This is a genomic window from Lentzea sokolovensis, assembly GCF_033949975.1.
GTDB classification, from domain to species: Bacteria; Actinomycetota; Actinomycetes; order Mycobacteriales; family Pseudonocardiaceae; genus Lentzea; species Lentzea sokolovensis.
The window spans coordinates 451793-507725 of sequence record NZ_JAXAVU010000010.1 but is presented as its reverse complement, the minus strand read 5'-3'; the positions used below and the strand labels follow the sequence as shown (position 1 = coordinate 507725).

General features: G+C 69.0%; 56 protein-coding genes (1 of these 56 only partly in view). 33 read left to right on the top strand and 23 right to left on the bottom strand.

What is annotated here, in order from left to right; all coding sequences use genetic code 11:
- Nucleotides 1-5 precede the first annotated feature (5 nt).
- Nucleotides 6-500: a hypothetical protein gene (locus tag SK854_RS24365; RefSeq protein ID WP_319977425.1), complete on the top strand. Its 495-nt coding sequence runs from the start codon at nucleotides 6-8 to the stop codon at nucleotides 498-500.
- A 27-nt stretch (nucleotides 501-527) separates the two neighbouring features.
- On the opposite strand, the gene SK854_RS24360 is transcribed toward SK854_RS24365, so the two are convergent.
- A complete protein-coding gene (locus tag SK854_RS24360; protein WP_319977424.1) occupies nucleotides 528-1451 on the bottom strand; it encodes a DUF4097 family beta strand repeat-containing protein in 924 nt (307 codons plus the stop codon).
- Between the two features lie 5 nt (nucleotides 1452-1456).
- Nucleotides 1457-1972, bottom strand: a complete 516-nt coding sequence (locus tag SK854_RS24355) for a toxin-antitoxin system HicB family antitoxin (RefSeq protein WP_319977423.1) — start codon at nucleotides 1970-1972, stop codon at nucleotides 1457-1459.
- A 67-nt stretch (nucleotides 1973-2039) separates the two neighbouring features.
- On the opposite strand from SK854_RS24355, the gene thyX reads away from it, so the two are divergent.
- The 9 genes from thyX (at nucleotide 2040) to SK854_RS24310 (ending at nucleotide 9618) form a co-directional block, all read left to right on the top strand.
- Nucleotides 2040-2744, top strand: coding sequence for an FAD-dependent thymidylate synthase (thyX, locus tag SK854_RS24350; RefSeq protein WP_319977422.1), 705 nt, complete (start codon nucleotides 2040-2042; stop codon nucleotides 2742-2744).
- Nucleotides 2745-2749: 5 nt separating this feature from the next.
- The gene (locus SK854_RS24345; RefSeq protein ID WP_319977421.1) at nucleotides 2750-3151 is read left to right on the top strand and encodes an ACT domain-containing protein; all 402 of its coding nucleotides are present in this window, start codon (nucleotides 2750-2752) and stop codon (nucleotides 3149-3151) included.
- Between the two features lie 71 nt (nucleotides 3152-3222).
- Nucleotides 3223-4665 (top strand): serine/threonine-protein kinase, encoded by a 1443-nt coding sequence (locus SK854_RS24340; protein WP_319977419.1) that lies wholly within the window; start codon nucleotides 3223-3225, stop codon nucleotides 4663-4665.
- A 64-nt stretch (nucleotides 4666-4729) separates the two neighbouring features.
- The gene (locus SK854_RS24335; protein WP_319977418.1) at nucleotides 4730-5143 is read left to right on the top strand and encodes a hypothetical protein; all 414 of its coding nucleotides are present in this window, start codon (nucleotides 4730-4732) and stop codon (nucleotides 5141-5143) included.
- A 25-nt stretch (nucleotides 5144-5168) separates the two neighbouring features.
- Nucleotides 5169-5780, top strand: a complete 612-nt coding sequence (locus tag SK854_RS24330; protein ID WP_319977417.1) for a TIGR03085 family metal-binding protein — start codon at nucleotides 5169-5171, stop codon at nucleotides 5778-5780.
- 19 nt (nucleotides 5781-5799) lie between these two features.
- Nucleotides 5800-6696 (top strand): 4-hydroxy-tetrahydrodipicolinate synthase, encoded by an 897-nt coding sequence (gene dapA / locus SK854_RS24325; protein ID WP_319977415.1) that lies wholly within the window; start codon nucleotides 5800-5802, stop codon nucleotides 6694-6696.
- Nucleotides 6693-8372, top strand: coding sequence for a ribonuclease J (locus SK854_RS24320; protein ID WP_396426036.1), 1680 nt, complete (start codon nucleotides 6693-6695; stop codon nucleotides 8370-8372). Before dapA ends, SK854_RS24320 begins: the two co-directional genes overlap by 4 nt.
- A 77-nt stretch (nucleotides 8373-8449) precedes the next feature.
- Nucleotides 8450-9253 (top strand): F0F1 ATP synthase subunit A, encoded by an 804-nt coding sequence (gene atpB, locus SK854_RS24315; RefSeq protein WP_319977413.1) that lies wholly within the window; start codon nucleotides 8450-8452, stop codon nucleotides 9251-9253.
- The gene (locus SK854_RS24310; protein ID WP_319977411.1) at nucleotides 9253-9618 is read left to right on the top strand and encodes a nucleoside/nucleotide kinase family protein; all 366 of its coding nucleotides are present in this window, start codon (nucleotides 9253-9255) and stop codon (nucleotides 9616-9618) included. Before atpB ends, SK854_RS24310 begins: the two co-directional genes overlap by 1 nt.
- On the opposite strand, the gene SK854_RS24305 is transcribed toward SK854_RS24310, so the two are convergent.
- Entirely contained in the window at nucleotides 9615-10229 is a 615-nt protein-coding gene (locus tag SK854_RS24305) for a class I SAM-dependent methyltransferase (protein ID WP_319977409.1), read from the bottom strand. The two genes, SK854_RS24310 and SK854_RS24305, sit on opposite strands and share 4 nt — an antisense overlap.
- 137 nt (nucleotides 10230-10366) lie before the next feature.
- On the opposite strand from SK854_RS24305, the gene SK854_RS24300 reads away from it, so the two are divergent.
- Nucleotides 10367-13138, top strand: coding sequence for an AfsR/SARP family transcriptional regulator (locus SK854_RS24300; RefSeq protein WP_319977407.1), 2772 nt, complete (start codon nucleotides 10367-10369; stop codon nucleotides 13136-13138).
- A 48-nt stretch (nucleotides 13139-13186) separates the two neighbouring features.
- Nucleotides 13187-13867, top strand: a complete 681-nt coding sequence (locus SK854_RS24295; protein ID WP_319977405.1) for a hypothetical protein — start codon at nucleotides 13187-13189, stop codon at nucleotides 13865-13867.
- Here SK854_RS24295 and SK854_RS24290 read toward each other — a convergent pair.
- A complete protein-coding gene (locus SK854_RS24290; RefSeq protein ID WP_319977403.1) occupies nucleotides 13764-14537 on the bottom strand; it encodes a lysophospholipid acyltransferase family protein in 774 nt (257 codons plus the stop codon). The genes SK854_RS24295 and SK854_RS24290 overlap by 104 nt on opposite strands.
- 118 nt (nucleotides 14538-14655) lie before the next feature.
- On the opposite strand from SK854_RS24290, the gene SK854_RS24285 reads away from it, so the two are divergent.
- Nucleotides 14656-17037 carry an FtsK/SpoIIIE family DNA translocase gene (locus tag SK854_RS24285; protein WP_319977401.1) on the top strand — a complete coding sequence of 794 codons (2382 nt, stop codon included), beginning with the start codon at nucleotides 14656-14658 and terminating at the stop codon, nucleotides 17035-17037.
- Between the two features lie 4 nt (nucleotides 17038-17041).
- Here SK854_RS24285 and SK854_RS24280 read toward each other — a convergent pair whose 3' ends face one another.
- The 7 genes from SK854_RS24280 to SK854_RS24250 all read right to left on the bottom strand — a co-directional run bounded on the left by SK854_RS24280 (nucleotide 17042) and on the right by SK854_RS24250 (nucleotide 22100).
- Nucleotides 17042-17512, bottom strand: a complete 471-nt coding sequence (locus tag SK854_RS24280) for a phospholipase (protein ID WP_319977399.1) — start codon at nucleotides 17510-17512, stop codon at nucleotides 17042-17044.
- 83 nt (nucleotides 17513-17595) lie between these two features.
- Nucleotides 17596-18249, bottom strand: coding sequence for a nitroreductase family protein (locus SK854_RS24275; protein WP_319977397.1), 654 nt, complete (start codon nucleotides 18247-18249; stop codon nucleotides 17596-17598).
- Between the two features lie 5 nt (nucleotides 18250-18254).
- The gene (locus tag SK854_RS24270) at nucleotides 18255-19409 is read right to left on the bottom strand and encodes a YcaO-like family protein (protein ID WP_319977395.1); all 1155 of its coding nucleotides are present in this window, start codon (nucleotides 19407-19409) and stop codon (nucleotides 18255-18257) included.
- Complete coding sequence (locus SK854_RS24265; protein WP_319977394.1) at nucleotides 19406-19939, bottom strand: hypothetical protein; 534 nt, start codon at nucleotides 19937-19939, stop codon at nucleotides 19406-19408. Before SK854_RS24265 ends, SK854_RS24270 begins: the two co-directional genes overlap by 4 nt.
- Nucleotides 19911-20702 (bottom strand): hypothetical protein, encoded by a 792-nt coding sequence (locus SK854_RS24260; RefSeq protein ID WP_319977393.1) that lies wholly within the window; start codon nucleotides 20700-20702, stop codon nucleotides 19911-19913. Before SK854_RS24260 ends, SK854_RS24265 begins: the two co-directional genes overlap by 29 nt.
- Nucleotides 20686-21537: a MerR family transcriptional regulator gene (locus tag SK854_RS24255; protein WP_319977392.1), complete on the bottom strand. Its 852-nt coding sequence runs from the start codon at nucleotides 21535-21537 to the stop codon at nucleotides 20686-20688. Before SK854_RS24255 ends, SK854_RS24260 begins: the two co-directional genes overlap by 17 nt.
- Before the next feature lie 62 nt (nucleotides 21538-21599).
- Nucleotides 21600-22100 (bottom strand): amino-acid N-acetyltransferase, encoded by a 501-nt coding sequence (locus SK854_RS24250; protein ID WP_319977391.1) that lies wholly within the window; start codon nucleotides 22098-22100, stop codon nucleotides 21600-21602.
- A 64-nt stretch (nucleotides 22101-22164) separates the two neighbouring features.
- On the opposite strand from SK854_RS24250, the gene rimO reads away from it, so the two are divergent.
- The 8 genes from rimO (at nucleotide 22165) to SK854_RS24210 (ending at nucleotide 30017) form a co-directional block, all read left to right on the top strand.
- Entirely contained in the window at nucleotides 22165-23568 is a 1404-nt protein-coding gene (gene rimO, locus SK854_RS24245; RefSeq protein WP_319977390.1) for a 30S ribosomal protein S12 methylthiotransferase RimO, read from the top strand.
- Nucleotides 23565-24143 (top strand): CDP-diacylglycerol--glycerol-3-phosphate 3-phosphatidyltransferase, encoded by a 579-nt coding sequence (pgsA, locus tag SK854_RS24240; RefSeq protein WP_319977389.1) that lies wholly within the window; start codon nucleotides 23565-23567, stop codon nucleotides 24141-24143. The genes rimO and pgsA overlap by 4 nt, the downstream gene beginning before the upstream one ends.
- Nucleotides 24140-24616: a CinA family protein gene (locus SK854_RS24235; protein WP_319977388.1), complete on the top strand. Its 477-nt coding sequence runs from the start codon at nucleotides 24140-24142 to the stop codon at nucleotides 24614-24616. Before pgsA ends, SK854_RS24235 begins: the two co-directional genes overlap by 4 nt.
- Nucleotides 24617-24721: 105 nt before the next feature.
- Nucleotides 24722-25144: a helix-turn-helix domain-containing protein gene (locus SK854_RS24230; RefSeq protein ID WP_319977387.1), complete on the top strand. Its 423-nt coding sequence runs from the start codon at nucleotides 24722-24724 to the stop codon at nucleotides 25142-25144.
- Between the two features lie 360 nt (nucleotides 25145-25504).
- Nucleotides 25505-26359 (top strand): PspA/IM30 family protein, encoded by an 855-nt coding sequence (locus tag SK854_RS24225; RefSeq protein WP_319977386.1) that lies wholly within the window; start codon nucleotides 25505-25507, stop codon nucleotides 26357-26359.
- A 29-nt stretch (nucleotides 26360-26388) separates the two neighbouring features.
- Nucleotides 26389-27201: a phage shock envelope stress response protein PspM gene (gene pspM, locus SK854_RS24220; RefSeq protein ID WP_319977385.1), complete on the top strand. Its 813-nt coding sequence runs from the start codon at nucleotides 26389-26391 to the stop codon at nucleotides 27199-27201.
- Between the two features lie 245 nt (nucleotides 27202-27446).
- Nucleotides 27447-28631, top strand: a complete 1185-nt coding sequence (locus tag SK854_RS24215; protein WP_319977384.1) for a uracil-xanthine permease family protein — start codon at nucleotides 27447-27449, stop codon at nucleotides 28629-28631.
- Nucleotides 28632-28802: 171 nt separating this feature from the next.
- A complete protein-coding gene (locus tag SK854_RS24210; RefSeq protein WP_319977383.1) occupies nucleotides 28803-30017 on the top strand; it encodes a glycosyltransferase in 1215 nt (404 codons plus the stop codon).
- On the opposite strand, the gene SK854_RS24205 is transcribed toward SK854_RS24210, so the two are convergent.
- Genes SK854_RS24205 through SK854_RS24195 form a run of 3 tightly spaced genes read right to left on the bottom strand, consistent with a single transcriptional unit; the run spans nucleotide 29998 to nucleotide 32094 of the window.
- Nucleotides 29998-30975 (bottom strand): quinone-dependent dihydroorotate dehydrogenase, encoded by a 978-nt coding sequence (locus SK854_RS24205; RefSeq protein ID WP_319977381.1) that lies wholly within the window; start codon nucleotides 30973-30975, stop codon nucleotides 29998-30000. The two genes, SK854_RS24210 and SK854_RS24205, sit on opposite strands and share 20 nt — an antisense overlap.
- 43 nt (nucleotides 30976-31018) lie before the next feature.
- Nucleotides 31019-31540, bottom strand: a complete 522-nt coding sequence (locus SK854_RS24200) for a hypothetical protein (RefSeq protein WP_319977379.1) — start codon at nucleotides 31538-31540, stop codon at nucleotides 31019-31021.
- Nucleotides 31537-32094, bottom strand: a complete 558-nt coding sequence (locus tag SK854_RS24195; RefSeq protein WP_319977378.1) for an RNA polymerase sigma factor — start codon at nucleotides 32092-32094, stop codon at nucleotides 31537-31539. The genes SK854_RS24200 and SK854_RS24195 overlap by 4 nt, the downstream gene beginning before the upstream one ends.
- 68 nt (nucleotides 32095-32162) lie before the next feature.
- Between SK854_RS24195 and SK854_RS24190 the strand changes: the two genes are divergently transcribed.
- Complete coding sequence (locus SK854_RS24190) at nucleotides 32163-32600, top strand: hypothetical protein (RefSeq protein WP_319977376.1); 438 nt, start codon at nucleotides 32163-32165, stop codon at nucleotides 32598-32600.
- On the opposite strand, the gene SK854_RS24185 is transcribed toward SK854_RS24190, so the two are convergent.
- The 3 genes from SK854_RS24185 to SK854_RS24175 are packed head-to-tail and all read right to left on the bottom strand — an operon-like array spanning nucleotide 32578 to nucleotide 35448.
- Nucleotides 32578-33816 carry a cytochrome P450 family protein gene (locus SK854_RS24185; RefSeq protein WP_319977375.1) on the bottom strand — a complete coding sequence of 413 codons (1239 nt, stop codon included), beginning with the start codon at nucleotides 33814-33816 and terminating at the stop codon, nucleotides 32578-32580. The genes SK854_RS24190 and SK854_RS24185 overlap by 23 nt on opposite strands.
- A 32-nt stretch (nucleotides 33817-33848) precedes the next feature.
- A complete protein-coding gene (locus SK854_RS24180) occupies nucleotides 33849-34610 on the bottom strand; it encodes an Fpg/Nei family DNA glycosylase (RefSeq protein WP_319977373.1) in 762 nt (253 codons plus the stop codon).
- Nucleotides 34603-35448 (bottom strand): ParA family protein, encoded by an 846-nt coding sequence (locus SK854_RS24175; protein ID WP_030479497.1) that lies wholly within the window; start codon nucleotides 35446-35448, stop codon nucleotides 34603-34605. The genes SK854_RS24180 and SK854_RS24175 overlap by 8 nt, the downstream gene beginning before the upstream one ends.
- Before the next feature lie 33 nt (nucleotides 35449-35481).
- Between SK854_RS24175 and SK854_RS24170 the strand changes: the two genes are divergently transcribed.
- From SK854_RS24170 to SK854_RS24145, 6 genes are all read left to right on the top strand, one after another.
- Entirely contained in the window at nucleotides 35482-36204 is a 723-nt protein-coding gene (locus tag SK854_RS24170) for a class I SAM-dependent methyltransferase (RefSeq protein WP_319977372.1), read from the top strand.
- A gap of 114 nt (nucleotides 36205-36318) precedes the next feature.
- Complete coding sequence (locus tag SK854_RS24165; RefSeq protein WP_319977371.1) at nucleotides 36319-36888, top strand: sigma-70 family RNA polymerase sigma factor; 570 nt, start codon at nucleotides 36319-36321, stop codon at nucleotides 36886-36888.
- Nucleotides 36885-37601 (top strand): class I SAM-dependent methyltransferase, encoded by a 717-nt coding sequence (locus SK854_RS24160; RefSeq protein ID WP_319977370.1) that lies wholly within the window; start codon nucleotides 36885-36887, stop codon nucleotides 37599-37601. Before SK854_RS24165 ends, SK854_RS24160 begins: the two co-directional genes overlap by 4 nt.
- A gap of 85 nt (nucleotides 37602-37686) precedes the next feature.
- A complete protein-coding gene (locus SK854_RS24155; protein ID WP_319977368.1) occupies nucleotides 37687-38253 on the top strand; it encodes a sigma-70 family RNA polymerase sigma factor in 567 nt (188 codons plus the stop codon).
- A gap of 103 nt (nucleotides 38254-38356) precedes the next feature.
- Complete coding sequence (locus SK854_RS24150; protein WP_319977366.1) at nucleotides 38357-39034, top strand: sigma factor-like helix-turn-helix DNA-binding protein; 678 nt, start codon at nucleotides 38357-38359, stop codon at nucleotides 39032-39034.
- 5 nt (nucleotides 39035-39039) lie between these two features.
- Nucleotides 39040-39759: a sigma-70 family RNA polymerase sigma factor gene (locus tag SK854_RS24145; RefSeq protein ID WP_406601817.1), complete on the top strand. Its 720-nt coding sequence runs from the start codon at nucleotides 39040-39042 to the stop codon at nucleotides 39757-39759.
- Here the strand turns inward: SK854_RS24145 and SK854_RS24140 are convergent.
- A complete protein-coding gene (locus SK854_RS24140) occupies nucleotides 39740-41050 on the bottom strand; it encodes a type I glutamate--ammonia ligase (RefSeq protein ID WP_319977364.1) in 1311 nt (436 codons plus the stop codon). The genes SK854_RS24145 and SK854_RS24140 overlap by 20 nt on opposite strands.
- Nucleotides 41051-41062: 12 nt before the next feature.
- Between SK854_RS24140 and SK854_RS24135 the strand changes: the two genes are divergently transcribed.
- From SK854_RS24135 to SK854_RS24125, 3 genes are all read left to right on the top strand, one after another.
- Nucleotides 41063-42160, top strand: coding sequence for an amidohydrolase family protein (locus SK854_RS24135; protein ID WP_319977363.1), 1098 nt, complete (start codon nucleotides 41063-41065; stop codon nucleotides 42158-42160).
- Nucleotides 42161-42195: 35 nt separating this feature from the next.
- Nucleotides 42196-43470, top strand: coding sequence for a DNA polymerase IV (locus SK854_RS24130; RefSeq protein ID WP_319977362.1), 1275 nt, complete (start codon nucleotides 42196-42198; stop codon nucleotides 43468-43470).
- A gap of 85 nt (nucleotides 43471-43555) precedes the next feature.
- On the top strand, nucleotides 43556-44212 hold the full coding sequence (locus SK854_RS24125) for a hypothetical protein (RefSeq protein ID WP_319977360.1): 657 nt from the start codon (nucleotides 43556-43558) through the stop codon (nucleotides 44210-44212).
- 706 nt (nucleotides 44213-44918) lie between these two features.
- Here SK854_RS24125 and SK854_RS24120 read toward each other — a convergent pair.
- Nucleotides 44919-46019, bottom strand: a complete 1101-nt coding sequence (locus SK854_RS24120) for a DUF4034 domain-containing protein (protein WP_319977359.1) — start codon at nucleotides 46017-46019, stop codon at nucleotides 44919-44921.
- Between the two features lie 19 nt (nucleotides 46020-46038).
- On the bottom strand, nucleotides 46039-47544 hold the full coding sequence (locus SK854_RS24115) for a M48 family metalloprotease (RefSeq protein WP_319977358.1): 1506 nt from the start codon (nucleotides 47542-47544) through the stop codon (nucleotides 46039-46041).
- Nucleotides 47545-47814: 270 nt separating this feature from the next.
- Between SK854_RS24115 and SK854_RS24110 the strand changes: the two genes are divergently transcribed.
- Nucleotides 47815-50970, top strand: coding sequence for a S8 family serine peptidase (locus SK854_RS24110; protein ID WP_319977357.1), 3156 nt, complete (start codon nucleotides 47815-47817; stop codon nucleotides 50968-50970).
- Nucleotides 50971-51012: 42 nt separating this feature from the next.
- Here the strand turns inward: SK854_RS24110 and SK854_RS24105 are convergent, their stop codons facing one another.
- Together SK854_RS24105 and SK854_RS24100 are read right to left on the bottom strand one after the other, a co-directional pair.
- Nucleotides 51013-52551 (bottom strand): alkaline phosphatase D family protein, encoded by a 1539-nt coding sequence (locus tag SK854_RS24105; RefSeq protein WP_319977356.1) that lies wholly within the window; start codon nucleotides 52549-52551, stop codon nucleotides 51013-51015.
- On the bottom strand, nucleotides 52551-53057 hold the full coding sequence (locus SK854_RS24100) for a hypothetical protein (RefSeq protein ID WP_319977355.1): 507 nt from the start codon (nucleotides 53055-53057) through the stop codon (nucleotides 52551-52553). Before SK854_RS24100 ends, SK854_RS24105 begins: the two co-directional genes overlap by 1 nt.
- A 282-nt stretch (nucleotides 53058-53339) precedes the next feature.
- Here SK854_RS24100 and SK854_RS24095 point away from each other — a divergent pair, with 282 nt between their 5' ends.
- A complete protein-coding gene (locus SK854_RS24095; protein WP_093597478.1) occupies nucleotides 53340-53735 on the top strand; it encodes a DUF3040 domain-containing protein in 396 nt (131 codons plus the stop codon).
- 79 nt (nucleotides 53736-53814) lie between these two features.
- On the opposite strand, the gene SK854_RS24090 is transcribed toward SK854_RS24095, so the two are convergent.
- Nucleotides 53815-55933: the 3' portion of a transglutaminaseTgpA domain-containing protein gene (locus SK854_RS24090; protein ID WP_319977353.1), read on the bottom strand. Its footprint extends 359 nt past the window's final position; 2119 of the gene's 2478 nt are visible here — the last part of the coding sequence; the start codon falls outside the window, past its right edge; its stop codon occupies nucleotides 53815-53817.

The window sequence follows — 55933 nt, the reverse complement described above, 5'->3', positions numbered from 1 at the left end:
GAACGGTGCCGCCTGACGAGTGGATCGATCTGCTGGGAGCGCCCGAGAGGCGGCCTGACCCGGTCGACTGGGACGCGGTCAAAGGCCGTGCGGGCACGGCGTTGCCCAGCGATTTCGTGCATCTCGCCGAGGCCTATCCGCCTCTGATCGTCGGTGGTTACGTCCGGATCCTGCACCCGACAGCGCGTGCCGGTTTCATGAACTGGATGTCGACGGCACCCAAGATGCTGCGTGCGCTGCGGCGCCAGCCGGGTCTGCGCGTGCACCCGGACGTGCCCGGCCTGCTGCCCTGGGGCATGACCGTGAACGGCGACCACTGCCTCTGGCACACCAAGGGTGAGCCGGACGAGTGGACCGTGGTGATCACGGACATGATGCAGAGCTGGTCGTACGCAGGGAACTTCTCGAGTTTCATCAGGAAGTTCCTGACCGGCGAGATCCGTTGCCCGCTCTTCCCGGACGACGTCCCCGGCGGCTCCAAACCGTTCCAGGAGCCCTAGCCGGAGACGTCTTTTCCGACCCCCCGGTCAGCTTGAAGCGGCGGTCACCAGAGCGTTGCCGCTGCCCGTGCGGCCCGTGACCGACAAAGTGGCGTCACCCAGCGGCGCGGACGAGACGTCGAAGTCGCTGCGGGCGTTGCCGGACGTGGACACCAGGTCGATGCGGGCCAGCGTGCCCTGCCGGATGCCGACGCGGATGTGGCCCGAGCCGGTGCCGAGCTGGATCTCGCCCGACGCCGCGTCGGCCACGGTCAGATCGCCGCTGCCGGTGCGGACCTGGACGTTGCCCTGCACCGCGCCGAGCCACACGTCGCCGGTACCGGTGATCAGCGTGGTCGTGCCGCCGATCGACGACACCTCGACGTCACCGCTGCCCGTCTTGGCCTTCAGCGTCGAGAGCATCGTGCCCAGGCGCACGGTGCCGGCGCCCGAGTTCACCTTGGCCTCGCCGGTCGCCCGGTCCGCGGACACGCTGCCCGTGCCGGTGTTCAGGTCGAGACGACCCGCACCGCCCGTCACGATGACGTCGGCCGCGCCGGTCCGTGACGACACGTGCGACCCCACGGGAGCCGTCACCACCACGGAGAGCGGCACGGCACGCAACGGCAGCGCCTTGGACGACTCGATGCGCAAACGGTTGCCCAGCAGTTCGACGCGTGCGTCGCGCACGGCCTCCTCCGGGCCCGACGGGGGAGTCGCCTTGTCGGCGCCGAACTGGCCGCTGACCCAGCTCAGCACGCTGGACAGGCCCTCGGTCCACGAGTTGCCCGCGTTCGGGTCGTGCCGCACCTCGACGTGCACACCGGGCCCGTCGACGAGTTGCACCTGCACCCGGCCGCTGAGCAGCGAGATGTCGATCTCGGCGACGCCCGCGAACTCGAAGCTCTGCTGACGCACCACGCCCGCGGGCTCCGCCGGTTCGGAAGCCGGTTCCGGAGTCGGTTCGGTCATCGCGCTCACCCCTGCACCCATCCGCGGACGCGCGAGCCCGAGCCGGCGTTTCCGCTCCACCCCTTGTGTCCGTGATGCTTGTGCTTGCTGTGCACCGCGCCGCCCACGGCCTGCTGGATGAACGAGTTCAGCGACACGCCCTGAGCCGCAGCGGCGGCCTCGGCCTTCGACTTGAGCTCGTTGATCATGCGCAGGGTGATGCGGCTGATGTCACCGGTGGCGTCACCTGCGCCAAAGTTCGGCATCTCGTGCCGCGGGGCCGGTTCCGGCTCCGGTTCGGCGGACCCGGTGACGACCACCTGGACGTCACGGCCTGCCAGTCGAACGTCCACGACCTGGCCGTCCAGGGAGGCGGTGACCTCCGCGGCCAGGTCGGACAGTGCGTTCATGATTGCCAGTCGCGCGGCTGGCTCGAGCGCTGCGGACAACGCGGCGGCCGTTCGACGGGTGTTCTCGTCCCCCGCTGATGCGGCCGTCGCCAGGTCCTCGCGCAGTGACGCGATGTACGGCGACAGATCCATGACACCACTATGACGTCACTTCCGACATCGTGCAACCACCACCTGATGTCAGGGCTAATCTCGGCTCATGCCGAGAGTGCGTTTGGTGGCCAGGACCGAGTTCATCCCACCGGACGACGTGCCGTGGACGACCGACGCGGACGGCGGCGCCGCGCTCGTCGAGTTCGCCGGCCGCGCCTGCTACCAGTCGTGGGACCGCTCGAACCCCATGACGAACACCAACGCGACGTTCCTGCACCACCTGCTCGACGTCGGGCACCTCGCCGCGTTCGAGCACGGCAGCGCGTCGCTCTACCTGACCGAGCTGTCCCGCTCGCTCACCCACGAGCTGATCCGGCACCGGCACTTCTCGTACTCGCAGCTCTCCCAGCGCACCGACCCGACCGACGTCGTGGAGCCGGACCTGATCGCGAAGGATCCCGAGCTGCACGCGCGGTTCGTCGCCGCGACCGAGGCGAGCCTCAAGGCCTACGAGGACCTCGTGCAGAGCCTGGAGAAGACCGTCAACGGCCGGCGCGCGCGGCAGATCGCACGGTCCGTGCTGCCCAACGCCACCGGCACCGAGATCGTCGTGACGGGCAACTACCGCTCGTGGCGGCACTTCATCGCGATGCGCGCCACCGAGCACATCAACGTCGAACTGCGCGAGCTCGCCATCGCCTGCCTGCGCGAACTGACCAAGGCCGCGCCGAACGCGTTCGCGGACTTCGTCATCTCGACACTCCCGGACGGCACAGAAGTTGCCTCCAGCCCACTGGTGGTTGAAGGCTGACGCCCATGAAGCGGCTCATCGTGGACGTCCGGCCCGGCGAATACGCGGTCACGCGCCTGGGGGCGGACGCTCCTGTCCCCGCCGGGCTGCTCGACCTCACCGACGTGCTGGTGTCCGTCACCAGGACCCCGGCCGAGTTGTCGATCATCGCGCCGGCGTCGTTCGCTGTGGACGGTGACACCGCGGAGAAGGGCTGGCGGCTGCTCACCGTGCGCGGGCCGCTGGAGTTCACGCTCACCGGCATCATGGCCGCTCTGGCCGGTGAACTGGCGGCCGCGGGCGTCTCGCTGTTCGCGTTGTCCACATACGACACGGACCACCTGTTGGTGAAGCACACAGATCTGGAGCGTGCGGTGCTCGCCTTGCGTGCCGCAGGTCACGAACTGGTTGTAGCGCCGGAAGCCTAGGAACCGATCCTCCATGTGGCGGGTCTGAAGTACCGTCAACGCCCCCGGTTCCGAAGTCGTAGGAGCGCACGTTGCACGGACAGGCTGTCGAACCACGCGTCATCGCGGGCAGGTACGCCCTGATCGCGGAGCTCGGACGTGGCGGCATGGGCATCGTCTGGCGCGCCCAGGACCGTCACATCGGACGCTTCGTCGCGATCAAGGAACTGCACCTGCCTGACGGCATCGCGCACGAGGAACGCCGCGTGCTCGAAGAGCGCGCCCTGCGTGAGGCGCGCACCGCCGGCAAGCTCAACGACCCCGCCGTCGTGACGGTCTACGACGCGATCAACGAGAACGGCCTGACCTACATCATCATGGAGCTGGTCGACGCGGCGACGCTGTCGACGTTGATCAGCACGCACGGCCCGATGCCGCAGAACCAGGTCGTGTCGATCGCGCTGCAGGCGTTGTCGGCGCTCGAGACCGCGCACCAGTCCGGGATCGTGCACCGCGACGTGAAGCCCGGCAACCTGATGGTGCGCCCGGACGGCAAGCTCAAGCTCACCGACTTCGGCATCGCCCAGGCCGTCGACGACCCGCGCCTGACCACCAGCGGCAGCCTCATCGGCTCGCCCGCGTACATGGCGCCGGAACGCATCCACGGCCACGAGGCGGGCCCCGCGTCCGACCTGTGGGCTCTCGGAGCCACGCTTTGCTACGCCGTCGAGGGCTGGAGCCCGTTCGAGCGCTCCTCCACGGCCTCGACGCTGCACGCGATCATGAGCGAGACGCCGCGCCTGACCCGTGCGACGGGCGTGCTGAGCGCCGTCATCACCGGTCTGCTGATCGCGGACCCGAACGCCCGGCTGTCCGGCCCGCAGGCCCGCGCGATGCTCTCCAGCATCGGCAACCAGCCGACGCCGCCCACCGGCATCGCGCCGGCGCAGACCCAGCAGTACCAGCAGGCCGCGGCCGTCGATCCGGCGAAGAAGAAGCGCAGCCGCGTCTTCGCGTTGATCGGCGCCGTCGTCATCGCCGCGGCGGCGTTCACGGGCGGCATCTACGTGCACAAGGCGTTCACGACGCCTGGTGCCAGCGGCGCCAGCACGGCGCTCACGTACGGCGAGGGCGCCGAAGTCCCGGTGTTCGGTCTTTACGAGAACACGTGCGGAATCGGTGACGTCGCACCGGCCAAGCTGCTCGACTCGGAGACCAAGGAGGAGTGCGACAAGCCGCACGACTTCGAGGTGTTCGACGTGATCGACACGTTGCCCGTCCAGTCGAACCTGCCCGACGCCGCGTATCCGGGCGTCGACTCGCTGAAGAGCCTCGGCGTCTCCCGGTGCGAGATGACGCTGAACTCGCAGTGGGTCAAGGACGGTGCGAAGCTCAAGCTCACCACGCTCGTTCCGAGTGAGAGCTCGTGGACCAAGGACAAGAGCGGCAACGCCGAGCGCAAGATCTGGTGCATCGCCGGCACCAAGGACGGCAGCAAGCTGGACGGCACGATCAGCACGAAGAAGGACAGCTAACGGAGCGGTAACGCTTGGCGAGTTCACTCGTCGCCGGCCGGTGCCGGGCGATTTCCTGCCACGTGTGAAGAGAAGGATCGTTTCCGCCCTGCTGGTCCTCGGCTGCGTGGCCACCCTTTCGGCCTGCTCCGGCAACGAGGACAAGTTCGTCGCCGAGCTCAAGGCCGCCGGTTTCACCACCGTCGGCGAGCCCAGCACCGAGACGGCGAAGAAGGCCAAGAAGGTCGGCAAGCGCACGATCAAGTCCTCGGAGAAGACCATCGAGGTGATGGTGCGCGTGAAGGGCTGCGACCTGGAGTTCGCCAAGACCTCCGGTCAGTCCGGCTACTGGCTGGACGAGCTGCACGTCGACGGCCAGGAACCGGACTGGCCCGGCTACCCGGAGAACCTGAAGCGCGACCAGGTGGTCAGCCTGATGGCCGACAAGTCGGCCAAGCCGGACGGCTTCACCAAGTGCTACAAGCCGAACGAGGCCTGACAGCCGGCTGTGGTGCAATGGGGGTGTGAGTCTCGCCCGTGACGAACGCAAGGCGCTCGTCGACCTGATGACCGAGCTCGGCCCGGACGCGCCGACGTTGTGCGGCACCTGGCTGACCAAGGACCTGGCCGCGCACCTCGCGATCCGCGAACGCCGCCCGGACACCGCGCCGGGCATCGTGCTGCCGGTCTTCGCGAAGTGGACGGAGAAGGTCCAGGAGGACTACACGCACAAGGCGTGGAGCGAGCTCCTCGATCTGGTCCGCACGCCTCCGTTCTGGATTCAGCCGGTCGACGACCTGATGAACACGGGCGAGTACTTCGTGCACCACGAGGACGTGCGGCGTGCGCAGACCGATTGGGAGCCGCGGCCGTACGACGAGCGTCGCGAAAAGGTCCTGTGGAAGCTGCTGCCGTTCACCGCGCGCATGACGTACAAGTCGTCGCCCGTGGGCGTGACGCTCGTACGGCCTGATGGCGAGCACATCGTCGCCAAGCAGGGCGCGAACGGAGTGGTGATCACCGGCGAGGTGTCCGAGCTCGTGATGCTCGCGTTCGGGCGCGATGAGGCCCGCGTGGAATACAGCGGTGACGCCGACGCGGTGCAACGGGTGCGGTCGTTGAACCGAAGTGTGTGAACTCGGGTAGTTTCTGCGCATGCCAGGAAGCCCGTACGCAGGGCCGGACCGCCCGTTCGGCCGCGTTCTCACCGCCATGGTCACGCCTTTCGACTCGCGCGGCGAGGTCGATCTCCCCAAGGCGCAGGAACTGGCGAAACACCTGGTGGACCTGGGCAACGACGGCCTGGTCGTGAACGGCACGACCGGCGAGAGCCCGACGACGACCGATCGGGAGAAGGCCGCGCTGATCACGGCCGTCGTCGAAGCCGTGGGCGACCGTGCGACCGTGGTCGCCGGCGCCGGCACGTACGACACCGCGCACAGCGTTCACCTGGCGCAGCAGGCCGAGAAGTCCGGAGCGCACGGCGCTCTGGTCGTGACGCCGTACTACTCGAGGCCGCCGCAGGAAGGCCTGCTGGCGCACTTCACCGCCATCGCCGACGCTTCCGAGTTGCCGGTGATGCTCTACGACATCCCGCCGCGCGCGGTCGTGCCGATCGAGGTCGACACCCTTCTGCGCCTGGCGGAACACCCGCGGATCCTGGCCGTGAAGGACGCCAAGGGCGACCTGCACGCGGGCAGCAGGGTGATCGCGAGCACCGACCTCGCCTACTACTCGGGTGACGACCCGCTGAACCTGCCGTGGCTGTCCGTGGGCGCCGTCGGGTTCGTGAGCGTCATCGGCCACCTCGCGGCGGATCGCCTGCGGGATCTCATTGATGCGTATGAATCCGGAAACGTGGTCCGGGCAAAAGAAATCCACGAGTCGCTGCTGCCGTTGCTGCGACCATTCCGCCGGGTTCCCGGCGTGACGTACACGAAGGCTGCGCTGCGCCTGCGCGGACTGGACGTGGGTGAGCCCCGTCTGCCGCTGGTGCCTGCCGCAGCCGAGGACATCGAGGCCATCGCGGCCGAACTGGGAGTCAACGCGTGACCCAATCGACCGAACTACCGCCCGCACTGCCGGAAGGCGGCCTCCGCGTCGTCGCACTCGGCGGAATTGGCGAGATCGGCCGCAACATGACCGTCTTCGAGCATGCCGGAAGGCTGCTCGTGGTCGACTGCGGCGTTCTTTTCCCCGAAGACGACCAACCGGGCGTGGACCTGATCCTGCCCGACTTCCGCGCGATCGAGGACCGGCTCGACGACATCGATGCCGTCGTCCTGACGCACGGCCACGAGGACCACATCGGTGCGGTCCCGTTCCTGCTGAAGCTGCGCCCCGACGTGCAGGTCGTGGGTTCCCGCTTCACGCTGGCGCTGCTCGCCGCCAAGTGCCGTGAGCACCGCCAGACCCCGCGACTCGTGGAGGTCAAGGAGGGGGAGCGGCGCTCGTACGGGCCGTTCGAGCTCGAGTTCTTCGCCGTCAACCACTCCATCCCGGACGCGCTGGCCGTGGCCATCCGCACCGCCGCGGGGCTCGTCCTGCACACCGGCGACATCAAGCTCGACCAGCTGCCCCTGGACGGTCGCCTGACCGACCTGGCGGGCTTCTCGCGCCTGGGCGACGAGGGCGTGGACCTCTTCCTGGTCGACTCGACCAACGCCGAGGTGCCCGGCTTCGTGGTGCCCGAGCGCGAGATCGGCCCCGTGCTGGAGAACGTGATCCGCAAGGCGGACCAGCGGGTCATCGTGGCCTGCTTCGCCTCGCACGTGCACCGCGTCCAGCAGGTGCTCGACGTCGCCGTGCAGTACAAGCGCAAGATCGCGTTCGTCGGCCGGTCGATGGTCCGCAACATGGGCATCGCGTCCGACCTGGGCTTCCTGAACGTGCCCGACGGTCTGTTCGTCGACCTCGACGTCGCGATGCGGATGGAGGAGGACGAGGTCATCTTCGTCTCCACCGGGTCGCAGGGCGAGCCGCTGTCGGCGCTGTCCCGCATGGCCCGCGGCGACCACCGCCAGATCTCGATCCGGGAGGGCGACACGGTGATCCTCGCGTCGTCGCTGATCCCCGGCAACGAGAACGCGGTCTTCAACGTCGTCAACGGCCTCGCCAAGCTCGGCGCGACCGTCGTGCACCAGGGCAACGCCAAGGTGCACGTCTCCGGCCACTCACCGGCCGGCGAACTCCTGTTCCTCTACAACGCCGTGCGGCCGTCCAACGTGATGCCCGTGCACGGCGAGTGGAGGCACTTGAGGGCGAACGCGGCTCTCGCGGTCGCCACCGGTGTCGCCGAGGACCACGTCGTGATCGCTGAGGACGGCGTCGTCGTGGACCTGATCGACGGCAAGGCGGCGGTGTCCGGCCGCGTCGTCGTCGGCCACGTGTACGTCGACGGCCTGTCCGTGGGCGACGTCGGCGAGTCGACGCTGTCGGACCGGCTTGTGCTGGGCGAGGGCGGCTTCATCTCGATCTCGGTCGCCATCGACCAGACGACCGGTCGGGCCGTGACGGCGCCGACGATCTCCGGCCGCGGCTTCTCCGACGACCCCAAGGCGTTGGAGGCCGTCGTGCCGCTCGTGGAGATGGAGCTGGCACGCACCGAGGCCGAGGGCATCGCCGACACGCACCGGGTGGCACAGGCCGTGCGACGCGTCGTCGGGCGCTGGGTGGCGGAGACCTACCGTCGCCGGCCGATGATCGTGCCGACCGTCATTCCGGTGTGACCGTGACCCTGCTGTGATCTGCGTCCCCCTCGTCCGCTAAGGTCTAGTCCCAGACCATGGACGAGGGGGTTCGCCCTATGGCCGGTAACGACGTCTTCAGCCCTCCGGGCAAAGAAGACATTCTGCTTCCACCTATTTTCACCTGGCACGAGCCGCTGGGCCTGCCGTTCGACTTCTCCGTCACCAAACCGCAGGCGCTGCTGGTCCTGTCGGTGGTGATCATCCTGACGTTCTTCCTGGTCACCACCAGGAGCATGAAGCTGATCCCGTCGCGCTGGCAGTTCGCCGCCGAGTCGGTCTACGACTTCGGCCGCAACACCATCGCGCGTGAGCAGATAGGCGCGAAGGAATTCGCGCCTTACGTGCCGCTGATCGTCAGCATCTTCTGCTTCGTGCTCGTGAACAACCTCTACGGGTTGATTCCGTTCATCCAGTTCCCGACGTTCACGCACAGCGGTTTCCCGGCGGCAGTCGCGCTGCTGATCATCTTCCCGCTCTACCACTACGTGGGCATCAGGAAGTTCGGGCTCAGGGGCTATCTGCGCAACCAGTTCATCATTCCGGGCGTGCCGAAGCCCGTGCTGTGGGGCCTGCTGATCCCGACCGAGGTCATCCTCAAGTTCTTCTTCGACCCGGTGAACCTCGCGATCCGGGTGTTCGCGGCGATGTTCGCGGGCCACCTGCTGATCCTGGTGTTCACGATCGGCAGCGAGTTCCTGCTGTTCAACGCGCCGATCTACCTCAAGCCGGTGTCGGTGCTGGGCTTCGCGCTCGCCATCGCGCTGTTCTTCCTGGAGGCGCTGGTGCAGGTGCTGCAGGCCTACATCTTCGCTCTGCTGTCGGCGCACTTCATCGGCCGGGCGCTGGCCGAGCAGCACTGATGGGGATGTACGTCGGCGTGCGCGGCTGGGTCGAGTTCACGCACGGACAGCGCGAAGTGGTCGAGCAGGTGCTGGCCACGCACCACCACGACCTGTACTCCGCCGGGTGGGCGATTCCGTCGCGGCCGTTCAACTGGACGCTGTACGTGTTCTACGGCGGCGACATCCGGGAGCAGTCCGTCGACTGGCTGCGCGCGCAGGTCGCCGAACTGGCGCGGCTGGTGGATGCCGACGGTGATCGGCCGGTCGGGTTCTTCCTGCTGACCGACGAGCGGGTGCAGGCGAGCGCGTGGACCGTGCAGGACGGCGACGTGCGTGAAGGTGCGGCGCCCGTCGAGCTCCGCTGGGACGTCGCCGGAAACTAGGGACGCTGGCACACCAGGTGCAGCGACTCCTCGGGCATGGCGCCGGGGTAGGACGGGGTGAAGACCGGCCGGCTCCGGCGCACGACCCGCAGGCCGACCTGGCCCAGGTGCGCCTCGAAGTTCTCCTCGGAGAACGACGACACCTCGATCTCCTGGCCCATCCAGGGCAGCGTGACCTGTTCGACGTCGACGGCGACGGTGGCGAGGAAGAAGTGGCCGCCGGGCCGCAGCCAGGTCGAGATCCGTCCGAGGGTCTGGATGATCTCGGCCTGGGTCATCTGCAGCAGCGAGAAGACGGCGCAGATGACGTCCCACGAACCAGGAGGTGACTCGAAGTCGCGGATGTCGATCTTGTGGAACGTGGCGTCGGGAACCTGGGTGGTCGCGATGTCGACCATCACCGGGGAGACGTCGAGACCGGTGACCCTCATGCCCGCCTTGGCCAGCGTCCGCGCCACGGGAACGCCCGTGCCGCAGCCGATGTCCAGGACGCGCGAGCCGGAGGGCTGGGTCGCGGCGAACCACGCGAGAGTGCCGTGCAGTGCGGGCTGGTGCGACCAAGCGCGTTGGTATTCCAGCCCGAGCGTGTCGAATACCTCGGCCGCGTTCATTCTCCGCCCCTCATTTCGGCCCAATCCACCTGAGTGAAGTGTGGAGAACCTCTCTGCACGCCTTCTGGATGGCTTCTGGACGAAAACTGACGGTAGGTTGCTACCTGAACGCGGACAGCGACGAAGTGAGACACAGGGTGCAGAACGAGTTGCGCGTCAGCTTGCTGGGCGCGCTCGCGGCCACGGTGGACGGCAAGGAGCTCACGCTCGGTCCGCCGCGGCAGAGAGCTGTGCTCGCCGTGCTCGCGTTGCGCGCAAACCACGTCGTGTCGCGCAGTGAGCTGATCGACGCCGTGTGGGGCGAAGATCCACCCGCCAGCGCCGACAACGGCATCCACACCTACGTGGCGGGGCTGCGTCGGCTCTTCGAGCCGGACAGGGCGTCGCGGGCGCCGAGTTCCGTGCTGCTCTCCACGGACGCTGGATACTTGCTGAGGCTGCCGTCCGGTAGTTCGGACGCCGCTGTTTTCCGCGCGCATCTGGACGAGGCCGGGCGTCTGCGGGACAGGCCCGCCGAGGCCATCACGGCGTTCGACACCGCGCTGGATCTGTGGCGGGGCCTCGCTCTGGACGGTGTGCCGGGGCCGTTCGCGGCGGTGGAACGCGCGCGCCTGGCCGAAATGCGACTCACGGCCGTGGAGCAGCGTGCGGCGCTGATGCTGACGGTCGGGCGCGAGTCCGAAGTGGCGGCAGAGCTCACGACGCTGGTCAGCGCGCATCCGTTGCGCGAGAGGCTGCACGGCCTGCTGATGTCCGCGTTGTTCCGCGGCGGACGGCAGGCGGAGGCGCTCGCCGTCTACACGGACCTGCGCCGGCTGCTGATCGAGGAACTGGGCATCGAACCCGGCCCCGAACTCCGTCACCTGCACGAACAGGTGCTCGTCGGCCGTCACGACCCGCAGCCAGAACCCGCGGCGCCGGTGCTCGTGCCGGTCCAGTTGCCGCACGAGGTCCGCGACTTCACCGGCCGGGAAAAAGAACTCGCGAAGCTCGCCGAGGTCGTTCCGCACGACCACGCGCCGGTGCTCGTCGCGATCACCGGCACCGGCGGCGTCGGCAAGACCGCGCTGGCCGTGAGGTTCGCGCATCAGGTGGCCTCGCGGTTCCCGGACGGTCAGCTGCACGTCGACCTGCGCGGGTTCGACTCGTCGTCGCCGCCCGTGCAGCCCGCCGCCGCGTTGCACCAGCTGCTGCAGAGCCTCGGCGTGCCGTCCGAACGCATCCCGGAGGACCTGCCCGCGAAGTCCGCGCTGTACCGCAGTGTCCTTGCGGGCAAACGGGTTCTGGTGCTGCTCGACAACGCCCGGCTGGCCGAGCAGGTCCGCCCGTTGCTGCCGGGCCGTTCGACGTCGATGGTGTTGGTGACGTCCCGCAACCACCTCGGCGGCCTGGTGGCCCGCGATGGCGCGCATTCGCTGACGTTGTCGATCCTGACGCGCGACGAGGGGCTGGCGCTGCTGACGTCCGCGGTGGGCGCTGACCGCGTCGCCGCCGAACCCGCCGCCGCGGCCAAGCTGGTCGAACTGTGCGGGCATCTGCCGCTGGCGGTGCGGATCGCGGCCGAACGCGTCGTCACCCGCCCGCATCTCACGCTGGCCGATCTCGCGAGCGATCTCGCCGACGAGCACGACCGGTTGAACGTGCTGGCCACGGGCGACGACGAGGACACGGCCGTGCGTGCCGCCTTCTCGTGGTCGTACCTGGCGCTGAAACCGGACGCCGCCAGGATGTTCCGGCTGATCGGCCTGCATCCCGGCGCCGAGATCAGCCTGAACGCCGCGGCGGCTCTCGTGGGTGCGCCGGTGTCGCGGGCGCGGACGTTGCTGGACGTGCTGGCCGGCGGGCACATGGTGGAGGAGGTCGCGCGCGGCCGGTTCCGGTTGCACGACCTGCTTCGCCTGTACGCCACGGAACTCAGCGCCACCGAGGAGTCGTCGGACGGCCGCGACGAGGCCGTGAAGCGTCTGTTGGGCTGGTACTTCGACACCGCGAACGCCGCGGGCACCGTCATCGCGCCGCCGGACCATCCCGCGTTCCTGCTGCCACCGCTGTCCACTCAGGACTTCACCTCGCACGACGAGGCCTTCACCTGGTGCCGCACGGAATCCGCGAACCTGCTGGCGGCGGCGAGGCTCGCGGAGGAGCACCACTCGCCGGCGGCGTGGCAGATCCCGGTGGCGCTGTGGAACTACTTCATCGTGTCGAGTGCTCTGGACGAGTGGACTCGCACCTACCGCGTCGCCGAACGCACCGCCGCGCGTGACGGCAACCAGGCCGCGCGCGCGTGGGCGGTGCACGGCCAGGCGCTCTCGGCGTTCCGCGGTCAGCGTTTCGCGGACGCGTTGGAACTCTTCGACCGCGCGCTCGCGATCCGGCGCGAGATCGGCGACTCCGCCGGTGCCGCGTGGAGTCTGACCGGCCTGGGCATGGCCTACGGCGGCCTGCGCCAGTTCGACCTCGCCGTCGATCGGTTCGGCGAGGCCCTGCGCGGGCACGCCGAGGTCGGTTCGTGGTTCGGTGAGGGCGGCACGAGGTTGTTCCTGAGCGACAACCTGCGTTCAGCGGGCCAGTTCGAGGCTTCGCTGGAGTCGGCGCGCACGGCGTTCGAGCTGATGGACTCGCACGACGCTCCCCATGGCAAGGCCATGGCGCTCGTGAGCATCGGCTGGGCGCAGACGAAGCTGGGGCAGCGCGTCGAGGCGCGCGACTCGTTCCGGCACGCGGTCGCGTTCCTGCGCGTGCTCGGCGACCGCAAGAGTCTCGCGGAGGCGTTGCACGGCCTGGGGGAGACGAGCACCGGTCAGCCGGACGTGGCGCGGACGCACCTGCTGGAAGCGCTGACGATCTACGAGGACTACGACCACCCGCTCACTCCCGAGGTGCGGGCGCGGCTGCACGAGCTCTCCTAGGGGCGATCCCTGATGTGCTCGCGCTGATGCGTAGGCAAGCTACACGTCATGCAGAAGCGCGCTCGGACCCTGTTGGTGTGGCTGCACGTCGTCACGTCCGTGGGCTGGCTCAGCCAGGCCGTGGCGCTGCTCGCCCTGGTGCTCCACGGCATGCGGACGGGCGACCTCAACGCGTTCCGGATGGCGCGCTACCTCGACCACGAGGTGCTCGCGATCATGGCCAACACCAGCGCGTTCAGCGGCTTCATGCTCAGCGCCACGACGCCGTGGGGCTACTTCCGGCACTGGTGGGTGCTCGCGAAGTTCGTGATCACGGTCAGTCAGCTCTACATCGGCATCTTCATCCTGAGCGGCAACCTGCAGGAGGCCCTGAACGGGCACGTCACCGCGTGGATGCCGGTCGGCACCGCGCTCATGATCAGCGCGATCGCGTTCCAGGCGTGGCTCAGCGTCGCGAAACCGTGGGGACGCACGCCGTGGGCGAACTCGAAGGTCAAGCTGCCCACGGCGAGCACGTTCACGTTCGTCGCGGCGCTGGTCATCCCGGTGATCGACTTCGCGATCAGCCTGTGGAGGGGCAACCCGATGCCGCTGCTCATGCTGATCACGGTGATCGGCTACTCGATCAGGCGGGCCGCCAGGGCGAGACGCCGGTCGTCGGGCGCGTCGGGTCCTGGAAGCGCGGCACGTCCGGCTCGTCGAGACGCAACGGCGCCAAGCCCTCGGTGATCGCGCGCATGATCCGCTCGTGCGCGCGCCGGGCGTCGCCCATCGTCTCGGCGTTGAGGTCCGTCAGTTCGACGGGCTTGCCGAAGTGGACCTTGAACGTCGGCCGCTTGCGCACCGCGCGCAGCCACGACGTCAGGTACGGCAGAGCGTCCCTCCAGCCGGAGACGTGCAGGTTGCCCCAGTACACGGCCTCGTGCGCGCCCCACTGGCTGATGGGGATCACCGGGATGCCACCGCCCAGAGCCATGCGCGCGACGCCGGTCTTGCCGCGCTCCGGCCACAGACCGGGGTCGAGGCTGATCTTGCCCTCGGGGTAGACGGCGATCGGGTCGCCGCCCTTCCGCAACGCCTCGACGGCGCGGTGCATCGCCTCACCCACGTTCGCCGACCGCCGGTCGACGCGCAGGTGACCGCAGGCCTTCAGCGCCGGGCCCATGATCGGTGCGTCGAGCAGACCGCCCGCGAGCATGAACCGCGGGTTGACGCCGATCTTGCGGCAGGCCGCGATGAGCACCATCGGGTCGAGGTTGCCGATGTGGTTGGAGGCGAGCAGCAACGGCTTGCCGAGAAGGTCCGGCGGGATGTCGCCCGAGACCTCGAGCTTGCCAGTCAGCGCGATCAGGCCCCGGTCGACCACCATGAGCACGCGCCAGAAAAGCGGTGTGGACACGCGGGGCAGCGTACGGCGTGTCGGAACGACACCGTGCCGGTTCCGGAGAACCATGAGGTTTCGCACGCGTCCCAGTTGCGAACGTGGCTGGTGAGACGCGAGGGACTACCTTATACACATGGCCGGGCGCACAGGGACTTCGAGAAAGACCACGTCACGCGGCAAAGCACCAGCCAAGCCGCGGGCGCGATCCACCGCGTCCAGAAAGCCCGCACCACGCAAGAGCGGCGGCGCCATCAGTGCCGTGTGGGGTGCTTTGGGCCGTGGTGTCGGCAGCATCGTGCGCACTGTCAGCCGTACCAAGGACCTCGATCCCGAACACCGTCGTGACGGCCTGGGGCTGCTGCTGATCGCGCTGGCGGTCATCACCGGCGCCGGCGTGTGGTGGCAGGCGGGCGGACCGGTCGGGCAGTGGGTCGACGTCGCCGTGCGCAGCTCCGTCGGGTTCCCGGCGGTGATCGTGCCGGTCGTGCTGCTCGGCATCGGCGTCACGCTGATGCGCACCGACCCGAAGCCCGACGCGCGACCGCGGCTGATCATCGGCTCGTTGCTGATGATGATCGGCGTGCTCGGCATGTTCCACCTCATCGGCGGCCTGCCGATGGACCCGCTGGAACGCCGCAGCGCCGGTGGAGCCCTCGGTTATCTGGCCGGCGGGTTCCTGGCGCAGGGTTTGACGCCGTGGGTCGCCGGGCCGTTGCTGTTCCTGATCTTCGGTTACGGCCTGCTGGTCGTGACGCACACGCCGATTCGCCAGGCGCCCGAACGCATTCGCTCACTGCTGCACCCCGGCACCAAGTCCTCGGACGAGCCCGCCGACGAGGAAGAGCCGGTTGAGGAACCGAAGCCGGTGCGCCTGCGCCGCCCGTCCCGCCGTCGTCAGGCCGTCGAACCCGTCGAGGAGGAGACGCAGTCCGAACTTCCGCTGGAAGAGCCTTCGGAGCCCGCCCCGAAGCCCGCTCCGAAGGAGAAGAAGGCCGCGGCCCCGGCGATGGCAGTGCGCGCCGTCGAGGGCGAGTACCAGCTGCCGCCGCCGGACGTGCTCAAGGACGGCGACGCGCCGAAGACCCGCAGCAAGGCGAACGACCTCATGATCGAGGCGATCTCCGGCGTGCTGGACCAGTTCTCGATCGACGCCCAGGTCACCGGCTTCACCCGCGGCCCGACGGTCACGCGCTACGAGGTCGAGCTCGGCCCCGGCGTGAAGGTCGAGAAGATCACCGCGCTGACCAAGAACATCGCGTACGCCGTGGCGACGGACAACGTCCGCCTGCTGGCGCCGATCCCCGGCAAGTCGGCCGTGGGCATCGAGGTTCCCAACAGCGACCGCGAGATGGTGCGGCTGGGCGACGTCCTGCGCGCGTCGTCCACGGTCAAGGACACGCACCCGATGGTGATCGGCCTCGGCAAGGACATCGAGGGCCACATGGTCACCGCGAACCTGACGAAGATGCCGCACCTCCTGGTCGCGGGCTCCACGGGTTCCGGTAAGTCGTCCTTCGTGAACTCGATGCTGGTCTCGCTGCTCGCACGGGCGACGCCCGACGAGGTCCGCATGATCCTCATCGACCCGAAGATGGTCGAGCTGACGCCGTACGAGGGCATCCCGCACCTGATCACGCCGATCATCACGCAGCCGAAGAAGGCGGCGGCCGCGCTGGCGTGGCTCGTGGAGGAGATGGAACAGCGCTACCAGGACATGCAGGTCAACCGCGTGCGTCACGTCGACGACTTCAACCGCAAGGTGAAGTCCGGCGAGATCACCGCGCCGCCCGGCTCCGAGCGCGTCTACCGGCCGTACCCGTACATCATGGCGATCGTCGACGAGCTCGCCGACCTCATGATGACCGCACCGCGTGACGTCGAGGACGCGATCGTCCGCATCACGCAGAAGGCCCGTGCGGCCGGCATCCACCTCGTGCTGGCGACGCAGCGTCCGTCCGTCGACGTCGTCACCGGTCTGATCAAGACGAACGTGCCGTCCCGCCTGGCGTTCGCGACGTCGTCCCTGACGGACTCGCGGGTCATCCTGGACCAGCCGGGCGCCGAGAAGCTGATCGGCATGGGCGACGCCCTGTACCTGCCGATGGGCGCCTCGAAGCCGGTGCGCATCCAGGGCGCGTTCGTGGGCGACGAGGAGATCTCGGCGATCGTCGAGTTCACCAAGAACCAGGCGCAGCCGGAGTACACCGACGGCGTCACGGCGCAGAAGGCGGCGGAGAAGAAGGAGGTCGACGCCGACATCGGCGACGACCTGGAGCTTCTGGTGCAGGCGACCGAGCTGATCGTGACGTCGCAGTTCGGCTCGACGTCGATGCTGCAACGCAAGCTGCGCGTCGGGTTCGCGAAGGCGGGGCGCCTCATGGACCTGCTGGAGACCCGCGGCGTGGTCGGGCCGTCCGAGGGCTCGAAGGCACGCGAGGTGCTGATCAAGCCGGACGAGCTCGAGTCCGTGGTCTACCTGATGCGCGGAGGCGGCCCCGCCGACGACGAGGACTGAGTCCCTACTTCAGACCGGCCTTCTGGATGCTCGTGGCAGTGGAGCTCGCGCTGCCACCGAACTCGCGCACGGCGGCGTAGTACAGGTCGGCAGTGCGCTTGCACGCCCAGTTGGACCCGCACTGCTTGTACATGTCGGACTTGAAGTTGTTGTCGATGCGCAGGCGGTTCGTCTCGTTCCACCGGCCCTGCCGCTTGTAGTTGCGGTAGCCGAAGTCGTGCCGCTCGCAGGTCGGCAGGAACTTGAAGCCGAAGGGGTTGTCCGGCGAGTACGAACAGCCGTCGGACGACCAGTCGAGCTGGCCCGCGTAGGGCTGCTGCGCGCGCAATGTTGTGAACTGGCTGATGGTCTTCGTGTAGAGGTAGTCGTCGGTCACCGCGACGATGTCCACGGCGTGCGCGGGGGCGCCCGTGAAGATCAGAGTCAGGGATGCGGCGGCACCCACGAAGGCGGAGCGCAGGGTCTTCGTCGACATGGCGAGCTCCTCGGAGTGTGAGCAGGGTCTCGCCAGTTGTAGCGGGTGATCGACTGTCCTCGGTAGACACGATCTGATGAACGTCAGGTGATCATGTGTCCGCACGCGATCGCCGTGGCCACGCGAAGTTCGCGGGGGAGGCCCAGCGCGTGCAGCATTTCGTTGTCCGCTACTCCGCCGAGCAGACAGCCGCCCAGTTTCTGCTCCGCCAAACGGAGGCAGATGGTCTGCGCCGCGGCGCCTGCTTCGATCAAGCCGAAGCGTCCCGCGCGTTCGCCGTACTTCTCGAACGAGTCTTTGTCCGTTAACACCAGGACGATCGTCAGTGGTGGCGTCGAAGGCGTTCCGAGGATCTCGGCCAGGTTCTCCGGTGCCGGGCCGATGTCCTGCAGCGCGTGGCGGGCGATGTCGTAGCGGACCGCGCGTCCGTCGAAGAACGCGTAGCAGCGCAACGGATGCAGGCCGCCTGCGGACGGGCAGCTGTTGTCCGACAGCGCGGCCAGGACGGTGCCGAGTTGCTTGTCCGTCAACGGTTTCGGAGCGAAATCCCGCGTGCTTCTGCGTGCCTGGAACAGCTTCTGCAGCCGGTCTTGCGGACGGGGCAGCGGAACCGGCGGCGAAGGCAGTTCGAGCGGGTCGATCAACGCCGGCTGCGGCCGGAAGTCGCGCAGCCGGTCGCCGAGCCTGCGCTGGTGCAGCGGGGAGAACCGGCTCGCGGCCCAGAAGTCGTCGAACATCGGCGTCACCCCAGCGGATGCGGTGCGGGATTGGGGAACACGCCCGGTGAGGCGTGCGGGTAGCGCCAGCCGAGCTCGCGGGCGCGGCCGCCGAGGTGTGGCCAGCGGTGGTCCGAGTGCAGTGGCGCGAGGTCGGGGGACAGGACGCGGACGCAGTGCAGCCCGACGGCCGACAGTTCCGGCGTCGTGAGTTCGCGGTAGGCGAGGCGGACGTCCGCGCGGTCGAGCGCGTGCACCAGTTCGGTCAGTTCCTCGCTGGTGCCACGGGCTTCGGCGTCGCGCGGCGGGTCCGTCTCGAAGCCGCCGAACCACGGCAGCGCGTCCCACTTCGACGGGTGCGTGGCGTAGTAGACGGCGTGCTCGTCGAAGTCGGTGGCCTCCTCGACGGGCCGGTCGCCGTTGCGCGCCAGCCAGACCTCGATGAACACCGTGCCCTGGATCCACTCCTCGTAAGCCTTCCGCACCGCTTCCGCCACCGTCGCGCGGCAGGCGAGACCCAGCGTTGGGCGAGGTTTGCCCGCGATCGGCAGTGAACCCGCGACGGCGACCACTGGGTGGGGGCTGTAGGCGGGAGTGAGGTCGAACGCCATCGCGCCGTGCGGAAGGTCGGCGGCGAACTGTTGCGGTGCAAGGGAATGCAGCCAGGTCGTCGTGAACGCGTCGCGCTCGACCAGTTCCTGAACCGCTCGCAACAAGGCGCTGGTCGTCGACGGACCGGCCGCGAGTCCCGACGACGTCGCGGGCAGCCCGTAGGAGGCGTCCAGGCCGACGAGACCGGCGGGCACGCGGATCGGTTCGTTGCCGGGCAACGTCCACGCCCGCGTGTACGGCGTGTCGACATATCCCTTGCGGTAGCGGTAGTCCGGGGCCACGCGCTGCTCGACCGTGTGCAGGCTGAAGTGTTCCAGCGGCCAGCACTCGCCGTCCGTGGCGATCTCCAGCGGCGCCCGCGCGGCCGCATGGCGTTCCAGCGCCTCCGCCACCGCCGCGACCTTCGACGTGCCACCGGAAGTGCCGCCGGTGGCGAACGGCTCCGGCACCGCGGCCCAGCCTTCGACGTCCACATCGGACAGACTGTGCGGCACGGGATGCAGTTGTGACACCACACCCTGCCGCCAGCCGACCGCGCGCTCGATCAGCGCCTCCGCGACGGTCTTCACCGCTTCCCCCGGTAGTGCCGGAAGATCCAGTAGCCGAGCCCCAGCGCACCGCCGACGTAGAGCACGCCGGCGACCCACGCGGCTCCTTCGCCGAGGGTGGCGATCGGTGCCAGCGCGTACAGGACTATGAACGGCTCCACGACCCACAGCGCCGCCCAACCCAGCAGTCGTACCAGGCTCATCCACGGCTTGGGCGACCGGGCGATGAACCCGGCGGCGACGGCCCACCCCAGCACGACGCCGGAGGCCCCGAGCCACCAGCCCCAGTGCAGGTCGAAGACCGCGCCGAGCGTGACGAACGGCAGCACGACGACCAGCAACGGGAAGATCGCGGCGGGCAGGACGAGCGCGCTGCGCGGCTGGGGAAGCTCTTTGGTGTCCTGGTACAGGGCTTCCGGGATGTGCACGGCCGCGCCGACCGAGGAAACCGCGCAGCAGCAACAACAACAGCAACAGGTGGGCGTCGCGGCGTTGGCGGCGGCCGCACCCGGCGAGAACTGGTCAGGTAACCGGACTGCCGTCGCGTTCAAGGTTCCCCCAAGGAAGTGACACGCGCCCGAACTGGACCTTCGGGCAGATCTCGCAGTCGGCGGCCGGCAGCACGCTCTCGCGCGACGTCGTGAACTCGTCGAGATTGACGGTCACGACCGCGTCCAGCAGGGCCAGCGAGCCGCCGCGGATGTTCTGAATCGCCTGCATGGCGAGGGAAATCGGGAACTCGTGCCGGAGCGCTCCAGGACGCGGGGGAGGCGGCGGATCTCCCCACCGCCGCCCCGCCCGCACCGCGAGGCACGCCAGGCACGCGCCGGCACCGGGCACCACGAAGGGCCCGACGGCGGCGGTGTGGTGGTACGCGAGGTCCAGCAACAGGTGCGGAACCGTCGTTTCGCGCGCCACCTCGATCAGGTCGACCAACGTGCCGGTCGTCCGCACGACGAGCAGAAGGTCCGGGTTCTCGTTGTGCGGCAACCGCTCTACCAGCCCGGCGGGTGCCTCCCCGACGACGCGCGTGCCGACCCCCATCGGCTTGGCGTCATCGTTCGGCAACCCGGCCGGGCGGAGAGCGCCCAGGGTCCTCAGCTGGGCCACGTGCCGGCGAACCGGTTCCCCCAACCGGTTCTCGTCGACCGTTCGAGCCACTCCCCTCAACACTGGCTCGAACAGTCCGGCCAGCGCCACGGCCACCGCCCTGGGCAGGTCTGGAATCAAATACGCGAGATCGGCTCCCGCATGAACGACGAGGCCTTCGTCCCGAACCTGGGCGTGCCAGGCGGGATCAGCGACCAGGCTCATCCTCGTCCCCCCGTTTCAGGAAGTTCTCGATCTCCTGCTCGCTCGGCAGATCCCCCGCCGGATCCATGAGGTTCTCGGCGATCGGCGGCAACGGCTGCTCGGCCCACGCCGGCTGGTAGTCGTCGCTGGGCAGCAACCCGTGCCGTGACGCGAACTCCTCGGCCGCGTCCCGGATCGATTCCCGCAGCGTCCCCACCACCGCGGTCTCCGCCGTGTACGTCAGCTCGACCAGCAACGCCCGAACGTTCTCGAGCTGGTTCTCGTCACCGGCCTTGCGTGCCAGCTCTGGCCAGAACTGCCGTTCGAACAACCGCACGAAGTCCGCCGCCACCGCGTCGGTCGCCGTGCGCAGGCGCGTGAAGCTGTCCATGACGTCATCGCTGGGCACCCTGAGGCCGGCAAGCCTGCCGCCCGCTTCGAGTGCCCAGCGACGCGTGTGCGGCCAGCCGTACTTCCACCGCACCAAGCCCAACCGCATAGCCCGGAGGAGGAGTCGCGGTTGGACGTCTCCCGTCGGAATCAGGTGCTTGATGTCGCGCACCTTGATCCGAACCCAGTCGTCGGGGCCCTCGGCCTCGCTGAAACCGAGAACCGCGGCGACCGACTCGCCCTTCTCGCGTGCCGTGATCAGCTCGGCGATCGCGGGCAGCGAGAACCCCCGCTGCTGCAACCGCTGGACCAACGTCAACCGCTCGACGTGCGAGGCGTCGTAGTACGCCACGCGTCCCTGCCGTCTCGGCGCGTGCAGCACACCCTTCGTCTGGTACATGCGAATGGTGCTGCTGGGCAGGCCGATCCGGGCAGCGAGCTCGTCGACGGTCAGCGATTCGGGCACACCGCAGATCCTGGTGCGCGTGGTTCTTTGAGTCAAGACTCTTCGAGTGATTACTCGAAGAGTTACAACTCCAGGAGCATCCGGCTGTTGCCGAGCGTGTTCGGCTTCACGTAGCTCAGGTCGAGGAACTCGGCGACACCCTCGTCCACCGATCGCATGATCTCCTCGTAGACCTCGGGGCTCACCGGCGTGCCCTCGATCTCGACGAAGCCGTGCTTGGTGAAGAACTTGGTCTCGAACGTGAGCACGAAGATGCGCGCGAGCTGCAGCTCCCTGGCCGTCGCGATGAGCTGCGCCACGATCCGGTGACCGACGCCCTTGCCCAGCGCCATGGGGGAGACCGCGACGGATCGGATCTCGGCCAGGTCCTCCCACATCACGTGCAGGGCCCCGACGCCGAGCAACTCGCCGTCCTCCTCGGCCACCCAGAACTCCTGGACCGCCTCGTACAGCGTGACCAGCGGTTTGGCCAGCAGGACCTTGCCCGCGTACCCGTCGATCAGCGCCTTCATGGCGCGCACATCACTGGTGCGGGCGCGCCGCACGACTACCCCACTGGTCACAACCGTCAAGTATGAGGTGGGCACGATTCCGGCCTGACAGCCCGACCCGGTTACTCTGAGCGCCGTGTCTTCTCCCACCACTCCGCGACGTGTGTCGCTGCTGACCCTGGGCTGTGCCCGCAACGAGGTCGACTCCGAAGAACTCGCCGGGCGCCTCGGTGAGGGCGGCTGGGAACTGGTGGACGAGGGCGCGGACGTCGTCGTCGTCAACACGTGCGGCTTCGTCGAGCAGGCCAAGAAGGATTCTGTCGACACGCTGCTCGCCGCGTCCGACACCGGGGCCAAGGTGGTCGCGGTCGGGTGCATGGCGGAGCGGTACGGCAAGGAGCTCGCGGACAGCCTCCCGGAGGCGGCCGCGGTCCTGGGCTTCGACCAGTACAACGACCTGGCCGAACGCCTGCAGGACGTGCTGCACGGCAAGCCCGTCGAGTCGCACGTGCCGGTGGACCGCCGCACGCTGCTGCCGATCACGCCCGTGAAGCGCCAGGAAGCCAGCAAGGACGTCCAGGTGCCCGGCCACGGCTGGGGACCGACCAAGGTCCAGCGCAGGCGCCTCGACGATGCTCCCGTGGCGCCGTTGAAGATCGCGTCCGGTTGTGACCGCCGGTGCAGCTTCTGCGCCATCCCGAGCTTCCGCGGCGCGTTCGTGTCGCGGCACCCGGACGAGATCGTGGCCGAGGCCATGTGGCTCGCCGAGAACGGCGTCAAGGAGCTGTTCCTCGTCAGCGAGAACTCGACGAGCTACGGCAAGGACCTGCCGCGTGACCAGGGTGCGCTGGAGCAGCTGCTGCCGCGGCTCGCGAGCATCCCCGGCGTCGAGCGGGTGCGCGTGAGCTACCTGCAGCCGGCCGAGACCAAGCCCAGCCTCGTCGCCGCCATCGCGAAGACCGACAAGGTCGCGAACTACTTCGACATGTCGTTCCAGCACTCCAGCGAGAACGTGCTGCGCCGCATGCGCCGGTTCGGCGACACCGACAGCTTCCTCAAGCTCGTGTGGCAGATCCGCGAGCACGCGCCCGAGGCGGGCATCCGCAGCAACTTCATCGTGGGCTTCCCCGGCGAGACCGAGGCTGACCTGCAGGAACTCGAACGCTTCCTCACGGAGGCGCGGCTCGACGCCGTCGGCATCTTCGGGTACTCCGACGAGGACGGCACCGAGGCCGAGGAGCTCGACGGCAAGCTCGACGCCGACACCATCGCGGAACGGGTGCAGCGCATCGGCAACCTCGTCGAGGAGCTGACGAGCCAGCGCGCCGAGGACCGAGTGGGCGACGAGGTCGTCGTGCTGATCGAGCACGAGGAGGACGACGAGAGCGACTGCGTCGGCCGGGCCGAGCACCAGGCGCCCGAGGTCGACGGCGAGTGCATCGTGCTGGAGGCCGAGGGCCTCAAGCGCGGCGACTTCGTGCGTTGCCGCGTGGTCGACTCCGAGGGCGTCGACCTGGTCGTAGAGGTCATCGCGACATGACTGAGGCCAGGAAGGTCCCGCTGCTCAACGTCGCCAACGTCCTCACGGTGGCGCGGATGCTGCTCGTTCCGGTCTTCCTGTTCTCCCTGTTCGAAGCGGGCGGCTTCGACACGACGTGGCGCCTCATCGCGTTCGGCATCTTCGCCGTCGCGAGCTTCACCGACCACATCGACGGCACGCTCGCCCGCAAGCACGGCCTCATCACCGACTTCGGCAAGATCGCCGACCCGATCGCGGACAAGGCGCTGACCGGGTCCGCGCTGGTGGGCCTGAGCATCCTCGACGTGTTGCCGTGGTGGATCACGATCACCATCGCCGTGCGCGAGATCGGCATCACGCTGCTGCGGTTCTGGGTGATCCGCTACGGCGTGATCCCGGCCAGCCGCGGCGGCAAGGCCAAGACGCTGGCCCAGGTCATCGCCATCGGGCTGTTCGTGCTCCCGCAGAACGACGTGCTGCAGCTCATCGCATGGGTGATCATGGCCGTCGCGCTGGTCCTCACCATCGTCACGGGAATCGACTACGTCATCCACGCGTTCAAGATGAAGGCAAGGGCAGGACGGGCGGTGCTGTGACCAGCGTCGTCGAACTGCTCAAAGCGAAGAACCAGACCGTCGCCACGGCCGAGTCGCTGACCGCGGGTCTGCTGTGCGCGACGATCGTCGACACACCGGGGGCGAGTGCCGTGGTCCGCGGTGGGTTGATCGTCTACGCGACCGAGCTCAAACACGAGCTCGCGGGCGTGGACCAGCGGTTGCTCGACGAGCACGGAGCCGTGCATCCCGACGTCGCGATCCAACTGGCCGAAGGCGCCAAGAAGAGGTGCAAATCGGACTGGGGAATCGGGCTCACCGGGGTCGCCGGGCCCGACCCGCAGGACGGAGTCGCTCCGGGGACGGTCCACATCGGCTTGAGCGGCCCTGGAGTGTCCACAGTGCGGACAATCACGGTGAGTGGCGACCGCAGAGCGGTCCGTTCCGCCGCCGTGGAAAAAGCGCTGGTCCTGCTCTCGGATTACCTGCTGGTGACCGACGCCGGGAACAAATGATGACTCCGCGTTCGTTCGCCCTTGGCGGACGTGTTCGGAAGTCAGTGCCCGTTGTCGGTGTCGATCGGTAACGTAGGGACACGGCCGGCCGGAAGGAGGCGCGCGATGACCGTGCTGCTACGCGAGGCGATCGGTGATCGACTTCGCCATGCCCGCACCAACCAACGCCGCACGCTGCGCGAGGTCTCTCGGACCGCCCGCGTGAGCCTGGGGTACCTGTCCGAGGTGGAGCGCGGCCGCAAAGAGGCGTCCAGCGAGCTCCTCGCGGCCATATGTGACGCTTTAGAACTGCCCTTGTCCGAGTTGCTGCACCACGTGGCGTCCGACATCGGCGCCGTCCAGCAGACGCCGGACACGGTTCCCGACACCGTCCCGGACGGACGTTCGGACCGCGGCAAGCTGGAAGGTGGCCGTGTGCTGCCGTCCACGCTCTCGGACGACCTGTCCGATCTGCGCCTGCAGCCCATGCTGACTCACAGGCTCACGAGCAAGATCGGCGAGACGCCCAAGGCGGTCGTCGCGGCGTAACACCCCATGTCATCTACGACCCCGTCCGCCGTCTGGCGGGCGGGGTCGCCTGCATCCGGGTGACATGTCACCGACTGTGGTCCCCGCCACGTGACGGTCTGCAACAAGATTGCGTCTTCGGACGTTCAACAGGGCAACGGCGCTTCGGGCTGAGCGGCAGGCAACGGCTTGGCATCAGCACGCTGGGTCACCGCGTCCTGGGGCGCGGGTGAGGGCAGGATTGGCACGTCGTCAGGCGTGTACTCCTAAGTCCCGGGGTGGGTCAGGGTGTTCCCGGATATCTCCCCGTGTCGGTGGATACGCCGACGCACAATTGAGACGATGGATCCAACACCGGCACCGAGAAGGCAGGCGTAGGAGATGGCCAGTCCGTTCGTGAAGTTCTGGAAGTACCTGATGGCGTCGTTCTCGTCGAAGATCGACGAGCACGCTGACCCGAAGGTGCAGATCCAGCAGGCCATCGAGGAGGCGCAGCGGCAGCACCAGGCCCTCTCTCAGCAGGCTGCGGCCGTCATCGGCAACCAGCGCCAGCTGGAGATGAAGCTGAACCGCCAGCTGGGCGACGTCGAGAAGCTGCAGGCCTCCGCCCGTCAGGCCCTCGTGCTCGCCGACGAGGCGCGCGCCAAGGGCGACGAGCAGAAGGCGACGCAGTTCGAGAACGCGGCGCAGAGCTTCGCCACCCAGCTCGTCACCGCTGAGCAGGGCATCGAGGACCTCAAGACGCTGCACGACCAGTCGCTGCAGGCGGCCGCGCAGGCCAAGCAGGCCGTCGAGCGCAACTCGATGATGCTGCAGCAGAAGCTGGCCGAGCGCACCAAGCTCCTCAGCCAGCTGGAGCAGGCCAAGATGCAGGAGCAGGTCTCCGCGTCGCTGACCCAGATGAGCGAACTCGCCGCGCCGGGCAACGTGCCGTCGCTGGAAGAGGTTCGCGACAAGATCGAGAAGCGCTACGCGACCGCGATCGGGTCCGCCGAGCTCGCCCAGAACTCGGTGCAGGGCCGGATGCTCGAGGTGCAGGCCTCGACCACCCAGATGGCCGGTTCGTCGCGTCTGGAGCAGATCCGCGCGTCCATGCACGGCGGGCAGGCGAACACGCCGGCCCAGGTGACCGCGGGCAACAGCGCGGCCGCGCAGATCCAGGCCGAGATCGCGCAGCGCGTCCAGTCAGAGCAGAAGACCACGCAGCAGCAGGTCCCGCCGGCTCAGCAGAACTGAGCGGGACGCAAAGGAGCCAGCAGGTGATCATGGAGCCCTGGAGAAACCGTCCCAACAACGAGATCGTCCGCAAGGTCGTCAACGAGTTGGGTGCGTCGCTCCAGGGCCACCCGCTGGCCGAGCAGGCGCGCTACCGCATGCAGAAGTGGAACGACCCGCGCGCCAAGCTCGAACGCAAGCGCAAGCGCACGAACGCCGTGCTGACGTTCTGGCTGATCGTCATCTCGATGCTCGGCACCCTCGCGGTGCTGGGCTTCACCGGGGTGCTCGGCACGTGGGCCGCCGTCACCGGCTCGATCGGCGCGGCGGTGCCCGCCGTCCTCGCCGTGCGCAGCGGGTTCAAGCTGCGTGAGCTGGGGGCCGCCCGGCAACGGCTCGCGTTGTCGCCGCCGCCACCGCCCCGGCCGCCGCTGCCCGCGCACATCTCGTCCGCGCGCGCTCCGATGGAGAAGTTGCACGGCGCCGAGGACGCGATGACCCAGCTGCTCGTGCAGCTCGACTCGCCGGCGCTCACGTCGATGCCGACCGAGTCCGTCCAGCACGCCCGCCAGACCGCCCAGGAGGCCTCCTCGGCGATCCGCGCGGTCTCCGCGCAGCTTCAGGCCGTCGAACGCGCTCGTGACACCGCGCCGCCGCTGGAGCGCACGCCGTTGGTCGAGGGCGTGCGGGTGCTCCGGATGCAACTGGCGGACGGCGTGGACCGCTACTGTGCGTTGGTGGCCGAGGCGGGCAAGGCCCTGGCAGCGAGCACGCAGTTCCAGAATCCGGCCGAGGTGCTGGACGACGCCACGGACCACATGGCCGGGCTCGCGTCCGCGATGCGAGACGTGTCAGGCTATTAAACACATTAAATGTGACGCTCAGTAATCGAGTGCGCCTATTCGGCGGTTCTCTCTGGAGATCCTTAGGGCAATCGTGTGATTATCGGACCGTTATCTAGCCGTAGCCGCTACATGGCGTGGCAGGATTCCGGGGCCGGTCTGCGGGAAGTCCGGCTGAATTGCCGGGAGGCAGTGCGTTGGCGTTGTGGACCGTGCACGGGGACGGTCGGATCACCGACAGTGAAACCGTCGCACCCCAGGAGAGGGTGAGCTGGCCGCTCACCATCGGGTTCGGAGTGCAGCACCTGGTCGCCATGTTCGGCGCGACGGTGATCGTTCCCACCGCCACCGGTCTTCCTGTCGCCACCACCCTGATGTTCTCCGGCCTGGGCACGCTGCTGTTCCTGGTGATCACCAAGAATCGCGTCCCGAGCTACCTCGGCTCGTCCTTCGCCTTCGTCGCACCGCTGGTGGCAGCGCGCGAACAGGGCATCTCCGCGCAGCTCGGCGGGGTCGTCGCCGCGGGCCTGCTGGTGATCGTCGTCGGCATCGCGGTCAAGGCGCTCGGCGTGCGGCTGCTGGAGTCGGTCATGCCGCCGGTCGTCACCGGCGCCGTCGTGATCATCATCGGCCTGAACCTCTCGCACCAGGCCACCTCGAACTTCGCCGAGCAGCCTCTGGTCGCCGCTTTGACCACCGCCGTGATCCTGCTGGCCGGCGTGCTGGGCCGCGGCCTGGTGTTCCGGTTCTCGATCCTGATCGGCTTCGTGGCCATCTGGATGGGTGGCCTGGCGTTCGGCGCCGTGTCGTCGGAGCGGATCACCGCGCTGCGCGACGCGGCGTGGGTCGGCCTGCCGAAGCTGTACCAGCCGGAACTGCGGCCGTCCGTGGTGCTGCTGATGCTGCCCGTGGTGATCGTGCTCGTGGCCGAGGTCGTCGGGCACGTGAAGGCGGTCGCGGCACTGACCGGCCGCAACCTCGACGGCAGCGCGGGCGACGCGATCATCGCGAACGGCCTGTCGACCGCGTTGTCCGGTCTCGGCGGTGGCGCCGGGACGACGACGTACTCCGAGAACATCGGCGTGATGGCCGTGACCCGCGTGTACACGACGGCGGCGTTCGCGTTCGCCGGTGTGTTCGCCACGCTGCTGGCGTTCTCCCCGAAGGCCATCGCGCTGTTCGGGACCATCCCGCCGGGCGTGCTCGGCGGCTGCACGCTGGTGCTCTACGGCCTGATCGTGCTGATCGGCGTGCGGATCTGGATGGACCGCGGCGTCGACCTGGCGAACCCGGCGAACGCGATGGTCGGCGGCGCCGCGCTGGTGGCCGGCGTCGGCGACCTGACCATCGAGATCGGCGACCTGGAGATGGGCGGCATGGTGTGGGGCTCGCTGCTCGTCGTGATCCTGCACCCGATCATGCGCTGGCTCAGGGCTGCACGCCGTAACTGACCGACACACGTTTGTGTGGTTTTCGTCCCTCCAATTCGGACCGATCCAGTTTCCGGTCCAGGGAGGGAGTTTCACCATGGTCGCCGCGTACTTCGTGGTGCTGTTCATGGCCTGCGCGATCATCGCGGGCAGCTTGGCCGCGACCCGCATCCGACTGCTGCGCCATCGCCGATGACGTCGCTCGCGTGGCTCATGGTTCCGCTGGCGATGATCGGTGTCGTCCGCGTGTGCGTCGTTCTGGTGGCGGCCGATCTCTACGATCTCTCGTTGTGCCGCTCACGTCCGTTGCCTTACGCGCCAACGGTGTGGGTCGTCATCCCGGCCTACAACGAGGAGTTGTGCGTCGCCCGCGCGGTGCAGTCCGTTTTGGACAGTGACTACGGGGACGTGTCGGTGGTCGTGGTCGACGACGGCTCGGTCGACGGCACGCTGGCCGCGTTGCGGCGCTTCGGCTCCCGCGTTCACGTTGTCTCACAGGAGAACACGGGCAAGGCGGCGGCGATCAACACCGGCATGCACCTAGTCGGCGACGGTCTCGTGATGGTGCTGGACGCCGACTCGACGTTGTCCCGCACCGCCGTCTCGAAGATGGTCGCGCACTTCGCCGACCCGATGGTGCTCGCCGCGGCGGCGAACGTGAAGATCGCCGACCAGCGCGGGGTGCTGGGCTGGGTGCAGCGCCTGGAGTACGCGGTGGTGCACCGGCTCAAGCAGGGCTACACGGTGTTCAACTGCGAGTACGTCATCGGCGGTGTCGGCTCGATGTTCCGGACGTCGATCGTGCGCGCGTGCGGCTACTTCGACACCGACACGATGACCGAGGACATCGACTTCTCGATGAAGATCCTGTCCGTGCGCGGCAACTTCGACTGGCGCATCATCTTCGCGGCCGACGCGATCGCGTACACGCAGGCCGTGCCGTCGTTCAAAGGTCTGCTGCGGCAACGGTTCCGGTGGAAGTTCGGACGGCTGCAAGCGTTCTACAAGCACCGCTCGCTCTTCTTCGGCAGGTCGTGCACGCGCCTTCTCTCGTGGGTGCACCTGCCGTACACGGCGGCGGGGGAGGTCCTCGTGCTGTTCGAGCCCGTGTTCATCTACGTCGTCGTCACCGCGACGTTCCAGACGGGCTGGTTCACCGGCATTCTTCTGCTCTGCGCGGTCTACACGGGCGTGGCGTTGTTCACGATCATCGGCGACATCTCCGAACCGTGGCGGGCCAAGGCGCCGTTGCTGGCCTTGGCGCCGTTGGCCTACCCGCTGCTGATGGTGATCGTGTTCGTGGACTTCGTCGCGGTGTTGCGCTCGTTGTTCACCGTGCTGCGCGGCTACCGTCCGGTCGGCCGCTGGGAGCACGTCGAACGCACGCTCACCTCAGTGCCCGGTTGATCCTCGACACGAGCCCGGGGCCCTCGTAGATGAACCCGGTGTAGATCTGCACGAGGCTCGCGCCGGCGTCGATCATGCGCTTGGCGTCGTCGGCGGTCGCGATGCCGCCGACGCCGATGACCGGCAGGTCGCTGTTCTTCGTGATGAACCGGACCACGTCGTTCGCGCGCTGGGTGAGCGGCCTGCCGCTCAGGCCACCGGTCTCGCTCTGGTGAGCGCTCGTGAGGCCCTCACGGCTCAGCGTGGTGTTCGTCGCGATGAGGCCCTTGATGCCGTTGTCGACGCACACCTGGATGACCTCGGCGATGGCGTCCTCGGTGAGGTCCGGCGCGATCTTGACCAGCATCGGCTTGTCCGTGGCCCGCGTGAGCGTCTGGACCAGCTCGGTGAGCGCGCCCTTGTCCTGCAGGCTGCGCAGACCGGGCGTGTTCGGCGAACTGACGTTGATGGCGTAGTAGTCGCCGTGGTCTTGCAGGGCGTTCAGCGAGTTCAGGTAGTCCTGGACGGCGTCCTCGACCGGCGTGATCTTGGACTTGCCGAGGCTGATGCCCAGTGGCGCCTTCAGCGGCGTCCTGTCGAGCTTCGCGGCAAGCGCTTGCGCACCCGCGTTGTTGAAGCCCATCCGGTTGATGATCGCCTCGTCCTCGCGGAGCCGGAACAGGCGTGGCTTCGGGTTGCCCGGTTGCGCGTGCCACGTGACGGTGCCGACCTCGACGAACCCGAACCCCAGCGCGGCCCAGGCCGGCAGCGCGCGCCCGTCCTTGTCCAGGCCCGCCGCGAGCCCCACCGGGTTCGGGAAGCGGACACCGAAGACGGTGCGCGGGTTGTTCTGGTTGCGGGCGAACTTCGCCAGCGGGCTGAGCTTGGCCATGACGTTGAGCGTGGTCTCGTGGACCCGCTCCGCGTCGCCGCCGTGCATTCCGAACAACGCCTTGCGAACCACCTGCTTGTACACCACGCGCCCACCCTATAACGCCAGCTCAGGGTGGGCGCGCAGTGCCTCAGTTCCCGACCTCGGCCAGGCAGTCCGGTGCGGGGTTGCGGATCGGGCCGGTGTAGCCCAGCCCGGTGTTGCGGTTCGGCAGGTTCGAGACGCCGAGCAGCACCGAGTACCCGGCCGGGATGTCGCCGGGGCTCATCGTGACCGAGCCGTCGTCGGAGATGCGTGGAAGCACGTAGCCGCCGAGGAGGTCCATCTTGGTCTCGTCCAGGGCCTCGCAGTCCCGTGACATCGGCACGGCCTTCGCGCCGATCCCGTACTCGCGCAGCTTCGCGTTGGCCGCGTCGACCCCTTTGATGTCCCGGATGGTGATCGTGACGCTGCCGTCGGCGTTCTTGGTGACCGCGTAGGCCTCGCTGCTGGTGCCGGTGATCGCAATGGTCGCCGCGCCGGCGATGGCGAGCGCACCGGCCGCGGCCAGCAACGGCCGTGCGGACCTCCTGCGCTGTTCTGGCGCCTCTTCGACCGTCTGACCGTGCTCGCGCATCAGGTCGTCGAGCAGGTTGTCCTTGAACGTCGTCATCGCTGTCCCCCGTTCGATGCCAGGTCGCGGACCTTGCCGCGCACCCGGAAGAGCCTGATCCGCAGCGCGCCGGACGACATGCCCAGCACCTTCGCCGCGTCCTTCGGTGTCATCCCGACCAGATCGACGAGTTCGATCACTTCGCGGTCGGCGGGACTGAGTGCCGCCATCGCGGCGATGAGCTCACGGCCTTCCCGTTCCGCGTCGATGCGCGTGACCAGGTCGGCGATCTCGTCGGTGTCGAGCACGCGCCGTCCGTGAATGCGCGCGACCACGCTCCGGCCGCGTGTGACGGCCTCGCAGTGCTGCGCGAACACCCGCCGTGCGATGCCGAGAACCCAGCCTCGCGCCGTGCCCCGGCTGCGATCGAACGTGCCGAACGACGTGATGGCCGCGACGAACGTGTCCGCGGTCAGGTCGGCGGCCGTCTGCGGGTCCGCGGTACGCCGCGCGAAGTACGACGTGACCACGTCGAACTCGGCCTCGTAGATCTCCTCGAACGCACGCGCGGCGCGGGTGGGAGAGGGCGGCGGTGGATGTCGTGGTGCTGTCATCGGCTGACTCACGCTAATGGTTGCTGACTTAGCCCCACGCCGTTACGCGCCTGGGCATGATGAGCGGCATGGGGGACATCACCGAGGAGGCGCGCGCTCTGCTCGCAGGCGGTGCCACCGCACAAGAAGCGTTCATCGCGCTGTGGCGGCCAGGTAGGCCCTACTACGACGTGACGCTGGCCGTCAGCGTGGCGGTGGGCAACTCGGTTGAGAACGCGGCTGAGCGCCTCGAACCGAAGTCGGCCTGGGCGGACGAGCCGAACGCGGACGAGATCGCCGCCTGGGCCGAGACACTGGAAGGAGCCGGGTACTTCGATCTGCACGTCGAGCTGTCCGCGGAGGAAGAGCTGGTCGCGAAGGAGCTGTGGCTGGGCTTCCAGGGGCTGTTGCCGATGCCGTCCGGCCTGGGCCACCACTTCCTGAGACTGATGGACGCGGGCCACCTCGACGAGGCTCGGCAGGAACTCGACCGGCTCCACGCCGTCACATCGGCTTGGGCACCTTGATCGTCGCCTGCTCGTCCAGCGGCATCCGCGGCTTCGTCCGGAACGTCACCGGCAGCCCCCGCAACCCGCGGCTGCCCAGCGACACCCGCCACCCCAGCGGCTGCGAGGTGTCCAGCGCCAGCCCGGCGCAGCGTCCCAGCAGCGTCCGGAACGCCACCTCGCCCTCCAGCCGGGCCAGCGGCGCGCCCAGGCAGAAGTGGATGCCGTGCCCGAACGCCAGGTGCTGGCGGTCGGCCCGTTCGATGTTGAGCTGGTCGGCCCGCGGATAGCGGTTCTGGTCGTGCTCGGCTGAGGCCAGCGAGAGCAGCACGACGTCGCCCGCCGGGATCTGCACGCCGCCGATCGTCAGCGGCTGCGTGGCGAACCGCAGCAGGTGCGAGGTCGGCCCGTCGAACCGCAGGAACTCCTCGACGGCGCCGGGCAGCAGGGACGACGAGCGTTGCAGCAGTTCGAGCTGCTCGGGATTGCGCAGCAACGCCAGCGCGCCGTTGCCGACGAGGTCGACGGCGGTCGTGTAGCCCGCCACGAGCAGCAGGAACGCCAGCGAGGCCAGTTCGCTGTCCGACAGCGCGGACTCGCCGGTCGCGCGGGCCAGGCCGCCGATCAGATCGTCGTCACCGGACGTCCGCTTGTGCGTCACGAGGTCGCGCAGGTAGCCGGAGGTCTCCTCACGGGCCGAGGACGCGTCGCCGTCCGCCAGCCCGGTGACCACGTCCGCCCAGTAGCGGAAGTTCTCCTGGTCGACCGCGGGAACGCCGAGCAGTTCCATGATCACGGTGATCGGCAGTGGCGCCGCGAAGTCCGCGATCAGGTCGCAGCGCCCGGAGTCCGCGAAGCCGTCGGCCAGCTGGGCGGCCACCTGCTCGATCCGGGGACGCAGGGCGGCGATGCGGCGGGGCGTGAGCTGGCTCGACACCGCGCGGCGCAGGCGGGTGTGATCAGGCTCGTCGCTGTTCATCATGTGCTCGGACAGATCGCCGAACCACCACGACGCGAAGTGCGGATGGCCGCGCAGGGGTTCGGTGAGCGCCGAGCCGTGCGAGGACAGCAGCGGGTTGTCCAACGCGGCGCGCACGTCGGGGTATCGGGTCACGAGCCACATCGGCACGCCGAAGGTCTCGACCCGGTGCACGGGGCCCGCGTCGCGCAGGCTCTTGAGCACGGCATAGGGGTCGTCGGTGAAGCCGGGGCGCAACGCATCCAGATTTACCGCCATATTGGGGCACACGGCCAGGAGAGCGTCTCGGTTCAACCGGACTGGCATTTTGGGCAGAAGTACACAAATCTGCCGTCGATCTCGTCCGATCGGACTCTTGTGCGACAACGCAAACAGGGTTTGCCGGTCCGCTCGAAAACGTAGTGCTGCACGCGCAGGTCGCCGGTGGTGCTCTGTTCCGGCCGCCACTGGTTGGCCTGCAGGAGTTTGCGTGACAACGCAACCGCACGTGGGGCGTCCACAGATGACACCGGTGCCGTCGGCAGAACGCGCAACAGGAAACACACTTCCGCGCGGTAGAGATTGCCGACGCCGGCCATGATCCGTTGATCCAACAATGCGAGGCCGACAGGCCGGGAAGGGTCGGCGGTCAACCGCCGAACGGCCTCAGCGGCGTCGAAGTCCGGCGCGAGAAGATCGGGCCCGAGATGTGAGATCAGTTCATCTTCGCGTGCGGTCGGCACGAACTCCATGTCGTGCAACGCGAATCCGATGGCCTGCCGGTCGTCGACCTCGAACACCGCACGGGCCTGGTGCGCGGGACGGCGCCAGCGCTCACCGGGCCGGTAGAGGTGCCACGCGCCGTCCATGCGGAAGTGACTGCGCAGGCTGTTGCCGTCGGAGAAGTGGGTGAACATGTGCTTGCCGTAAGTCCGCACGCCGAGCACGTCGAGGCCGGCCAGATCGAGTGCGGCCAGCCGGGGGTGGCGCAGTTCGCCGCGCCGCAGCGTCTTCCCGGCCAGCGCCTCGTGCATGCGATGGCCGGCCAGGAAGACGGTGTCCCCCTCAGGCATCCACCGCTTCCTGGATCTCGTCGTCGTCGAAGTCGTGGTGCACGGCCCGACGCCGGCTCCGCGAGATGCGCTGGATGCGGGCGAGCAGCAGGTTGAACGCCAGCGCCACCTCACGCGCGCCCGGCGTGCCCCACTCGTGGATCGGCATGCACGCGCCCTGTGCCTGCTGCACGGCGAGACGGTCCGGCAACGCCACCGGCATCACCAACGGCCCGAAGATGTCGCGCAGCTCCTCGATGCGGAACTGGTGCTCGTGCGAGCGCGGGCGCACGCGGTTCACCACGACGCCCAACGGCTGCAGGTCGGCGTTGTTGCTCTCCCGCTCGTTCTGCACCGCCTCGAAAGCCCGCTGCACGCCCGCGACCGCGAACATCGTCGGCTCGGTGACCAGCAGCGCGCGGTCGGCCGCCACCAGCGCTGACCGGGTCAGCTGGCCCAGCGACGGCGGGCAGTCGAGCAGCACGAGCTGGTACGGGAACTCGTCGTACATGTCGCGCAACGTGCGCAACGCGTCTTTCAGACGATGCAACCGGGACTCGTTCGGATCCGGGTGGTTGAGCAGTTCGGCGTCCTCGGACCCGGACAACACGTCGATGCCGTCGCCCCACCTGCTCGGGCGGATCGCCTGCTCGACGTTCTCCTCGGACGGGTCTTGCAGGACGTCGTAGATGCTGGCCTTGGACTCCTCTGGCTCCAGCGTCGACGTGGCGTTGCACTGCGGATCGAGATCGATCACGAGCGTGCGGACGCCACGGCGGAGGGCGGCAGAGGCCAGGCCGAGCACCACCGTCGTCTTGCCGACGCCTCCCTTGAGGCTGAGCACGGACACCGTATGCACAGACCTACTCTAGGGTCTCCTACTCTGTTGGACATGCGACCGGACGCCGTACAGAGGGTGCTCGACGCCGAATTGGCCGCCGCACGCGAGCGCAGGGGTGGAGAACCGCCCCGCGTGCTCGACGTTGGAGGCGGCAGCGGTGTCTGGGCCGTGCCCCTAGCCGCAGCGGGATGCGCGGTCACGGTCGTGGAGCCTTCCCCGAACGCATTGGCCACGCTGAACACCCGTGCGCGCGAGGCCGGTGTGACCATCAACGCGGTCCAGGGCGACACGGACTCGTTGGGCGTTCCCGCTGGTGAAGCCGATCTGGTGCTGGCGCACGGGCTGCTGGAGGTCGTCGACGACGCCCCGGCCGCGCTCGCCTCGCTGGCCGCGGCGGTCGCACCCGGCGGCGCGGTGTCGGTGCTGGTCGCGAACCGCTTCGCGGCGATCCTGCACCGCGCGATCGCCGGCCGTATCGTCGACGCGCGAAGGTTGCTGGACGACGACGCCGGTCAGCTCGCGGGCACACGTGACCCGTTGCAGCGCCGGTTCGACGTCCCGGGTCTTGAGAAACTGGTTCTCGAGGCGGGGCTTTCCGTCGAGCTCCTGCAAGGTCATGGCATCGTCTCCGACCTCGTGCCCGGTGTGGTGCTGGACACGAATCCGGGTGCCGCCGACGCGCTCGCCGAGCTGGAACTGGCCGCGGCCACGCGGTCCCCGCTCCGGGACGTCGCCGCCCGGCTGCACGTGTTCGCCCGCCGCACCGCCCTCTGACTGTGACCTTTCACCCGGCTTTGCATTCGGGACTTTTATGACCCTGATGAGTGGTCCCAAACAAGGCGGCGGCGAAAGATAATGGCTTCCGCCGCCGACGTAGGGACCAACGCGATGGAAAGTTCCGACCTGCTGGCCTCATTGGTCAACGAGGCCGTAGCGGGTGACCGGCACGCCGTCGAGCGGCTGCTGGGCTCCGTGCGACCACTCGTGGCGCGGTACTGCCGTGCGCGCGTCGGTCGCAATGAAAGGGCGTACGCGTCGGCGGACGACGTGGCGCAGGAAGTCTGCCTGGCGGTGCTGACGGCCCTGCCCAGCTACCGTGAGCAGGGAAGACCTTTCCTGGCGTTCGTCTACGGCATCGCCGCGCACAAGGTCGCGGACGCGCATCGCGTCTCGGCGCGCAACCGCTCCGAACCTGTCGCCGAGGTGCCGGACGGGCCGTCGCTGACCATCGACCCCGAGGAGAACGCGCTGCTCGGCTCGCTCTCGGTGCGGCTGGGCCAGTTGCTGCGCGGGCTGCCGGACAAGCAGCGCGAGATCCTGCTGCTGCGCGTGGTCGTCGGGCTGACGGCGGAGGAGACGGCCGAGGCGATCGGCTCGACGCCGGGTGCCGTGCGGGTGGCTCAGCACCGTGCGCTCGCGAAGCTGAGGACGTCCGTGGGGGTCGAGGAGCTGATTTGACCGGCGCCTTCTACGACGGGCTGGCCGGGACGTACGACCTGATGTTCCCGGACTGGGACGCGTCGATGGCCCGGCAGGCGTCGCAGCTCGCGGAGTTCATCCCGCGAGGCGCGCGCGTTCTCGACTGTGCGTGCGGCATCGGCACGCAGGCGATCGGTCTGGCTCTGCGCGGCTATGAGGTCGTGGGCACCGATCTGAGTCCCAAGGCGGCCTCTCGGGCCGTTGTGGAGGCCTCTGCGCGTGGCGTCACCTTGCCCGCGTTCACCGCGGACATGCGCTCACTGCCGTTCGCCGATGCCTCGTTCGACGTCGTGCTGGCCGCGGACAACGCGCTGCCTCACCTGCTGACCGCCCAGGACGTGCTGGCGGCGTTGCGAGAGATGCGTCGCGTGCTCCGTCCCGGTGGCCGGCTCATCCTCTCGACGCGCGACTACGACGCGATCCGCGGCGAACGGCCGTTGTCGACCCCTCCGTCCGTCGGGCCGGGGCGGGTCGTGTGGTTCCAGCTCTGGCATTGGGACGGCGACCAGTACGAACTGGAGATGTTCCGGCTGCACGAAGCCGACTCCTGGCGCGTCGTCGTGGGCAAGGCACGGTATTGGGCGATTACTCGTCACGAAATCACTGAATTGGCGGAACGGGCCGGTTTCGATTACGGGGAGTGGTCGCTCCACGCCTATTACCAACCGCTCTTCGTTGCTGCAAACGGGTGACGTTTGAAGTTTCTCCCTACTTTCCGCATAAGGAGTGACGCGTCGCACGTCTCCTCCACGGGACGTCGACGAGGGGACGCTTCGGATGGAGAGTTCGGCTTTATCCGCAGAACTGGTGAGCCTGGCCGTGCAAGGCGAGCGCAGGGCCACTGACCAGCTACTACGCTACTTGCGACCGCTGGTGGTGAAGTACTGTCGCGCGCGTGTCGGACGTTCCGCGACAACTGCGGACGACGTCGCGCAGGAGGTCTGCCTGGCCGTGCTGACGGCCCTTCCGAAGTATCGGGAGCAGGGCCGGCCGTTCCTGGCGTTCGTCTACGGCATCGCCGCGCACAAGGTCGCCGACGCGCATCGGGCTCTGGGACGTAACCGTGCGGAGCCGGTGGCCGAGGTGCCCGATCAGGAGGTGCGGGGCGCCGGACCGGAGGAGTTCGTGCTCCGCGACGAGTTGAACGGCACCCTGGGGCGGCTGCTGCACCTCCTGCCGGACAAGCAGCGCGAGATTCTCGTGCTGCGCGTCGTGGTGGGGTTGTCCGCCGAGGAGACCGCGGACGCCGTGGGCTCGACGCCGGGCGCGGTGCGCGTTGCCCAGCACCGTGCGCTGGGTCGCCTTCGCAAGGAAATTGCCGCATTGGCTGTCCCGATCGGGTGACATTCGTTTGCATTTGTGACGATTCGTGGCGAGTGCGTGGGGTAGACGCACCCAAACGACATACCTAGAGGGCAGGAAGACACCGACATAGGGACCAGGGGGCATGGGAAGTTCGGACTCAGCGCTTGCCGCCGACCGGCTGCGCGTCGACGGAGTGCTCGTGCAGCACTTCCGCGAGTCGGGGCTTTCCGGGCCGCGCTGGGATCAGTTCCACCGCCAGCTTCTCGGGTACGGCCTCACGTTCGTTACCAGGCTCGTGCGGTCCGGCGCCATGTTCTCCCGCTGCGGGCGGCATGGTCGCTACCTGCAGCAGCAGGAGATCTCGCTGCAGGAGGCCGAGGAACTGGCGAGCGACGCGGTCTACGAGGGGTTCGTCTACTTCCGCGACCGGGGTTTGCTCGGCAGGGAGTGGTCGGTCGAGCGCGGGCAGCCGTTGAACGAGTACTTCGTCAACGCGTGCGTGCTCGCGTTCCCGAACGTCTACCGGCGCTGGCAGACGCAGGCGCACGGCTGGCAGGACGTGCGGCTCGTGGACACCCTGGCCTCGCTCGAACACGTCGTGGCCGAGGGGACTCCCGAGGACGCGGTCATCGAACAGCAGGCCGCGAACGCCGCGTTCGCGACGCTGAGCGAGGACGGCAGGCGGTTGCTCTTCCTTCATGACCAGGGCTATTCGCATGCGGAGATCGCCGAGTTGGTGCGACTCACCCCGCGCGCGGTCGAAGGACGGATCCGGCGGGCGCGCATCGCGGTGCGCCGGCGTCCAGAAGAGGAACGGTGATCTGCGTGGAGTTCACACCCGGCCTGCACCGCAAGGTGCCTGCGGAAGCCGTCAGCGGCTCGTCCGTCGGTGGGCCGGTCTCCGCTGCTCCAGGCGTTGTCGACGCTCTGGTGGAGCGGACTGCCGTCGGTGGGAAGGAGCCGGTCGACCCACCTTCGCCGTCGTACTACACCGGTCGTCCCGAGAAGGCTGACGATCACGTCGCGCGCGCTGTCACCGGTGACCGCGCCGCCATCGAACGGCTGCTCGGCACCATCCGGCCGTTGGTGGTCAGGTACTGCCGTGCGCGCGTTGGGTCGTTCGCGTCGGCGGACGACGTTGCGCAGGACGTGTGCCTGGCCGTGCTGACCTCGCTGCCGTCGTACCGCGATCAGGGGCGTCCGTTCCTGGCGTTCGTCTACGGCATCGCGGCGCACAAGGTGGCGGACTCGTTCCGCAGCTTCTCGCGCAACCGTTCCGAGGCGGTGCCCGAGCTGCCGGAGTCGATGGACACGGCGGCCGGACCCGAGCAGCGGGCGATGCAGGGAGAGCTCTCCGAGCAGATGGCGACGCTGCTGCGCGTGTTGCCCGAGAAGCAGCGCGAGATCGTCGTGCTGCGCGTGATGGTGGGGTTGTCAGCGGAGGAGACGGCCGAAGCGGTCGGTTCGACGCCCGGCGCTGTGCGGGTGGCTCAGCACCGGGCGCTGTCGCGGCTGCGCAAGGAGCTCAATAGCGCCAGCGAGTGATGTTGGCGATGCCCTGCGGGCTCGCGTCCTTGTAGCGCTCCATCTCTCCGCGCCGCACGTCGGTGAGCGTGCCCGCCAGTTCCAGGCCGAACGCCTCGGTGAGCACGGTGTCCTTCTCGAACTCGTCGACGGCCTCCTTGAGCGACGTGGGCAGCCGCTGGACGTCGCCGAGCAGCGCCGGGTCGACGTTGAGGCCCTCCGGGAGCACGGCTTCGGTCGCGATGCCGTCCAGGCCGGCCGCGACCACACCCGCGACGACCAGGTAGGGGTTCGCGGTCAGGTCGAAGCACTTGATCTCGAGGTTGTCCTTGATCAGGCGCAGGGCCGTTTCGCGGTTCTCCTCGCCCCACGCCACGAACGGTGCGGCCCACGTGTTCGGCACGAGCCTGAGGTAGCTCGCGAGAGAGGGACAACCGACCGCGCACAACGCGCGGAGGTGGGCGAGGACGCCCGCGCTGAACCGCCTGGCCTCGTCCTGGAAGCCGTCGAAGAGGTTCGTGCCGTCGCGCCAGAGGCTCAGGTGCAGGTGGCCGCCATTGCCGACGCCGCCGTTGACGACCTTGGGGGAGAACGACGGGCGCAGGCCGTGCCGGATCGTGACGGCGCGGATGGTCTCCTTGACGAGCACGGCGGTGTCGGCGGCCGCCACCAGGCCTTCCGGTGCCGTGGAGACCTCGAACTGACCGGCGGCGTACTCGGGGTGGAACTGGAGGACCTCGACGTCCTGCTGGTCCAGGGCGTTGAGCAGATCGACGCAGTAGTCGGACAGCTCGACCTGACGGGCGTGGCCGTACGCGGATCCGCTGGTCGCGGGCACCCAGTCGTCGGTGCCGGACTTGCCGACGCACCACTCGATCTCGAAGCCGGCCTGGGCGGTGAGGCCTTTGTCCGCGAGGTTCTTCTGTGCCTTCCGGGCTTGCAGACGCTGGTCCATCGGGTAGGGGACGCCGCTCTGGAAGTGGCGGTCGGCAGGTGCCCAGGCCCAGCCCGGCTGACCCGCGAGCACCGTGAGGCGGTCGAGGTCGGGGTGCAGCCGCAGGTCGCCGACCGGGCCGCCGGCGAACCGGCCCTGGATGATCCAGTCGTCGAACAGGAACACGTCGAACACCGGTGACGCGCCCACGCCGTGCGCCGCCGCGTGGGCCAGCCTGCGCAGGGGGACGGACTTGGTGCGGGTGATGCCGCTGTTGTCGACCCAGGTGAGCGCCACGACGCTCACATTCCGCGCGTTGAGCCCGTCGAAGAGTTCCGTCGCCCGGTCGAACCGCTGGTCACGTTCCGCAGAGTCCACGATCCTAAGGTTATGGGCATCTTGCCGTTCGTCGCCGAACTCGGGCTGATAGATCACCACTGCCACGGTGTGCTGCGGGTCGACAGCACGCGCCCGGAGTTCGAGTCGCTGTTGCTGGAGGCCGATGCGGTCTCTCCGCTGGGCGGGTCGTTCTTCGACTCGGCGATCGGGTTCGCGGTGCGGAGGTGGTGCGCCCCGTTGCTGGACCTGCCCCGGCACGCGCCGGCCGAGGAGTACCTCGAACGGCGCAACTCGCTGCACATCGCCGAGGTGTCGCGGACGTTCCTGATGGCGTCCGGGATCCACACGTTCCTGGTGGACGGCGGGTTCCAGCCGGAGCGGTTGTTGTCGGCGGAGGAGCTGGCCGGGCTGGGCGGGGGTGTCGCGCACGAGATCGTGCGGCTGGAGGTGCTGGCGGAGACCTTGCGGCCGTCGCTGTCCCCCTCGGAGTTTCTGGTGGCCGTTCGGTCCCGGCTCGCGTCGTCTTCAGCGGTGGGGGCGAAGTCCGTTGCGGCGTACCGGATCGGGTTGGGTCTCTCGGGCGTGCGCCCCGCCGACGCGGACGTGGAGCGGGCGGTGTCGGCCTGGTCGGCGGGGCGGCTGGAGGACCCGGTGGTGATCACGTGGCTGGCTTGGGAGGCGTTGGACGCCGGGCTGCCGTTGCAGTTCCACGTCGGCTACGGGGATTCGGACATCGACCTGCACCGCTGCGATCCTTCGTTGCTGACGCCGTTCCTGCGCGCGACCGCGGGGCTGGGCGTGCCGGTGTTGCTGCTGCACAACTACCCGTTCCACCGTCAGGCCGGGTATCTCGCCCAGGTGTTCCCGCACGTGTTCTGCGACCTCGGGCTGGCGACGCACGGACTGGGGCATCAGGCGTCGCGCGTGTTCGCGGAAGCGTTGGAGATCGTGCCGTACGGGAAGTTCCTGTTCTCGTCCGACGCGTTCGCTCTGCCCGAGTTGTACTACCTCGGCGCGTTGCTGTTCCGGCGCGCGTTGTCGGACTTCCTGGCCGATGGGCTGCGGCGCGATGCCTTCGCCGAGGAGGACGCGCACCGGATCGCACGGCTCATCGCGTCGGAGAACGCGGCGCGCGTGTACGAACTGTAGGATTTGCCTCGAACTGACGTTCGAGAGGGGTGTTCATGGGTCGCAGTGCGAACCTGCCACGCGGCCTGGTCGACCGGTTCCGTGCGCGTGACGGCGTCTGGCCTGACGACACGGGCTGCCGGATGCTGCACGTCGACATGGACGCCTTCTACGCGTCAGTGGAGATCCGCGAACGCCCTGAGCTCGAATCCGTACCGGTCGTCGTCGGGGGCGTCGGCGGGCGTGGTGTCGTGTGTTCCGCCAACTACCTCGCGCGTGAGTACGGTGTGCGTTCCGCGATGCCCACCGCGCATGCTCGCCGTTTGGCGCCTCATGCCGTGTACCTGCCGCCGCAGTTCGATCTCTACCAAGAGGTCTCGCGCGGGGTCATGGCGATCTTCCGCGACATCACGCCGCTGGTGGAGCCGTTGTCCTTGGACGAGGCGTTCCTCGACGTCGGTGGTGCGCTTCGCCGGCTCGGCCTGACACCCGGTGGTGTGGGGGAGTTGATCAGGTCTCGCGTGTTCGCGGCTCATGGCGTGAGTTGTTCCGTCGGTGTCGCCTCGACGAAGTTCCTCGCGAAGCTCGCCTCGGGCATGTGCAAGCCCGACGGCATGATGGTCGTGCCTCACTCCGCGTCCTTGGACTTTCTGCACCCGCTGCCGGTCTCCGCGTTGTGGGGCGTCGGCGCCAAAACCGCCGCGCGTCTGGAGGAACTGGGCCTGGGGACCGTCGCCGACGTCGCCGCGATGCCTCTCCCGCGCCTGCGCCGCAAGATCGGTGTGGCGTTGGCGGAGCACCTCTTCGCTCTGGCCGCCGGGGTCGACGAACGCGCGGTGGTGCCGGTGTCGCGGGAGAAGTCGATCGGCGCCGAGGAGACCTTCGAGGTCGACGTCACGGACCGCACGCTGCTGCGCCGTGAACTGCTGCGGCTCTCCGAGCGTTCGACGGGTTCGTTGCGCGCCAAGGGTTTGCTCGGCCGAACCGTGTCGATCAAGGTCCGCTTCTCGGACTTCACGACGATCACCCGCTCGCGCACGCTACCGGTGGCGACGGACGTGACGCAGGAGGTCTACCGGATCGCCGCGGAGCTGCTGGACACCCAGACCCCACCCGGCGCGGTCCGTCTGATCGGCGTCCGAATAGAGGGTCTTGACAACGCCGACTCCGCCCAGCAACTGATCTTCGACGCCCCGGAACGCGGCTGGCGCGAAGCCGAGCAAGCCGCTGACCAGGCCCGTTCCCGCTTCGGCTCACTGGCTGTGCGGCCCGCCTCGCTGCTGCGCGAGAGTCCGGAAAGGGCAGCGGAGTTCGAACCGAAGCCCGAGTGATCGCGACTTGTCCACAACCTCGAAGTTGTCCACAGGTTGCGCTCACCCCAGACTCCCCACCTCTTCCCAGCCGCACCATTGACCCATGCGCCACCCCATCGACCTGGAAGCCCTGGGCACCCTCTTCGTCCACCGAGTAGCCCCGGTCGCAGCCCTGATCCACATAGGACTGTCCTCGTCCCTGATCGACCAACGCTCCCGCCCGGGCGGGCCCTGGCAACGCCTGTTCCCGACCATCTTCCTGCTGTCCAGGGCAGGCCCGTCCCGCGAACAACTGGTGCAGGCGGCCCTCCTCTACGCGGGCGAGGGCGCCATGCTCACCGCGTTCGACGCCCTCTACCTGCACGGCATGAGGTCCGTCCTGCCGGCGGCGGACGCGATCCACGTCCTGGCCCCACGCCATTCCAGAGCCTGGGGCCACGCCACCCTGCACCTGGAACGAACGGACCGCCTACCCAAACCGGCCCTGCGCAGGGGCTTCCACGTCGCGCCCCTGGAACGCGCCGCCGTGGACGCGATCCGCCGCACCCGCTCGATCCCGGACACCAAGGCCATCCTCGACGAGGTGTCGCACTACGTGGGCATCCAAGCCCTGCGAGCCGAACTGGCCATGGCCCCGCGCAAGGGCACCACCCTGGCCCGCAAGCTGCTGGGCGACTCCCCGGCCCGCCAACTGGAACTGGCCGTGATGGACCGCCCGCTCGCGGTCCCGCAGGCCCGAACCCCACTACCGATCGGCTGACGCTCATGCCCACAAGGCATTCGGGCCGGTCCACGCCGCGGCGACACGCTGCCCGACCTGCCCACGCCCAGGCCACCGACCCGGCCTGACAGCCGCCGACCCGCCTGGCCGACCATCAGCCGGCCGGCCTGGCGGTCACCCGCCACCCGATCCGCACCAACCTGTAACGGCGGAGGTCCCCGGTCGTTCCAGCAACCTGGCCGCCGAACGCAGCCCTCAACCCGACCTCAAACCGGGCCAGCAATCCCGTTCCGTTCCGGCCTGGCTCGGCCTGGCCTGGCCTGGCTCGGCCTGGCCTGGCTCGGCTCGGCCTGGCCTGGCTCGGCTCGGCCTGGCCTGGCTCGGCTCGGCCTGGCCTGGCTCGGCTCGGCCTGGCCTGGCTCGGCCTGGCCTGGCTCGGCCTGGCCCGGCTCGGCTCGGCCTGGCCTGGCTCGGCTCGGCCCGGCTTGGCCCGGCTTGGCTTGGCCCGGCTCGGCCTGGCCTGGCCTGGCTCGGCTCGGCCTGGCCTGGCCTGGCCCGGCCCAGCCCGGCTTGGCCCGGCCCGGCTTGGCCCGGCTTGGCTTGGCCCGGCTCGGCCCGGCCTGACCTAGCTCGGCCCGGCCTGACCTAGCTCGGCCCGGCCTGACCTAGCCCGGCCCGGCCTGGCCTGGCCCGGCCCGGCCCGGCCCGAGAACCCAACCACCCCAACGAAAGGATCGAGCCATCCCTACCGAACCGGAGCCTTGACCCCCTTGCCCTTGGCCGCCGCCTTGACCGCGATCCCGCGCAAGCTCAGGAACTTCAACCGAGGCTCCGAGAAGTAGTCCCACGGCCCCGCGTCCGCCAACGCCCCCAAAGCCCGGAACTGTCCCACGGCTTCCTCGAACCGTTGCAGCTCAAGTAATGCGTAGATCGCATACCCGCGGTCATCCCGAAGCGCATAAGTGTCGGCACCCTCGTCCGCGAGCCGTGCCAGCAGCGCGTCCAGGGAACCCACGACCGCAGGCGACTTCCACATGTCCGGCGAGGTGCTCTCCGCCTCGTAAGCGGCGCGCAGCGGCAGGGCCAGGAACTTGGGCGACTTGGCCGCCGCCTCGAGAGCGAACGCCAGGGCTTCCTCGTCGGAGCCGTGCCACTTGCGGCACCAGTACTGCAGAGCCTGCGAGTGTCCGTTGTGGTGCAGGGGATCGCGCGACACGAGTTCCGTCCAGATCGCGCGGAACTCGTCGTGGTCCACCTGCAGGCCGCGGGCGAGCGTCAGCAGCGTGTTCCACGGTGTCGGGTCGTCCGGCAGCACGGTGGCGGCGATGCCGGCGGCCTCGCGCGCCTCGAACAGGACTCGGTGGAAGCCCTCGAACTGTTCGCGGGTGGTCTGGGAGGAGGTGGCGCTGCCGCGGATGTCCCAGGCCAGGGCGACCAGGGACATCGCGTGCACCACGATCCAGTGCGGGTCGCCGGGACGGGCGGTCTGCCAGGCGTCCATCCAGGCGTCGTCCTTGGCGGCGAGGTCGGCCAGGGCCCACACCACGCGCTGGCGGCGGTCCCAGTCGCCGTGGGTGGCGGTGACCAGGTCGGCGGCGTTCTCCCAGTTGCCGGCGCGGACGTCGTCCTTCACGGCGGCGAGGGCCAGGTCCTCGATCGGCGACGTGGTGGTCACCTCGGCGTCGGGAACGAGGCCGTAGCGCTCGGGGTGCGTTTTGGGCAGGACGTGTGCCGCGACTACGTCGGAAGGGAGTTCGTCGATCTCCACGCCCAGCCGCTTCGCCTCGCGCATGAGGCGGATGACGGTGATGAGTTCCTTGGGCTTGAAGAGAAGTGAGAGCACCACGGGCTTTTCTCCTGAACGTTCAGTGCGCGGGGCGGTAGTCGGGGGCCACACCGGCTACGGCCAGCGCGGCGCGCAGGCCTTCGGTGCTGCCGTGGTCGGCGACCGCGGCGTCCAGGTGTTCGGCCATGTCGAAGTCGTGAGAGGAGGTGACGAACGTGGTCCGTCCCAGCCAGTCGAGCTCCCAGCGGGCGAGGCCCGCGTCGGAGAAGGCCAGTGCCACCAACGCGGACAGCTCGGGCAGCACTTCGCCGCGGGCCATCTCGCGGCGGGCTCGGGCACCGGCGCCGGAGTTGCCCGGCAGGTGAGTGCCGAGGTCGGCGAGGTGGCCGGCGTCCAGCGCGTCGAGCACGGTGGTCAGTGACGGGCGCTGGTTCATCTTGACCGCTGACGTTTCCAGCAGCCGCTGGGTGCCGCGCACGACGCGGGCTCGGGCGCCGATGTGGCCGAGCGTGGCCCAGTCGACGCGTTCCTTCTCGGCGGCGTCGGACACCAGGGTGCTGAGCACGGCCGCGTCCAGCAACGGCATCGGGTCGGCGAGCAGTTCCAGTGCCGGGCGGTCGCCCCAGCCCGACTCGGGTTCGAGGCCGAGTGCCTCGATCGCGGTGATGCGGTCCCCCAGCGGCGGGTGCGAGTCGTACGGGCCGCGGTCCGGATCGTGCGGGTGCTGGCGGATCTCCTCCAGCTCCTCGTGGAGTTCGGGGGAGGTGCGCAGGCGGGCGAAGCCGTCGAAGAACGTCGCGGGCAGGTAGCCGAGCTCCCACGCGACGGTCAGGTGCCGGTTGGTGAAGAGGTTCCACGCGGCGTCGATCACCGGCAGTTCGCGCAGTGCGGACGCGGCGGCGGACGAACCCGCGAGGGTGGCGGCGAGGCGGTCGGCGGCGAACTCCTGACGGCGGCTGATCGACTGGGAGACAAGGAGGTACAGCTTGGCGTAGCCGCGGAACAGTTTGGCGATCATGCGCTGGAACCACTGCCCGGCGTTCATGTGGGAACCGGCGCGCAGCACGGCGTCACGGCCCGAGACGACGACACCGGCGAGGCGCGTGTCCTTGTAGGCGTAGTGCCCGAGTTCGTGGGCGAGCACGGCGATGAGTTGCTTCTCGGTCAACGAGGTGAGCAAGGGCGCGCCGATGAACATCCTGCGCTTGAGCACGCGCAGACCCAGGAAACGGGTGTCCTCGGCGACACCGGCGTTCACCGCGGCGAGGATCCGGATCTCGTCCGGTGGGTGGGTGCCCGCGTCGGCGGCCAGGCGGCGGACGAGGTCCCAGAGCGCGGGCTGCTCCTCGGGCGTGACGAGGATGCCTGGCACCTCATCGCGGTCGCGGCGCTCCAGCGAGATCAAGCCCTTGGCCAGCGCGTACACCGCGGGCACGACGAACAGCGCCAGCTTCACGCCGACGAACGGCCGCTCGATCAGGGCGTAGGTCTCCAGCGCGAGCAGGCCGCCGATCAACCCGAAGGCGAGGACGTAGAAACCGACGAGCAGTGCGACCGAAATGGCAGCACGCAATGAAACACGCATGAGTAGAGCGACCTTCCCCCAAAGCCCCCGGCGCCGCCCCCAGATGACGGCAGCACGAAGTGTGCACGAAAGCACGGTCACGACTCAATCCCGAAATGACGGTCGGCCCGAAACGACAGGAGGTGTGTCAACCAGCCGATCGGCCAGTCCGCGTACCTCTGCGGGATGACATCCGCCTCTGCAGCTCCGGCCTTCAGATGGAGGTGGGGTAACGCTCGGTGTCCCTACGGTCACTGACGCAACACCTCATCTAGCGCTGGAGGTAGACCAGTGAGAGCAGGACAGCGAGGTGCCCGTCGGGGGATCACCGCGCTCGCGTTGTCGGCAGGCCTCGTCACCACCGGAACGATCACGGGGACGACGGCCGTCGCGCACGCGGGCGAGCAGTCATCGGGGCAGGGGGACCGGAGCGTCACGCTGATCACCGGTGACCGTGTGGAGCTGGCGGGAGACCGCGTCGTGCGGGTCGTGCCGGGTCCGGGGCGGGGCAGGCTTCCGGTGCGCACCTTCACGCGGGACGGGCATCAGCACGTGGTGCCCGCGGACGCGATCGCGTTGGTGGACAGCGGAAAGCTCGACCCGAGGTTGTTCGACGTGACGTCGTTGGCCGAGTTCGGTTACGACGACTCGCGTCGCACCACCGTCCCTGTGATCGTGCGGCCGGCGGCGGGCGCGCGATCGGGTGTCACGGCGTTGGCGGCCAAGGGATCGGTCAGCGGACTGGTGACCGGCACGGTCGAGAAGTCGGGCAGCGCCTGGGAGTCGCTGCGCGGTGGTGCGGTCGAGAAGGTGTGGCTGGACGGCGTCCGCAAGGTGTCGCTCGACCGCAGCACCAAGCAGATCGGTGCGCCTGCGGCCTGGCAGGCGGGTGTCACCGGCAAGGGCGTGAAGGTCGCGGTGCTCGACACGGGCGTCGACGAGAAGCACCCGGATCTGCAGGGCCGGCAGATCGCCGAGAAGAACTTCACCGACTCGCCGGACAACACCGACGAGGTCGGGCACGGCACGCACGTCGCGTCGACCATCGCCAGCAAGGGCGAGCAGTATCGCGGTGTCGCGCCGGACGCGGAGATCCTCGACGGCAAGGTCTGCCAGCCCGGTGGCTGCAGCGAGTCGGCGATCCTCGGCGGCATGCAGTGGGCGGCCGAGCAGGGCGCGAACGTCATCAACATGAGCCTGGGCGGAGGTGACACCCCGGAGATCGACCCTCTTGAGGAGGCCGTCAACCGGATCTCCCAGGAGACCGGCGCGCTGTTCGTCATCGCGGCGGGCAACTCCGGGAGCCCGGAGACGATCGGCTCGCCCGGTAGCGCCGAGTCCGCGCTGACCGTCGGGGCGGTGGACCGCAACGACGGCATCGCGCCGTTCTCCAGCCGTGGCCCGGCCGCGGACGGTGCGGTGAAGCCGGACGTCACCGCGCCCGGCGTCGACATCGTGGCGGCCGAGGCCGGCACGCAGGGCCACGTCTCGATGTCCGGCACCTCCATGGCGACGCCGCACGTCGCGGGTGTCGTCGCGCTGCTCAAGCAGCAGCACCCGGACTGGACCGGCGCACGGCTCAAGGCGACCATCATGGCGTCGGCCAAGGCCAACCCGTCGCTGACGGCGTTCGACCAGGGCACCGGTCGCGTGGACGTGCCGAAGATGCTGGCACAGCAGGTGATCGCCGAACCGGCGAACATCAACTTCGGGGTGCAGCAGTGGCCGCACGACGACGACCAGAAGGTCGTCCGCGAGGTCACCTACCGCAACCCCGGCAAGGAGCCCGTCACGCTCGACCTGAGCGTGGACGTCAAGGGACCGGACGGCAAGCCCTCGCCCGCCGGTCTGTTCACCGTGTCTCCTGCGAAGATCACGATCCCCGGTGGCGGCGAGGCCAAGGCCACGATCACCGCTGACACCAAGGCGAACGCGCCGGACGGTGCCTACAGCGGCGCGATCGTCGCGTCGAACGGCCTGCGCACGCTCGTGAGCGTCAACCGCGAGGTCGAGAGCTACGACACCGCTGTCTCGGTGCTGGGCAGCGACGGCAACCCGGCCGAGTCCCACAGCACGGTCTTCATCAACACCAAGACCGGCAAGGCCTATCCGGGACTGGCCAGGAACGTCCGCCTGCCCAAGGGCGAGTACCTCGTGGACAGCGGCATCATCACCCCCGACTTCAAGGTCGCGTTCCAGGTGCAGCCGAAGTTCCAGGTGACCGGCAAGGGGTCGATCACGATCGACGCGCGCAACGCCAAGCCGGTCGCGCTCAAGACCCCCGACGCCGGGGCCAAGGGCATGATCGGCACCATCGGCTACTCCACCCAGGTCGCGGGCAGGACCTTCGGCCACGGCTGGGCGTTCTTCGACGGACTGGCGGGCCAGGTGTCCACCGCGCAGATCGGACCGGCCGCGCCGGGCTTCTCCACGACGATCGCCGAGCAGTTCCAGGGCACACCACGCGACGAGAAGACCCCGGTCAGCTATCGCCTGATGTACACCGAGAACGGCATGCCGACCGGCTACGAGCGCACCGCCAAGGCGCACGAACTCGCCGAGATGACGACGAGCTTCCGCTACGCCGGTGAGGGCCGTCAGCACGGCATCGCCGTCATGCCGAACCCGGTCGACGGCAGCGGCGGCTTCGGCTGGTTCACCCAGGTGCCGGAAGGCGGTCGTGCGATCGACCTCGTCTCGACCGTGACCGGCACGTGGAGCTGGATCTACGACCGGGTCGGCCCGGACAACAACAACGAGTACTCGACCGAGACGCCCAACCGTTCCTTCAAGGGCGGCAAGAAGTACTCGCAGACGTTCGGCGCCGCGATCATCGGCCCGTCCGTCCCGTCGGCGCCCGGTTTCGGCCTCGCGAGGCTCGAAGACCAGATCGCCGTCAGGGTGCCGCTCTCCACCGACAGCAACGGCGGTGCGGGCAGGTTCAGCGGCGGAACGGCGAAGACCTCGTTGTTCCACAACGGAACCAAGCTCGGCGAGCAGGACCGTCCCACCGCGATCTTCGACGTCCCGGCGGCGGAAGGCACCTACCGGGCCGAGATGGAACACAGCCGCGACGCGGAGCTGTCGAACAAGGTGAGCGGTGCCTGGACCTTCAAGGCCAAGCACACCACCGACATCACGCACCTCCCGCTCACGGTGGTCCGCTTCCTGCCGAAGCTCGACGACAAGGACACCGCGCACGGCCGTGTGCTGCTCGTCCCGCTGAAGGTCGAGCAGGCGCAGAACACGCCGAAGGTCAAGCGCGTCACCGTCGAGGTGTCCTACGACGACGGCGCGACCTGGAAGCAGGTGCAGGTCGCCGGCGACAAGGCGATCGTGCACCACCCGAAGAACGCCAAGTTCGCCTCGTTGCGCGCCAAGACCACGGACGCGGCGGGCAACACCGGCGAGGTGACGATCATCCACGCCTACAAGATCGCAAGCTGACCGAAGACGTGTGGGCGGGGCGAAACCCCGCCCACACGTCCGTCACGGACGCCGGTACTGCGCGGGCGATCCGACGGTCGCCGGGTCCTCGTAACTCCCGGCCTTCCCCCGATCGACGTGGAACGTGGTCAGCGTCGACACCGGCGAAGACGCGTCCCGCCGGTCCCCGATCACCTTCATGTGCGTGGTGAACCGCCGCGGCGTCACCTCGTACACGTCGTAGCCGTACCTGTTGCCCTCGAAGTACTTCAGATGCGGGTTCGCCGCCCCCATCACCGGCCCGTTCACCGCGTTCCACTCCGGCGAGTAGGCACCGGACGTGACCGAGTGCGCGGTGAACTCCGTCCCGATCACCGGCGACGACAGGTCGTCGAAGTCCGGCCGGATGTCGTCCACGAACGCCGAGTGCCAGTCGCCGGTCAGCACGACGAGGTCCTTCAGGCCCTCCGCGGCGACGTGGCCGAGCACCTCGCGGCGTTCGGCCAGGAAGCCGTCCCACTGGTCGGTGAAGTAGTAGCCGCCACCGGTGCGGGCGAGCTGCGACAGCATGATCGAGTTGATCCACACCTGCCACGCTTCTCGCGCGGAAGAAATGCCGTCCAGCAGCCACTTCTTCTGCTCGGCGCCCAGGATCGTGCCGTCGGCGAGGTTCTGCGCGGACCGGTACTGCCTCAGGTCCAGCACGGTCAGGTCGAGCAGTGAGCCCCACTGGCGGCGCCGATGGATCTGCGGTTCGAGAGCGCTCCCAGCGCGGATCGGCAGGTGCTCGTACCAGGCCTGGTAGGCGGCGGCACGGCGCTTCACGAACGGCGCCGAGCCGTCGGTTCCGCTGTAGTCGTTGGCGACCTCGTGGTCGTCCCAGGTCAGGAAGAACGGATGGGCGGCATGGGCGTCGCGCAGCGACGGATCGCCCTTGTACAAGGCGTGGCGGCGCCGGTAGTCCGCAAGGGACAGCACGGCGGGGCCCTCGTGATCACGCACGTGCGTGCCGCCGACCTGGCCGTGTTCGTAGATGTAGTCGCCCAGGTGCACGACGAAATCCAGGTTCTCGGCCGCGATTCCGCGATGTGCCGCGTAGAAGCCGTCGTGGAACGCCTGGCAGTTCGCCGTCGCGAACCGGACGCGGGACACCGGGCCGACCGGTGCCGTGCGCGTGCGGCCGACGCGAGAACGCTTGCCCAAAGCCGAGAACTGGTAGTAGTAGGTGCGGCCGGGACGGAGACCGTGCACGGGCACGTGCACGCTGTGCCCCAACAGGTTCGACGCCGCGACGGTCCCGCACGCGACGCGCGAACGCATCGTGCGATCCAGTGCGACCGACCACTCGACCTCGACGATCTCGGGCAACGGCTGCTCGTGCGCCAGCGGTTCGGGAGCGAGTCGCGTCCACAGGATCACGCTGTCCGGCAACGGGTCCCCGGATCCGACGCCCAGGCAGAACGGCGCCGCGTCCCACGACGCGCCCAGATCGAGCGCGGCGGCGTGCGCCTGCGCGGGGGACAGGCCGGCCGACAGCGGCCACACGGTGCCGAGAGCGCCGGCGGCGGCAGCGGCGCGCAGGAGATCACGTCGGTTCAGCATCAGCGGGCCTCCACCGTGAACGAGATGTTGTCCGCGTAGCCGTCGTTCGACGTACCACCACCGGATCGGGTCATCTGCAGCGTCACGACCGCCGTCCTGCTCCCCGGCGGCACCGTGCCTCGAACCGAACGCTCGACCAGGCCCGTGCGGCCGGAGCGTTCCTCCGCCGTCACCGGTCCGAGCACCACGAGACCGCGCGGTGTGCCGCCGGAATCGAGGAACTCGACCGACAGCCGGGCGCCGTCCTGCTGCGCGGCGTAGCCGCCGAGCCAGCAGGACACGGCGAACTGAGACGGCCCGCACGGCAATGTCACGCTCTGTCGCAGCGTGCTCAGTGGCGTGTCGCCGCCGCCGAAGAACGACGAGCCGCGCCGCGCCGGACCGGGATCACCTGGCCCCGGATACCCCTGGCCCGCGTCGTACCGCAGCGCGACGGGGGCGCCCGCGACGACGAGCCAGCCGGTCAGGCCCTGCTCGGCGGCGCCGTTGACGATGAGTTCGGTCATGGCGCTGATCCGAGCAAGCGGGGCTGTCCCGGACGGATCCCGAGGCCGAACGAGGTGTGAACGGAAGGCCACAAGGGGCTGGAAAGTGCCTCACGAAGGCCTCACCACTGCCCCAGGAGGATGATGGTGACAGAACAGACCGTATGAGAATGCCGACTGGGTAGTCGCCGGGGCGCGCGGATCGTATCCTGGAAGGTGACGTCCCCAGGGTGGGTCGTCCGCCGGGTTCGGCGGAAACCGAAAACACCCGGCGCCCGCGACCGCTGTGCCGGAGGAGGAACGATGCCACTCTCCGAGCACGAGCAGCGACTGCTCGACCAGATCGAGCGCGCGCTCTACGCCGAGGACCCGAAGTTCGCATCTACCGTACGGGGCGCCAAGTTGCGGCGGCCGTCCAAGCGACGCCGTGTGCAGGGCATCGTGTTGTTCGTGGTCGGTGTGGCCGCGCTCATCACCGGCGTGATGCTCCCGCAGCTCGCGATCGCCAGCATCCCCGTGGTGAGCGTCTTCGGCTTCCTGCTCATGTTCTTCGGTGTGCTCATCACCCTGACGACACTGCGTCGCGGTGACCAGGTCGCCGAAGGAGCGCAGGAGGACGGCAAGCCCGCGCGCAGCCGCAGCTCGTTCTCCGAACGGATGGAAGAGCGCTTCCGCCGCCGCTTCGACGAAGAGCAGTAACCCACCAGATCTCACCACGATGGGCCCGCCCCCGGCAGGGAGCGGGCCCATCGTCATGTCACGGGGTCCTGCCGCGGACCTACACCCCGACCGGCTCCCGGTCGGGTGTCTCGGCCGTCGGCGCGGGCGTCGGCTTGAGCACCGACTTCGGGAACAGCTTCGCGCGCAACGACAGCGGTGCGTTCTGTCGCAAGGACTGTCGCACCGCGGCCAGCGCACCGGGCAACGCCGGGTCGGCGGCCGGGTGAGGGCTGTACCAGGACCGCTCGATCGCCCCGATCACCAGCCGCAGCCCGTCCTTGCCCGCGTCGTCCAGGTTGTGCTCACGCGCCAACCGGCGGGCGGCGAGCCTGATCGTCTCGGCGGCCGGCACCGGCGCGCCGCGGTCGATCGACTCCGCCATGAGCTCGCTCCACGCCGCCGTGGCCGCGCCCGGACCGAGCGCCGTCACCGCGTGCAGGCGGTTGCGCCGTCGCACGGCACGCACCAGCAACGGCGTGAACACGATCCCGGCGATCACGAGCACCACCGCGAGCCACCACGAGAGCAACGCCGCCGCGAGCCCCACACCGATCAGCCACAACCCCGCCGCGGCCGGTATCAGCAGCTTGCGCGCCCACGACACGCCCATCAGGCCCGCGCTGACCACGCCGAGCAGCGCCAGCACCAGGAAGATCGACAGCAACGCCGCCAGCACCAGCACCACGCCCAGCGCCCACAGGTGCCACGGCTGCGGCCCCTCGGAACCCGCCTGCGGCAGTCCCTGGTCGCCGTCGGTGCCGTCAGGCGAGGTGGAGGCCTGGGCCGAGCCGGTCGCGGACGGCGCCACCGACGGCGCCGTCGTCTCGGCGGTCGGCTGTTCCTCCTGCCCCGGCGCGGTCTCGCGCAGGTACGGCGGGACGATGCCGCGGCCGTCGGAGACCGGGGTCGGGTCGAAGGTCATCCAGCCGTAGTTCGGGAAGAAGATCTCGACCCACGCGTGCGCGTCGTCGGTGCTGACCACGCGGTACGCGTTGTCCGCGGACGGCACACCGGCGGTGAAACCGATCGCCACGCGCGACGGCAGGCCCACCACCCGGGCCATCACGGCCATCGCGGAGGCGAACTGCTCGCAGTAGCCGACCTTGCTCCGCAGCACGAAGTCGCTCAGCGCGTCCGTCGTGACGTCGCCCTTGGTCTCGAGCTGGTACTTGAAATCGGTGGTGGGGCTGTTGAAGAACGCCGTCAGCGCGGCCGCCTTGTCGAAGTCGTTGGTGGCGCCCTCGACGACCTTCTTCGCCAGGTCCACGACCTCCTGCTCGACCCCGTCGAACTTGTAGTACTCACGATCGACGGCGTTCGCCTGGGTCGGTGCCAGCCGCAGCGCCTGCTTCGTCGGCGTCGACATCACCGTGTCGATCTCGTACGACTCCGGTTCGCGCTCCCGCTGGGTGTAGATCACGCCCTTCTTCGGGTCGAACTGGTAGTCGTCGTCCGGGGTGTCGATGCGGCGGACGGCGCCGTAGGTCGGCAGCCAGAAGCTCCGCCAGTCGCGCGGCTCGATGTTGATCCGGGTGGTCTTGCCCTCGCCGCGATCGCCCGGCTGCGGCGGAAGCTCACCGCGCGCGGGCTGGCCGCCGGGAGGACTGCCGCGTTCCCAGCCCTTGTTCGGCACGTACTGGGCCAGCGTGGACGCCCGCATGTACATCGGGTCGGTCATGCCGCGCACGTAGAACACCTCGGCCGTCCGGCCGCGGTTGAGCATGCCGCGCAACGACGTCATCTCGCTCAGGCCGATGCCGCCCTTGCCGCCGCCACCGGCACCGCCGCCGGGCAGCCTGCCGACCGTGCCGACGAGCGTGAAGCCCGCACCGACGATCAGCGCGATCACCATCGCGATCGCCGCCACCGACGTCGCGGACCCGCCGGACCCGCTCGCCGACCCGGAACCGAGCCGGCCGCGCCACGCCTCGTGCCGGTGCTGGCCGTCGACCGCGAGCAGCATCGCGAACGCCGCCGCGCCCAGGATGAACGTCCAGAACGGCAGCATCTCGTCGGCCAGCGACGCGGGCACCGCGAACACGCACAGCAGCACCAGCCCGGACGCCGCCGGAGCCGCCGCGGCCACTGCCAGCGTGTCGACCAGCACCGCGACCAGGCCGATCGCCAGCACCACGAGCGCCTGGATCGCCGGCGACGCGTGCACCGGCGGCACCCCG

What these genes read in the sequence shown, in the direction of transcription:
- SK854_RS24360 (WP_319977424.1), bottom strand. Translation starts at nt 1,451, where the DNA reads ATGACCGAACCGACTCCGGAACCGGCTTCCGAACCGGCGGAGCCCGCG.
- SK854_RS24295 (WP_319977405.1), top strand. Translation starts at nt 13,187, where the DNA reads ATGCAGAAGCGCGCTCGGACCCTGTTGGTGTGGCTGCACGTCGTCACG.
- SK854_RS24230 (WP_319977387.1), top strand. Translation starts at nt 24,722, where the DNA reads ATGACCGTGCTGCTACGCGAGGCGATCGGTGATCGACTTCGCCATGCC.
- SK854_RS24200 (WP_319977379.1), bottom strand. Translation starts at nt 31,540, where the DNA reads ATGACGACGTTCAAGGACAACCTGCTCGACGACCTGATGCGCGAGCAC.
- SK854_RS24310 (WP_319977411.1), top strand. Translation starts at nt 9,253, where the DNA reads ATGGGGATGTACGTCGGCGTGCGCGGCTGGGTCGAGTTCACGCACGGA.
- SK854_RS24190 (WP_319977376.1), top strand. Translation starts at nt 32,163, where the DNA reads ATGGGGGACATCACCGAGGAGGCGCGCGCTCTGCTCGCAGGCGGTGCC.
- SK854_RS24125 (WP_319977360.1), top strand. Translation starts at nt 43,556, where the DNA reads ATGCGCCACCCCATCGACCTGGAAGCCCTGGGCACCCTCTTCGTCCAC.
- SK854_RS24130 (WP_319977362.1), top strand. Translation starts at nt 42,196, where the DNA reads ATGGGTCGCAGTGCGAACCTGCCACGCGGCCTGGTCGACCGGTTCCGT.
- SK854_RS24225 (WP_319977386.1), top strand. Translation starts at nt 25,505, where the DNA reads ATGGCCAGTCCGTTCGTGAAGTTCTGGAAGTACCTGATGGCGTCGTTC.
- SK854_RS24305 (WP_319977409.1), bottom strand. Translation starts at nt 10,229, where the DNA reads ATGAACGCGGCCGAGGTATTCGACACGCTCGGGCTGGAATACCAACGC.
- SK854_RS24345 (WP_319977421.1), top strand. Translation starts at nt 2,750, where the DNA reads ATGAAGCGGCTCATCGTGGACGTCCGGCCCGGCGAATACGCGGTCACG.
- SK854_RS24260 (WP_319977393.1), bottom strand. Translation starts at nt 20,702, where the DNA reads ATGAGCCTGGTCGCTGATCCCGCCTGGCACGCCCAGGTTCGGGACGAA.
- SK854_RS24100 (WP_319977355.1), bottom strand. Translation starts at nt 53,057, where the DNA reads ATGACCGAACTCATCGTCAACGGCGCCGCCGAGCAGGGCCTGACCGGC.
- SK854_RS24355 (WP_319977423.1), bottom strand. Translation starts at nt 1,972, where the DNA reads ATGGATCTGTCGCCGTACATCGCGTCACTGCGCGAGGACCTGGCGACG.
- SK854_RS24095 (WP_093597478.1), top strand. Translation starts at nt 53,340, where the DNA reads ATGCCACTCTCCGAGCACGAGCAGCGACTGCTCGACCAGATCGAGCGC.
- SK854_RS24285 (WP_319977401.1), top strand. Translation starts at nt 14,656, where the DNA reads ATGGCCGGGCGCACAGGGACTTCGAGAAAGACCACGTCACGCGGCAAA.
- SK854_RS24135 (WP_319977363.1), top strand. Translation starts at nt 41,063, where the DNA reads ATGGGCATCTTGCCGTTCGTCGCCGAACTCGGGCTGATAGATCACCAC.
- SK854_RS24185 (WP_319977375.1), bottom strand. Translation starts at nt 33,816, where the DNA reads ATGGCGGTAAATCTGGATGCGTTGCGCCCCGGCTTCACCGACGACCCC.
- SK854_RS24165 (WP_319977371.1), top strand. Translation starts at nt 36,319, where the DNA reads ATGGAAAGTTCCGACCTGCTGGCCTCATTGGTCAACGAGGCCGTAGCG.
- SK854_RS24275 (WP_319977397.1), bottom strand. Translation starts at nt 18,249, where the DNA reads ATGTTCGACGACTTCTGGGCCGCGAGCCGGTTCTCCCCGCTGCACCAG.
- SK854_RS24115 (WP_319977358.1), bottom strand. Translation starts at nt 47,544, where the DNA reads ATGCGTGTTTCATTGCGTGCTGCCATTTCGGTCGCACTGCTCGTCGGT.
- dapA (WP_319977415.1), top strand. Translation starts at nt 5,800, where the DNA reads ATGCCAGGAAGCCCGTACGCAGGGCCGGACCGCCCGTTCGGCCGCGTT.
- thyX (WP_319977422.1), top strand. Translation starts at nt 2,040, where the DNA reads ATGCCGAGAGTGCGTTTGGTGGCCAGGACCGAGTTCATCCCACCGGAC.
- SK854_RS24105 (WP_319977356.1), bottom strand. Translation starts at nt 52,551, where the DNA reads ATGCTGAACCGACGTGATCTCCTGCGCGCCGCTGCCGCCGCCGGCGCT.
- SK854_RS24155 (WP_319977368.1), top strand. Translation starts at nt 37,687, where the DNA reads ATGGAGAGTTCGGCTTTATCCGCAGAACTGGTGAGCCTGGCCGTGCAA.
- SK854_RS24180 (WP_319977373.1), bottom strand. Translation starts at nt 34,610, where the DNA reads ATGCCTGAGGGGGACACCGTCTTCCTGGCCGGCCATCGCATGCACGAG.
- SK854_RS24150 (WP_319977366.1), top strand. Translation starts at nt 38,357, where the DNA reads ATGGGAAGTTCGGACTCAGCGCTTGCCGCCGACCGGCTGCGCGTCGAC.
- SK854_RS24195 (WP_319977378.1), bottom strand. Translation starts at nt 32,094, where the DNA reads ATGACAGCACCACGACATCCACCGCCGCCCTCTCCCACCCGCGCCGCG.
- SK854_RS24170 (WP_319977372.1), top strand. Translation starts at nt 35,482, where the DNA reads ATGCGACCGGACGCCGTACAGAGGGTGCTCGACGCCGAATTGGCCGCC.
- atpB (WP_319977413.1), top strand. Translation starts at nt 8,450, where the DNA reads ATGGCCGGTAACGACGTCTTCAGCCCTCCGGGCAAAGAAGACATTCTG.
- SK854_RS24210 (WP_319977383.1), top strand. Translation starts at nt 28,803, where the DNA reads ATGACGTCGCTCGCGTGGCTCATGGTTCCGCTGGCGATGATCGGTGTC.
- pspM (WP_319977385.1), top strand. Translation starts at nt 26,389, where the DNA reads ATGGAGCCCTGGAGAAACCGTCCCAACAACGAGATCGTCCGCAAGGTC.
- SK854_RS24280 (WP_319977399.1), bottom strand. Translation starts at nt 17,512, where the DNA reads ATGTCGACGAAGACCCTGCGCTCCGCCTTCGTGGGTGCCGCCGCATCC.
- pgsA (WP_319977389.1), top strand. Translation starts at nt 23,565, where the DNA reads ATGACTGAGGCCAGGAAGGTCCCGCTGCTCAACGTCGCCAACGTCCTC.